Below are 57,671 nucleotides of genomic sequence, written 5' to 3'. Positions count from 1 at the left end.
AGTTTGGACGTTGACCCGGTGCTGCTTCTTCCCATTCGATATCCGCAACCACTAACTCTTTAACGTTACCGTTTTCATCACCGATGAACTCTTTAGTCAGGATAGACCAATGACGATCAACACCTTCTTCATGTGAAGTAGTTGTTTTTAAGATCATTGGGTACGAAGGCCAAGGCATATTAACAGTACGTTTTTCAGGTGGAATCGGCATGATTTCCACTTGCGTTACTGACGCTGCTCCATGACGGTTTGACGTACCCACACAGTCAGAGCCTGTATCACCACCACCGATAACCACTACGTGATCATCAGCTGCATGAATCTCTTCTGTTTTAAGGTCCATATCGTTAGCACGACGGTTATTTTGACCTAGGAATTCCATTGCAAAGTGAACACCTTTCAGGTCACGACCTGGAATAGGTAAGTCACGCGGTACAGTAGAACCACCCGTCAATAACACCACATCAAACTGCTTACGCAAATCTTTAGCATCGAAATCAACGCCAATATGTGCATTCACAACCATTTTAATACCAGCTGCTTCCATTACCGCGATTTTACGATCGATAACGTCCATACCCAGTTTAAAGTCAGGAATACCAAAACGTAATAAACCACCTACTTTTTCGTCACGCTCATAAACTGTCACGGTGTGACCCGCTGAGTTTAATTGCTCAGCAGCAGCAAGACCCGCAGGACCTGAACCTATGATAGCCACTGTTTTACCCGTACGAGATGTCGGAATTTTAGGCGTCACATAACCATTTTCGTAGGCTTTTTCTACGATGGTTTTTTCGATATTACAAATCGTAATTGGGTCTTGGTTGATCCCTAATACACACGAGGTTTCACAAGGAGCAGGACAAACACGACCAGTGAATTCAGGGAAGTTGTTTGTAGAGCTTAGGATATCCCAAGCTTCTAGCCAACTTTCACGATATACCGCGTCATTGAATTCAGGGATGATGTTACCAATCGGACAACCGCTGTGACAGAAAGGAACACCACAGTCCATACAACGAGAAGCTTGGTCATTAACTTTTTTACCAAACACGTCGTTTTGTACAAACTCTTTATTGTCTTTTAGGCGCTCTTCAACCGATACTTTCGGTGGTAATTCACGACCTAATTCTAAAAATCCAGTAGGCTTACCCATTATGCTTCTCCTTTCGCTCGAGCTGCTAATACTGCCTTGTAATCACGAGGCATTACTTTCACTACTTTAGCTAAGCTTTGCTCAACATCAGCCAAGAAATCCGCTGCTGTATTAGACTCAGTTAGTTCTAAATGTTTAGTGACTTTAGCAATTAATAGCGCTTTATCAGCTTCATCTAATGGATCTAAATCAACTAGCTCCATATTACAATTAGCTGTAAATGTGTCATCTCTATCCCAAATATAAGCAATACCGCCACTCATACCTGCTGCAAAGTTACGACCTGTTGTACCAAGGTTAATCATGATACCGCCAGTCATGTACTCACAACCGTGATCACCGATACCTTCAACAACCACTTCTGCACCCGAGTTACGAACACAGAAACGTTCACCAGCCATACCGTTAATGTAAGACTCACCAGACGTAGCACCGTAGAAACATACGTTACCTACAATGATGTTGTCTTTAGATACAACACTTGAATCACGATGAGGATACACTACGATTTGACCACCAGATAAACCTTTACCCCAGTAATCGTTCGCGTCACCTTCAACAGTAAACTCAACACCTTTTGCAAGGAAACAACCAAATGATTGACCTGCAGAGCCGTTAAACTTAACTTGCATCGGCTGTGGTAAACCTTGGTCGTTATACACTTTTGAAATTTCGTTTGACAACATGGTGCCACACGAACGGTCGATATTAGTAATTGGGAATGAACCCGATACCGCTTCACCTTTTTCCAGTGCTGGTTTAGCTAATTCAATTAGTTTTCTATCTAATACTGCTTCAAGATTATGATTTTGAGTTGTTTGATTAAACATCCCATCTTCTTCTTTAGCCGTTTCTTTAAATAGAATAGTGCTTAAGTTTAGGTTTTTGTATTTCCAATGGCTTACATCATCACGTACTTTAAGGTTTTGCGTTTGACCAACCATTTCAGTAATCGTCTTGTAACCTAGCTTAGCCATGTTTTCACGCATGCCTTGCACCATGTAACCGAAGAATGTCACAACATCTTCTACACGGCCGTCAAAACGTTCACGTAACGTTTTGTTTTGCGTTGCGATACCAACAGGACAAGTATTCAAATGACACTTACGCATCATGATACAACCTTCAACCACTAGTGCTGCAGTTGCTACGCCCCACTCTTCTGAACCTAATAACGCTGCAATAGTTAAATCACGTGGTGTTTTCATCTGGCCATCAGCTTGTAGAACAACACGGTTACGTAAACCGTTCTTCATTAGCGTTTGATGTGCTTCAGATAAACCTAGTTCCCACGGTAAACCCGCATGACGGATAGACGATAAAGGTGATGCACCTGTACCACCATCAAAACCAGCAATTAAGATAACGTCAGCTTTTGCCTTCGCAACACCTGATGCAATCGTACCAACACCTGCTTCTGATACTAACTTAACGTTAACACGACCTTCACGGTTCGCATTTTTCAAATCGTAGATAAGCTGAGCTAAATCTTCGATTGAGTAGATATCATGATGCGGTGGCGGTGAAATCAGGCCTACGCCCGGTGTAGAGTGACGTGTACGACCAATCCAGTCATCCACTTTGTGACCTGGTAACTGACCGCCTTCACCTGGTTTAGCACCCTGTGCCATTTTAATTTGGATTTCAGCAGCGTTAGTTAGGTAGTAAGACGTTACACCAAAACGACCCGATGCCACTTGCTTGATAGCTGAACGTTCCCAATCACCGTTTTCTTTTGGTGTAAAACGAATTGGATCTTCACCACCTTCACCAGAGTTTGACTTAGCGCCAATTCGGTTCATCGCAATAGCTAACGTTGAGTGAGCTTCATGTGAGATAGAACCGAAGCTCATCGCACCTGTTGCAAAACGTTTTAAAATGTTTTCAGCTGGTTCTACTTCATCAATTGAGATTGGACCCGATGCTTTTGGTACAAATTCAAACTGGCTACGCAGTGTAGCTGCATCATCACCTTGTTTATCAACTGTTTCAGCGTACTGTTTGAACTGTTCGTAGTTCTTGTTACGCGTTGATTCCTGTAATAATGAAATCGTTGTAGGGTTGAATAAATGCTTCTCACCACGTTGTTTCCACTGATATACACCACCAACATCTAAACGTTGTACTGGTACTGCACGTAATGGATAAGCAAAACGGTGACGCACTAGAATTTCATTAGCGATGTCATCAATCGAGAGACCTTGGATACGGGTAACTGTGCCTTTGAAGTAATCATCAACCACTGATTTACTGATACCTAGAGCTTCAAAAATTTGCGCACCTTGGTAAGACTGAATCGTTGAGATACCCATTTTCGAGAAGATCTTCAATAGACCCGCATCAATCGCCGCTTTGTACGACTTAAAGATATCTTCTACAGATTTCTCTGCAGGTAAACGGTTCTTAGCTTGTAAATCAACAATCATCTCTTCAATTAAGTAAGCGTTAACAGCAGACGCACCGTAACCAATTACTGTTGCAAAATGATGTGTTTCACGTACGTCGCCAGTTTCAACTACGATGTCACACATAGCACGTAGGCCACGTTTGATTAAGTAGTGATGTACCGCACCTGTTACTAACATAGCAGGAATTGGTGCATGGTCAGACGTTGCATTACGGTCAGAAAGAATGATGATTGAGTAACCATCGTGAATTGCATCTTCTGCGTAACGACAAATACGTGCTAATGCTTTTTTCAGTTTGCCTGGTTCACCAGATGCAGCAAAGAAAGTCTCTAATGTTTTAGCTTGTAAATGTTTATCATCCAGTGCATTAATTTTTTGTAATTCAGCATTACTTAATACCGGAGATTCAAGCTCAACCTTATGACAATGCTCAGGTGTTTCAGCCAATAAGTTTTGGTCTTTACCTAAGTATGTATTTAGCGACATAACCATACGCTCACGAATCGGATCGATTGGTGGGTTAGTTACTTGCGCAAATAATTGCTTAAAGTAGTGAGATAGATGTTGAGATTGATGTGATAGAACCGCTAACGGCCAATCCACACCCATTGCACCCAATGGCTCTTTACCATCGCGGAACATAGGTAGAATAATTTCGTTAACTTCTTCCGATGTTACACCAAAGGCTTGTAAACGTTTTAGTAATTTACCTGCATCAGGTTGAATATTACGCTCTAACGCCGCTGGTTGGTTTTCTAACTTAACTAAGTTATTTTCTAACCATGTTTCATACGGTTTTCTTGCTGCAATACCGTCTTTCACTTCGTCATCAGAAATGATGCGGCCTTGCTCAAGGTCAGCAACAAAGATACGACCTGGCTGTAAACGACCTCGTAACTTGATGTTTTCAGGTTTGATTTCTACTACACCTGACTCAGAAGCCATTACTAGGAAATCATCTTTAGTCACTGTGTAACGTGATGGACGTAGACCGTTACGGTCAAGCGTTGCCCCTACTTGCACACCATCGGTGAAACAAACAGACGCAGGGCCATCCCAAGGTTCCATTAAGTTTGCATGGTATTGGTAGAAAGCACGGCGTTTAGGGTCCATGTTTTTATTTTCTTGCCAAGCTTCAGGGATCATCATCATTAATGCATGAGGAAGACTACGGCCTGACAGTACTAATAACTCCAATGCCATATCAAAGCTTGCAGAGTCAGACATACCATCAGTACAGATTGGCATTAACATATCTAATTCTGAGCGAGTGAAGTATTCAGCTTCAAGCAAAGCTTCACGCGCTTTCATCCAGTTGATATTACCGCGAACCGTATTGATCTCACCATTGTGAGCAATGTAACGGAACGGTTGCGCTAAACGCCAACGTGGGAATGTATTCGTTGAGAAACGAGAGTGTACTAATGCCAGTGCAGTTACCATGCTTGGATTTTGTAAATCTAAGAAGTATTGAGGCACTTGCTCAGTCGTTAACTGACCTTTGTAAACAATCGTTTTGTAAGAGAATGTATTAATGTAGAAGTTATCTTCAATACCATTAACAGACTCTAAACAGATACGTGTTGCATAATTACGTAAAATAAATAATTTACGCTCTAATACTGCTGGCTCCATATCCGGCCCACCAGTAACAAACATATGTTCAAACTGTGGTTCGCTGCTTAGGGGATCAGCACCAATCATTGAGTTATCTGTAGGAAGAACGCGGTAACCAATTACTTCAAGAGAAAGACGTTCAGCGGTACGTGCTAGAATTTCACGACAATGATCACGATGATTTTCATCTTTAGGGAATAGGATGGTACCTACACCATATTGATCAAATTTAGGAAGAGTAATACCCTCTTTTAATGCTTCTGTTACTAAAAACTCATGCGGTTTTTGTAAAAGAATACCTGCTCCATCACCGCTACATGGGTCACAACCTTGACCACCACGGTGTTCCATACGCGCTAACATATCCAAAGCTTGTGTCACAATCTTATGAGACTTGCTGTTTTTCAGATGTGCTACAAAACCGATACCACAGGCATCGTGCTCCATTTCAGGCACATAAAGGCCTTGAGCATTCTGCTCTTTATTTGTCATAAACATGTCCTTCTAGATATAACAGTAAAAATGTCCCTCACTGCCAAACCTAATGTTTCGAAGTGCTACACACGGCTTGTTATTTAAATAAATAAAAACAAGCAATTAATTTATTTTTACTTTTGTAAGAAAACTACTTTTTGAGAAAAGTGCACTTTTTACAAAACGTCCTTGCCTAGTAAATAATTGGCACAGCCCATTGCAAGCATGGGGCCAATACACAAATTATTGAGAACCACCCTAGTAACAGAAGTGATATTTGCTCATTATTCTATCTTTTAACCCAAGCAAAATCCAATTTTCTTATTCAGTTCCACTCTGACTGCTTATTAATCGGTACTGTGCTTTGTTCCACAGCGCACTTAAAAAATAAACTATTGATTTATAATAATTAAAAGCAAAAAACAGAGTCAAAATAAAAAATAAAGGCGGAGTAATGTATCAAATTATAAATTTTATAAAAGAAAAATTTGAATTTTTAGTTAAAAAAAGTGAATAGTAATTCACAAATGATAGTGATTATCATTACAAACAATGTTAATTTAAAAAGCAGTAAACTCTATTAAAACATCATGAAATATGACTTTTTATTTACAAAAATCAACCTTAATCTTTTACCCAAATGCGTCTTTCTTGGTGCCAAAATCAGCGTTTAAAGCAGTAAAAAATCAATGCCTTAAATTAATTGTTAATATAAAGTCATGCTGCAGTTTGTTATTTTATTACAAATATATGTTTTAAATATACTTAATACTAGAAAATGGCATGAGAAGTTATGTTTAAATCGCCTATTTAAAGGTGTAAAAACGCTAATTTATAGGTAGAGAGAGCCTATAGATTTGACTTAATATGCAATCGTAAGGTGATATTTTATCTTTGCAGTATTTTACAATGCCTCAAATTTACCTGATAAACGATTTATTCCTGAGCATTAGCCCCCTAACCAAGCTTAATTGCTGTAAAAGTAGGCGAATAAAGCGCTAATCAGAGAATTAAAAGTGAATACATAATTATTTTAGTTATTGAGAGGACTGACCTGATCTGATTTTACGAGGCTTATAACGGGTATCAAACTCTATGCGGAGCTTTAAACATTCAATAATAAAGGCGGGTAAAGCGCTTTACATAATACCAATCACTTATTTAATGCAATTGGTATAATATGTAAAACGCATAAGTTTAAGAAACGATTACCCTTGTACACCACCTTGCGTTAATTTTAGAGGGTCAAGTAACCTATTTAATTCATCGACAGAAATATCGGTATTCTCTGCGGCCACTTCAACAATAGGTCGGCCACTTTTATAGGCTAGTTTAGCGATTTCAGCAGCTTTCGCATAACCAATGATAGGGTTTAATGCCGTCACTAGAATAGGATTACGTGATAAAGCTTCTTTTAATTTTTCCTCTTTAACGACAAAGGTCGCAATCGCTTTGTCTGCTAAAAGGTGACTAACATTAGATAACAACTCAATACTTTCTAGTAAGTTGCTAGCTATCAAAGGTAACATCACATTAAGTTCAAAATTTCCCGACTGCCCTGCTACAGTGATCGTTGAATCGTTACCAATCACTTGTGCCGACACCATACAAGTAGCTTCAGCAATAACTGGATTGACCTTGCCTGGCATGATTGACGAGCCAGGTTGTAAAGCTTGCAACTCAATCTCACCTAAACCAGCTAAAGGTCCTGAATTCATCCAACGTAAATCATTGGCTATTTTCATCATACTAACGGCTAGTGCTTTCAGTTGTCCTGAGAGCGAAACAGCAATATCTTGCGAACTAATATGCGTAAAAAAGTTATCCGCAGGCGTAAAGTGAAGCTTAGTCTTTTCACTTAACGCCTCAGCAAATTTCTTAGAAAAAGCAGGATCCGCATTAATACCAGTCCCTACCGCGGTTCCGCCCTGTGCTAAGCTTTGAAGGTTAGGTTGCAACTGTTCCAATACACCTTTATTTAAGGCGATTTGATCCGCCCATGCCGCTAAGGTTTGGCTCATACGAATTGGCATAGCATCCATGAGGTGAGTACGCCCAGTTTTCACATACTGATCAACAGCTTTCGCTTTTTTTCTAATCGTCTCTATCAAGTGCTCCAAGGCCGGTAATAATTTTTCATTCAGCTCTAATGCGGCACTGATATGAATAGCAGTTGGGATGATGTCATTACTACTTTGACCATAATTAATATGATCATTAGCGCCGACAGTATCTCCGTAAAGTTTAGTCGCTAGAGTGGATAACACCTCATTAGCGTTCATGTTAGAACTCGTACCAGAACCTGTTTGGAATACATCAACAGGGAAATGTACTTGATAATCAGTGTCTAATAACTGATCGGCCGCTTGGCAAATAGCTTTTCCCATTTCAGTAGGGATTAATGTTAATTCGGCGTTTGCTTCAGCAGCTGCATATTTAGCTAATATTAATGCTTTGATAAATGCTTTTGGCATCCCTTTACCGCTTACAGGGAAGTTATTAATAGCTCGCTGAGTTTGCGCACCATAAAGTGCATCAACAGGTACATTTAATTCGCCCATGCTATCTTTTTCTACTCTTGTCTGTTTCATGCTTATCCTTATTCTATTTATTGTTGCAGGCTATATTTGAAATATTGTGAGGTCAGTGATAATTCATGTAAAAGTTGTTTTATTTGCGTATGTTCTTGCTCATTTTTTGCAATGCGTTGTAGTGAGCAAATAGGTTTATAGATGTTATCCAGACAAATACATCGCCAATGCACAGGATTAAGCTCATCAACAAAGGCTTCTAATAATAAATAGAACTGCTCCTGATAACGTGATTGTCGATTAATTTTTGCATGCTCTATATTCTGATGGCACTCCTCAGCAGATAACCACAGTGAAATTAACATGGGATTATCAGGTTCTTTGGCATAACGAATTTTATCTTTTAAGATTGATAACATCATACTCATGGCAATAACTTCTTTGAAAGGAATATCTTTAAACACTATCAGTATCGATAATCATTATCAAATGAACTTAAGGGTAATATATTGCTTTAGCTAACAAAAATGGATTAAAGAAAGAGTGAAGATGGGAACAATAATGGCAATAAAAAAGGCTTACTAACATTCTATTAGTAAGCCCTATTAAACTAAAATGATAGCGGATGTATAACTACCTTAGTATACGTCTCTAACATAGCGCTTTTGTTTTTTCAGTTTTGCAACATATTGCACCGCTTCATCTGGTGTCATGTTGCCGTGCATTTCGATAATTGAATGTAATGCCTTTTCAACATCTTTTGCCATGTATAACGCATCACCACAGATAAAGAAGTAACCGCCCTTCTCTAACCAAGCAAACAACTGCTCACCATGTTCTAACATACGGTCCTGAACATATATTTTTTGTTGTTGGTCACGAGAGAAGGCTAAATCTAACTTAGCGATCAAACCACTGGCTTGCATTGCTTCTATCTCTTCTTGATAGATAAAGTCCGTTTTACTATTTCTGTCACCAAAAATTAGCCAGTTTTCACCCTCTGCACCCGTTGCTAAACGCTCTTCTAGGAACGCTCTGAAAGGTGCAATACCGGTACCAGGACCCACCATGATCATTGGTGCTGTAGGATCTGTTGGTACAGCAAAGTGACTGTTTGGTGCAAAGTAACATTTAACCTTATCGCCAATTTCAGCCTGGTCAGATAAGAAGGTAGAACAGACACCATTATGATCACGGTCATTACTGTGATAACGCACATTACCTATGGTTAAATGCACTTCGTTATTATGCTGTTTAATGCTTGATGAGATAGAGTAAGCACGTGGGGCTAATGGTTTAGTTAGATTAATAAACTCCGCCACACTAAACTGGGCCTGTGGGAAAAGTACCAATAGATCAATAGTATCCTTGCCCCATAGGAAGTCATTTAATTGATCTGTTTCACCATTAACCAGTTTAGATAACTGTTTATCTCCACTTCTAATAGCCAATTCAGCAATAAACTCTTTACTCGGGATACGGATCTCAACTTCTTCACTAAATATGTGCAATAAGCTAAGGCTCTCACCCTTGTATGGGATAACCTCTTTGCCAGATGCATCAAATAAAGCGAGTAGCTCTTCTACTAATTCCGTTCTATTCACAGGGATCACGTTTAACGCATCCCCGGCTTCATAAACTTCACCACTATCACCTAACGAAAACTCATAATGGAAGGTTTCTTTACTTGAGCCCGCTTTGGTTAAGGCTTTTTTAGTGATTAATTCAGCCTGTAATGGATTTTTACGCGTATATTTTGATTTTGGCTTAGTAGCGCCTTTCACTTTAACGGGTTGCACACTCTCTACTACAGAGCCTTTAGTCGCGATATCCGGTAAGACTTCTGCAGTCCATTGACTTGCTTGATCTTCAAAATCAATATCACAATCCACTCGCTCAACAATACGTGTTGCCCCTAATGCTTCTAGGCGTTGATCCCATTGGATACCTGCCAAACAAAAGTCATCGTAATTGGTATCACCCAAAGATAAAACAGAATAAAAAGTATTACTGAATTTAGGTGCATCTTGTTCATTAATAGCATCCCATAATGCTTGTGCATTATCTGGCATTTCACCTTCACCATAGGTACTAGTGACCACTAATAAACGCTCAACCTTAGCAAGCTCTGCTAAGCTGATATCATCCATATCAACCACACTTGCAGTTAAACCATACTGTGCAGCTAAATCAGCAGCCTCTTCAGCCACTGTTTGTGCATTACCTGTTTGGCTACCATAAATGATAGTTAAAGGTTTAATTGCAGGGGCTGCAGCTTGTTGCGCCGTTGTGCCTTCTTCTTTCACTAATAAACGCGTATGTAATCCAGCTAGGAAACCGCCTAACCATTGTTTTTGTTCGCCATTAAAAGGCATGTTTTCTGGTAAATATGGTACTTTTAAGTCACTCATGAAAAACTCCAATAAATTAAGCAGTGTCTTTAATAGCAAGCGCTAAGATATGACAATAATGAGCAGCGAGTTGCTGTTCAAAAATAGGTAACTCAGCTAACTTAGCTTGATTTACACGGTTTCGTTCAATGATCCACACACTGGTGCCCCATGCATTACTATCTGAAACTTCTTTCTTATCCAGAGATTCCTTATAATCTTGCAAACGTTTATCAGCGAGCAAATAAGCAAGCGCTTGATCATCGTAACTTGCAAGTACCGATTTACAGTCTTTAGCAAGTACTTCAATTAACTTTCTATCTTCACTTTCAAATAGATATTCAGTCACTCTATCAACGGATTCCCCCTTCTTAACTGCATCAGATTTCTGAGCAGCTTCAAATGCTCGGCGTATAGTGCCCGTTGCATTGATATATTGACAAATAAGCGTGCTATCTAACTCGCCATAATCAGGTAACTTACCGTTGAACAAATATTGTTGTTGATCTATTTGATGGTAAGCAGACTTAATACTCAATGTAAGCTGTTTAGCATAATATTGAGAAAGCTCTTCAAGCATATTTTTACGTGCTGAATGTGCAAAGATCTGTTCACTACACTGATAACTGAATAAAGAGAGTGGGATCAGCACATAAAAATGTGCTCTGCTATTTTCCCAATCATCTAATAACAGTTGTGTTTTTGTCGATTTTGTCGCTAATAGGTGTTGCTCTAGATGATAACGTAAGGCTACCTCATGGCCCGCAGTCAACTCACTCGCTTCCGCTAAACAGATCGCTTTCACTGAATCTTTGCTACACTTAGACAAAATAGCGCCAGTCTGGTCATATTGGTAAGCAGAACCACCACTCATACCATTACCAAAACCTTTACCAAAAGCCCCTAAGTTAACGATCGAACCGTTGGTCATGTATTCACAACAAAAGTCCCCCACCCCTTCAACAACTGCCACGGCACCGGAGTTACGAACCCCAAAACGATCCCCTGCTTGCCCTTCAACAAACAACTCACCGCCCGTTGCACCAAATAACGCGAAGTTACCTATTAACACGTTACCTGCAACATCTGTTGCACCGCCACCAGGGCTAGTCACAACAATACGACCACCACTTGCACCTTTACCAACACCATCATTACAAGTCCCATCATGGATAAAGGTAATACCTGAATTAAGGAAAGCTGCGTAGCTTTGTCCTGCAGAGTGACTTGTTTTAATCACTAAACTACCATCAGCGAAGACTTTACGTCCATTAGAGAGCTGGTGGATAGCAGGGTGCGCATTAACCTCTGTGTCGCTTAAGTCGTAATTAAGTAAACGTTCGATATCAATGGATAACTGACCGCCAACGGTTTTATTACAGTTATCTAAAGCAGGTCCCTCGATAGTCAATGAAGGCACTGACGCATTCACTAAATCGCTGATCGCCTGCTCTAAAAAGCGGTCATCAGGCGTGAAGTTCGCTTCTAAGTAGATAGGTGAAGTAATTTTTACTTCTTCGACAGGTTTAAACATCCCCGTCATATCTAACTGACCAACCATAGTGGCGTGGTTAATCAGATATAAAAGTTCAGTTTTACCGCGGATCTCTTTAAGACTTTGGTAACCTAATTCAGCTAGTAATTCACGTACTTCATGTGCCACATTTAAGAAATATTGTGCCAGTGCTCTTGGGTCACCTTGGTAAAGCTCGGAGTTAGTTGTTAAACCGGCGGGACATTTAATGTTACAGTTTTTCGCCATCACACACTTCAACATCATCAGCGCAGTCGTACCAAACTCAAAAGAGTCACCACCTAAAATGGCAGATTTAATCACATCTAAGCCTGTTTGATGTGCATCGGAACAACGTAATACGATTTTATCGCGTAAGCCATTTTCCGCTAATGATTGATGTACTTCAGCAATACCAATACAAGATGCACGTCCAGTATTTTTCAAACTGGTCACCTGTGCGGCACCAGTACCACCTGTATTACCTGCCACATTAATTACATCAGCGCCAGCTTTTGCTACACCAACGGCAATTGTGCCTATTCCTTCACTAGATACTAATTTAACCACAACACGTACACGCGCAGCTTTTGCATCGTGGATCAGTTGCCCTAAATCTTCAATAGAGTAAGTATCGTGATGAGGAGGTGGAGAGACAAGTTCTACACCCGGTGTACCACCACGTGCCGCTGCGATTTCAACATTCACTTTCGCAGAAGGTAATTGCCCCCCTTCACCGGGTTTAGCACCCTGTGCGATTTTTATTTCAATCTCTTGCAACGCAGGGTCTGCTAAGTAACCGGTCCATACGCCAAAACGACCAGAAGCAAACTGCTTAATTTTACTGGCTTTAACCGTATTATACCGAGAGGAGTGTTCCCCCCCCTCACCAGAGTTACTCATTGCCCCAGCAATGTTAGTCCCCTGTGCAACGGCCTCATGCGCTCTTGCCACCAAGGCGCCATGACTCATTGCTCCAGAAGCAAAACTTGCTGTAATTTGATGCGCAGGTTGCACATTATCCAGCTCAATAGAGTGTGGCGCAGTGAATATTTTATTCACCCAAACTAATGCATCTTCAACCACATTAATAGTTAACTGTGTCTCATCAACATTCACTAAAGTTACGTGCGTTGGATGCAGTGCTTGAATAGCTTGATAGAGCTGTTGGTGTCTTGTTTTTGTTCCAGCAGATAAAGATAAGCTCGCTTGACCATCGGCAGTGATTTCCACTGTCATCCCTTTCACAGAGAATCGGGGAGAACCCGCATAGGAGATGCTATTGAAGGCACTCACAAAATCACTTTCTAACTGACACTCATTTAACAATAATGGCAAGGCCAATACATCACGTATCGCCGCTGGGCGTTTATCACGCTCTTGATGCATGCTTAATGAGAATTGGCGATAAGCTGGCGTAATTTTAAAGGCATCAATCTGCGCAGGGGTTCGTGCTTCAAAACCCAGGTCTTTGTACCCAGCGTCTTCAGGGATCGTTAATAACTGCTCCTGATCTTGCTCACCTCGCTCATCAATATAACTAATCTGTTCTTCAGTCATATTGATATATTCACGTACCGCAGTATTACCAAAACTATGCCCAGCGCCTTCAGATCGCTCTTTAAACAAACCTAAGACAGGGATTTGATCGATATTTTGAATATCAAAGACTTTTTTATGCCAATGCGCAGAGCTCTCCGCTATATCAGAGAAACGCGCGCCCCCTATCGGCGAATGAATATTCGGGAAAAGTTTCGCTAAATGAGGGTCTTGAGTATCAATAAAGTTAGACTCAAAGAACTCACCACCAATGTAACTTTCAACGGTACATAGGCCAAATTTACCCATGGTTTTCATCAGTGCTTTTTCAATCGCTTTTTGGAACTTCTGTAAGCCCTTCTCCATTTCACTGAAATCACTACACAACTCTTGAGCGCGGTAAAAAACAGAGATAGGACACACAGCGGATGCACCAAAACCTAACAAACATGCAATATCATGCGTACTAGAAACTTGTCCGGTTTGGAATACCAAGCTAGTGGTAAAGCGTAAGCCTTTTTTAATCAAACGCTGATTAACCGCTGCAATCACCAACATAGCCGGTATCGCAGCCAATTGATGTGATACTGCTTGATCACTTAACACAATAATTTCACAACCATTGTTCGCTAATGCTTCCGCTTGGTCAGCAATCACGTCGAGCTGTGTTAACAGACTTTGTTGATTGGCTTGTGAATCTTCTAAATCAGCCTCATATAGCGTATCAATGGTCGCTACTGATAAAGCATCTTGCAGCAGTATTTGCTGCAGCTGCTGTGGTTGTAAAATCGGTGATTCAAGCGTTAACTGTTTCGTTTTTGGCTTACCTTGTATCTCATCACCCATATTGGCTTTAGCGCCTAATGTCACTCTCAGCGTCATACCATCAGCTTCACGGATACTGTCCAAAGGTGGATTAGTCACTTGTGCAAAACGTTGGCTGAAGTAGCGAGACATCCCCCCTTCATCTTTCGCTAATGCATTAGGCGCTAGCCCATAACCCATTGCAGATATTTTCTCCATACCGCTTTGAATCATAGGGTCGAGCATAAACTTAAAACTTTCTTGGTTTAAACTATAGGCAACATGACGTGCTGCTAAACTCAGGCTAGAGGTATATTTTACGTCTGATAATGACACCTCAGGTAGCTGCGATAGTTCAATACGCGCTTCCTGTAATAATGGCGAATAGGGTTTCTCTTTAGCGAGCCTATCTAAAATGTCATTGGTGTAAGAAACCTGCTTTAATGCATGGTCAAAGACCACCATTCCACCTGCTTCAATACGGCCTCGGCGAATTACATCTTGTGCAGGGAAATCTATTTGCCCTGCTTCACTCATGACCGCTAAATAATCATCCGTTTCAACGGTTCTTAAAGGTCTTAATCCCAGTCTATCTAAACGAGCACCTATTTTGATACCATCGCCAAAAATGAACGCCGCTGGGCCATCATTTTTCTCTTCATAGAGAGAGAAATATTCCAGCATGTCACGCACTGGCTCAGTTAATGATTTATCATTCTCCCAAGCAGGAGGCATCATGGCTAAAGCGGCGAAATCAATGTCGAGTTCATCTTCACAAATACGACGCGCTAAAGTTTGATCTAAGCGCGCAGAGTCTGATTGCCCTTTTGGAAAAATCACTTTTTTCTTTTTAAAACGTGCAATCGCATCTTCACTTAAACGGTTTTTTCTATCTGTATTTAATTCACCATTATGTGCCATACGATGAAACGGTTGGGCAAACATGGGATTAGGCGCAGTGTTAGTAGAAAAGCGAGTGTGAAAGAATAAAGTATGTATTTTATGGTCTATATCAACGAGGTCTTTAAAATAGGGAATCACTTCCCAACTGTTTAATCGACCTTTTAAAACTTGCGTACGGCTACTCATGGACATTGGATAAAGTCCATACAGCTCTGGTTTTGTATACGCTGGGTTCTCAATGGCCAATAAGGCTTGGTGAATTAACTTCTCAAATTCCACTTGATCGGTGACATGCTTAGGGCAATGAAATATTAACTGCTTAATTGAGAATTGTGCCGCTTGGCTCGCTTCATTGAGTGCATTTAAATCAACGGGGAGCTCACGCCACACCATGATTGGGAATTGGAAATCATTGAGTATCTTTTCAATAATTTCATCTGCTGCTTTATGCTGTGTTTTATCTACAGGATAAAAAAAGTTAGCTACGCCAAAATCACCATGCTGTAATGTTTTATCGCCTGTCACTTTGCGGAAAAAATCTAAAGAGATGTCAATGTTAACACCAGCTCCGTCACCAATTCCTTGCGCACTCATTCCGCCACGGTGGGGAATCATACATAAAGCTTGGTGCGCATGAGATAATAACTCATGAGTTTGCAAACTGTGTTTGTTAGTAATAAACCCAACACCACAACTAGAATGCTCATCATTTCTATCAAATAAATATCGTTTCATCATAATCCATTAGAACGACTGCTCGCCAAGTAAAAGTAAAAAGGGGTTTGGAGAATAAACATTCCCAATGATAAATGCAAATAACTATCATTACCATAACAAGAAATAAAAGCTAAATACTTATGCAGAAAAACTATTTATTTAAGCAAAAAATAAAATGGGCAGTATATGAGGCATGAGAAAAAATAAATCTATCCATCTGAAATTAAAAGTAATTTTATAATGTTGAGAGCATTTCTTTATCTAAGGAAAGAATTTTTATTTTTTAGCGGGCTAGTTTAAAACAAGCTTAATAGGCACAGTGACGAAGTTTAAAAGATAGTTGAAATTGGCAGTGCTTGCAGCCAAATCAACCATATTATTGTTATTATAAGCTAACGATTACATGACTCTTCAGTAAAACAAAGTGTATTTTTTCCTGCTGATTTTGCAGCATACATCGCTAAATCTGCCGCTCTCATTAACTGGTCATACTCTTTACCATCTTCTGGAAATAATGCGATACCAGCACTACCAGTCACCTTCAAATTGAGCTGTTGATTCATCTTGTATTCAGCAAAAACAGTACCCAGTAAATCTTCAATAATCGACGCCACCTCTTGTTTATCCTTTACATCTTGCAATAAAATAACAAACTCATCTCCGCCTAACCGAGCGGGGATGATCTCAGGTAAAGCGTCATAAAAGGCTAATTCACTTTTAGATAGATTGTTTAACTGAAAAAAACGAGTGAGTCTTTGACCAAATAAATAAAGCAATTCATCACCCGCTTTATGGCCGTAGGTATCATTAACCTCCTTAAATCCATCAAAGTCGATAAACACTAAGGCGCCCTTTTGATTCAATGTTATCATTTTAGCTAATGCTTTATTCGACAAACGATAAAAGTAATTACGGTTAGGCAAGCCGGTATGAGAATCAAAATAAGCGAGTTTGGCAATGACGTTTTCTTTTGCTTCTATGGTTTCCATCATATGAGCAAACTGCGTTTTCAACTCAGAAATTTCTTGGGGGACAGCCCTAGAAAGAGTGAACTGTAAGTTAACTTGACTCTCTCCGCTTTTAATTGAATTGATGGTTCGGGATAGGTTTTCCAAAGGTTTAATTATCAACAAAGAGACGGGGATGGCAAATAAACAGGCTAAAGCAATACCTATCAGCATCACCATTAGCGCCGCTTTATCAATCTCAACGGCAGTACCTTCTAATTCTTTAATCGGTTGCGGTACCATTACCCCCCACCCAGCACCCGGCACACTGGTGTAACCAGCGATCATGTCACCTTTCAAAGCTGGAGAGTAAAATTTCTCAACTCCGGTTTTACCCGCTAGCATTTTTTGTACTGCACTTACTTTACTCATATCCTTTCTGGTTTTCACCCAAGAAGCTAAAGGATGAGCCAACGCCTGCCCAGTTTGATCAACAATCGCAGCATGGCCTTTTTCACCGAACGCTACTCGTTTTCCCATTTTTATAATGTATTCTGTAGACAGATAACCCAATAAAATCTGATTTCCTAACTTTTTAACCACCAGCATTAGCGGATTGTCATCAATATTCATAGCTTCTGTCACCGTAGAAATACGAATTTTTCCTTCCTCTAACGTCTGCTTAGCTAACAATAAAATGGCATTATCGGTGACTGGCTGACACTGCTCATGACGACTAAAAATACAGGTTTGCAGTTCGCCATTTTGAGTAATTACAGCCACTTCAAGAAACTGAAAACTGTTTAAAAAAGCATTAAACTCAGGTGAATTGACTTGTTTTTGAGAACCCGTCTCTAATATAGAAAAAACACCTAATACATCTTGATAGTAACGTTCAAAAGCAGTAGAAAGGTTCTTAGCGATAACTAAATGTTTTTCATTCACTTCTTGAATTTCAAGGTCTAACGCTTTTGAATAAGGCCACGCCCAAAAAATCGTCATGGGTATGATGACTATTAAGCAAAAAGTAATGATAAGTAAACCACGGATATTCATGTTTATTCCGTTGACAAGTTAATGCCAAAATTAATATTTAGTACTTATATTACACGTTAAGTAATATAAAACACCCCTGTTCGATCAAATAATAGACTAAAAAAATCAAGTACATATGGAAGCCAGTTAATGGATGAGTTTGCACAAAATATTTTTACCCTTTTATCCTACTTAGAAAAAGGAAAATTAACCACTTATGGACAACTTGCTAGCCAAGCGGGATTCCCAGCACATGCTAGGCATGTAGGAAAAATATTAGCAAAGCTTCCTAAAGACACTCGCTTACCTTGGTATCGCGTCGTAAACTCTCAAGGTAAGATATCATTAAAAGGTGAGGCTTTTTTAAGACAGAAAAAGTTATTAGAAGCTGAGCACATAGCAATAACAGAACAAGGCAAAATTTTAAAATTTAAACAATATCTTGAGTAAAATGAAACTACTTATTTCAATGCTTATAAAAATGGAGCATCAATATGAAACAGGAACAATCAACGACTAAAAACATAACCGATATAAAACAAGCTTGTACACTTTATTACCAAGCGATCAAAGCAGAAAAAACCGCCCAACTCCTGTCTACCAAAGAAAGCCTTAAATTACTCCACCAAGCAGGACAATTTGCTTATTCAGAACGTCTTGATAAAACAGAATATGAAACGAGCTTAGCTAAATTACAAATTGAGTTGGTGAAACTCCAAGATTACCTGTTAAAAAGTGGTAAACGTTTAGTGGTGATTTGTGAAGGTAGAGATGCAGCAGGTAAAGGCGGTGCGATTAAGCGTTTTACCGAATACTTAAACCCACGTCATGCAAAAGTTATTGCCTTGGATAAACCGAGTGACCGAGAGCAAGGACAATGGTATTTCCAACGTTATATTAATCACTTTCCAAGTGCAGGTGAAATCGTCTTTTTTGACCGTTCTTGGTATAACCGTGCTGGTGTAGAGCGCGTAATGAACTTTAGTAGTAAAGATGATTTAGCACGCTTTTACCAACAAGCCCCGCTACTTGAAAGCATGTTAGTAGAGTCCGATATCGTATTAGTAAAATTTTGGTTTACCGTTGAAAAATTAGAGCAATTACGCCGTTTCCATGAGCGTATGAGTAGCCCACTAAAACAATGGAAATTAAGCCCAATGGACTTTGAAGCATTAGAAAAATGGGATGAATATGCCACTGCGCGAGATGATATGTTTAAGTTTACCGATAAAAAGTCCACACCTTGGATCACCATCAATTCCAATGATAAACGCCGCGCACGTGTCCACGCTATCCGTCACCTATTAAGCCAATTCGATTACCCTGATAAAGACAACAAGCTAGTTAATGAGATAGACAACAACATAGTGCTATTCAAACATAATTAATTTGACTATTTTTGACCTCTATATTCTTAGACTGATTGATTAACAGGCAAAAAAAAACCGATGCGGTGAAACATCGGATTTTAAATAACAGCTTATTTGTAATGTGCTAAACGCAGATTATTTTAAGTGCGGCGTATTAGTTGTTACATGTAAGTTTTGTGCACGATGACGTAATACATGGTCAAGTAAAGTGATTGCCATTTGCGCTTCTGCAATTGGCACAGCACGAATACCCACACATGGATCATGACGACCTTTAGTGATCATCTCAGTTGCTTCACCATCAGTTGTAATAGTACGACCAGGGATAGTTAAACTAGAAGTCGGTTTTAACGCAATAGACGCAACGATATCTTGTCCCGTTGAAATACCACCTAAAACACCACCAGCATGGTTAGATAAGAAACCTTCAGGCGTCATTTCATCACGGTGTTCAGTACCTTTTTGGTTGGCTACTTCAAAACCATCACCAATTTCTACACCCTTAACAGCATTAATGCTCATTAAAGAGTGCGCTAATTCCGCATCTAAACGATCAAATACAGGCTCACCTAAACCAACAGGTACACCAGAAGCAACCACTGTTACCTTAGCGCCAATTGAGTTACCTTCTTTAATTAACGCTTTCACGCAATCTTCTAAATCAGTTAACTTGCTCGTATCAGGGAAGAAGAAAGGATTGTTTTCTACTTCATTCCAATCAATTGTATCTGGCGTGATATCACCCATTTGGCTTAAATAACCACGGATCTCAATACCAAATTGCTCTTTCAAGTATTTCTTAGCAATCGCCCCGGCTGCTACACGCATTGCTGTTTCACGTGCAGAAGAACGACCACCACCACGGTAATCGCGGTGTCCATATTTTTGATGATAAGTGTAATCAGCATGACCAGGACGGAACAGGTCTTTAATTGCTGAATAATCTTTAGAACGTTGATCAGTGTTTTCAATGATCAAACCAATGCTGCAACCTGTGGTTTTACCTTCAAATACACCGGATAAAATCTTCACTTGGTCGCCTTCTTGACGCATGGTGGTATAACGTGATTGCCCCGGACGACGGCGGTCTAAATCATGTTGTAAATCTTCTTCAGTGATCGCTAAGTTAGGTGGAATACCATCAATGATGCAACCTAACGCCACACCATGGCTTTCACCAAAGGTTGTCACTTTAAACACTTGACCAATACTGCTTCCTGCCATTGTTAATTTCTCACTTTAATAAATTTCAAATAATACCCAGCACCATTAAGATGCGAGGTATAACTAAATGTTAATGTTTTCAAGCTGTGCTTTAGTCAGAGCAAATACACCGTGTCCACCGATTGAAAATTCAATCCATTGGAATGGGATCTCTGGATAAGCAGCTTGTAAGTGCACTTGCGAGTTTCCTACTTCTACAAATAACACACCATCATCATTTAACATTGCACTTGCTTGACGTAGCATTTCACGGACTAAATCCAGTCCATCATCACCACAAGCTAAGCCTAATTCAGGCTCATGTTTATATTCTTCAGGCAAGTTTGCCATATCTTCCGCATCAACATAAGGCGGGTTAGATACAATCAGGTCATATTTCTCATTTTCAACGCCACTAAACAGATCTGACTGAATAGGGAATACTTGTTGAGATAAACCGTGATTTTGGATATTAATATCTGCTACTTCTAATGCATCTTCAGAGAGATCAACAGCATCTACCTCTGCATCAGGGAAAGCATAAGCACAAGCAATCGCAATACAACCACTACCAGTACATAAATCAAGAATGCGTTTTGGTGCAGTTTGTACCCAAGGTTCAAACTTAGTTTCAATCAATTCTGCAATAGGTGAGCGTGGCACTAAAGTGCGCTCATCCACGTAGAACTCTAACCCTGCAAACCAAGCACTGTTAGTTAAGTACGGCACAGGAATACGCTGTTCAATACGTGTCACAATTAACTCAACCAACATTTTACGTTCACGTTGTGTTAAACGTGATTGCAAAATTGAGATATTGCTTTGTAGCTCAAGGTTTAATGACGGCAAGATTAGTTGTACAGCTTCATCCCAAGCATTATCAGTACCGTGACCAAAAAATAGCCCCGCACGATTAAACTCGGTCACAGCCCAACGTAATATATCTTGAATGGTTACTAACTCATCAACCGCTTCATCACTAAAAATCGTATCCAATTTATTCTCCACTTAAGGTAAACTTCGCTCATTCAACTACCTAGTTTAGGAAAAACCATGACCGATTATAATAATGATGATGATTTTTCGCTGTTTAGCGCAGAATTTGCTGGTATCAAAAAATTGCAACAGGATACCATAAAATTGCCCCCGAAAAACATTAAGAATAAAGCGGTCATTAAAGAAAAACGTGAACAAAACTTTGAACAAAGCCATTTCTCTGATGCCTATGAACCATTACTGCCAAGTGACGGTCCCGTTCGTTATAGCCGAACTGATGCTGAAAAGTACTTAGTAAAGCAATTACGTCGTGGTGACTTCACGCCAGAGATCATTCTTGACCTGCACGGTTTAACCCAACAAGAAGCTAAAAGTGAATTAGCAGCCTTGATTAACTGTTGTAAAAAAGAAGGCTTATATTGCTGTAGTGTGGTGCATGGCATGGGTAAACATGTTCTCAAAAAACAGGTTCCACTTTGGTTAGCACAGCATCCAGATATCCTTGCTTTCCATCAAGCACCTTTGGAGTTTGGTGGTCAAGGCGCACTATCGGTTTTAGTTGAGTTAGAAGATTGGCAGATGAAAGAAGAGAAAAAACGCTAAGTTTAACTTAATCCACCAGCAGCTCCATTAAGAGGTCCCGTTATGGCTAGTTTATTAATTTTATTAGATGACATTGTCACTGTATTAGATGATGTTGCAGCCATGAGTAAAGTCGCAGCGAAGAAAACAGCGGGTATTTTAGGTGATGACTTAGCGCTTAATGCACAACAAGTATCAGGTGTAAAAGCAGACCGAGAAATACCTGTGGTCTGGGCTGTTGCCAAAGGGTCATTATTAAATAAAGCGATTATTCTCCCTGTGGCCCTGTTGCTAAGCAGCTTTCTGCCGATCGCAATTAATATATTGTTATTAATTGGTGGTGTGTATCTTTGCTTTGAAGGGTTTGAAAAAATAGCTCACTCTCTTTTTACTGCAGATAAACCAGCTCAAAAACAACAACGCCTGCAAGCTAATGCAGACCAACATATCGACTTACTAGTAATGGAGCAAAAAAAGATTAAAGGTGCTATTCGTACCGATTTCATCTTATCGGCTGAAATCATTATTATTGCCCTCGCCTCCATTCCTTCCGATGACCTAACGGCTCAAATTGTAACATTAGTAGCCTTATCAGTAGGATTAACCGCGTTTGTTTATGGCTTTGTTGCCGCTATCGTGAAAATGGATGACCTAGGTTTATATTTAATCAATGGCTCACAGGATAATTCAAGATCACTGTTAGGCTGGATTGGAAAATCATTAATCGCCTTTGCACCTCTCTTAATGAAATTATTAGTATTGGTGGGGACGGTTGCAATGTTCTTAGTAGGCGGTGGTTTAATCGAGCATAACCTACCTTTTATTGCTGAATGGAGTGAGCATTTAATGACGTTATTCACTGATTTACCGGCCTTATTAACCACCAGCCTACCCACTATTTTCGCAGGCATAGTAGGTTTAATCGCTGGGGCATTATGCTTTATGGTGGTCACACTGTGCTTAAAGTTGCGTAAACCTGATTAATACTAAACTCTACAGAGTTTTTAACTTAGCGACCTATTTATTAGCCTATCCCTCGCTTAAACCGTTCTTCTCATACGTTTCAATATTGTTTCGGAATCTAAATGCGCTTGGTACTTCTCATACTCCAAGCCTTTAGCGAAGATATATTTAGTCACTAAAACCCGAACCTGTTTTAATAACATTTCTTCATCCCAGTCCTGTTCATAAAATCGATTTACGTGTGCAATATTAATGGCATTAATAAATACTTCCTTAGACGTATCATTGCTAATTAAAATCCTTTTAGTATGTATAAATCGAATATCCTCAGCGATCTGCTCTAACAGTGGAACATCACAGCTTGCACATTGCGTGATGCCTGAAACAATCAATACCAGGAAGTCTCCTTGCCTGTCTATTTCATCCATTTTTTTTAACGCCTCATCTCCAGAATTACATTGTGACAATGTCATAAAGTTAGATAAAGGAGACAGTGTCTGCAGTAAATTAAAGGTAATTTCGGTATTATCATCAACACAAACAAGATGTAATTTATCCATAAATACTCCTTAAACAGCCCCAAATAAGTTCACTATCCAGACCGTAACAAAACTTAATAAAACACCGGTAATACCAATAATTCCCCCCACTTTTGCCATCTCTTTGGTTTTTATATGCCCAGTAGCATGTGCTAATGCATTAGGGGGTGTGCTGATCGGTAATGCCATCCCCAGTGAAGAGGCAAAGGTCACCACTAATAACAGGGTCACTTCTCCCCCCAATGGAGCCAATGAACTCATCGAGACACCAAGTGTTGCCATCATCGGCATCAGTAAATTAGCGGTAGCAGTATTAGACATAAAATTAGCCATCAATAGGCTTAAAAATGCAGCGCCAATCAACACGAAATAGGGCGAAAAAAAATCAAAAGGGATGCTATAGACAATTAATGCCGCTAAACCACTTTTATCCAAGGCGAGACCCAACGCAATACCACCAGACACTAACCATAAAACATCCCAAGATATTTTCTTTAAATCGTCTTTAGTAATAATCCCTGTCATTAAAAAAACCGTCACAGGTATCATCGCCACCGTGTAGGAATTCATGCCATGTAAGGAGCCCATTAACCATAATAGAATGGTGATAATAAATACCGCATACACTAATAATGCTTTAGGTGTTTTCAAAAACTCACCTTGAATATCAAGCTCTATTTTACGCTGTTTCGCTGGGAACATTTTATTAATTAAGTACCAGGAAAAAGCCATTAAGATGATCGTAAATGGCACACCAAATGCCATCCATTCAGCAAAATTAATATTATTAACGCCTTGTAAATACTTCAAGGCAATCGCATTAGGTGGCGTCCCAATAGGAGTGCCAATTCCACCAATATTAGCCGCCAGCGGTATACATAAAGCAAAGGCCACTCTGCCAGGATCTTTAGGATTAAATAAGGCAATAACAGGTGCTAAAATAGACAACATCATAGCGGTCGTTGCTGTATTTGACATAAACATGGAAAATAATCCAGTGATCAGCATTAAACCTAACATCAAAAAACGAGGCTCTTGGCCAAAAGGTTTAAGTAATACACGCGCTAAATTCACATCTAGACGGTATTTTGTCGCAGCAATAGCAAGAAAAAAACCACCAAGAAACAACATAATAATTGGGCTAGCAAAAGTAGCCATAATATCCACATGGCTCATCACAACCCCATACTGTGCAGAGCCTTCCTCTGCGCGAAAAAAAATAACGGCTTTATCTGAAACCAGCAGTAATTCAAAGGCAATAATGGCAACGGAAGTGGAGTAAATAGGAATAGGCTCTAATATCCAGCTCAATGTAGCAAAAATAAAAATAGCGGCGATACGCTTCTGAACAATAGTCATTCCTTCAAAGGGAAACGCTGACAATGGCAAATACAGAATCAATAAAGGTACGCATATAGGCAATATGTATTTTAAATATTTATACAATCTAACCTCCAAAACCCCGATTAAAATAAGATTATCAAGGTATTGAAATTAAGATTAATAGGCTTAGATCAATAAATATTTTATAAACATAACGCATCTGGTAAATTTGTGGAGAAGCTCAAAATGCGTGATTGGAAATTGTTCAGATAAAGGCGATAAAATATCAATGTCCGAGCATCGACTTAGCAATAGGTAATAAAGCCGCACCTTGCTCCGTTAAAACAGGTGTGTGTTTCACGATTAAATAATGTCTTATCAATGCCAATTTCAAGGTGTTTTATTAATCGCTACTATCCCTGTTATTGCATACTTATTAGGCGTCAGCTTATGCCAGGCATTAATGATGGATATTGGTACGACCATTTTTATTACAATTTACGCTTTCTTCTACAACCTAACATAAACCTAACTTAAACCTAACTTAAACCTAACTTACGACCATACAAGAGCATTTATTGTAGGTGACTGTTCAGTTGCTTGTTAAGTCTACTATTATTCCAAAAATGACTCGCTTTATTGATTAAAGCGAGTCATTAATCCCACCTCTATCTAGCGAACATCGCTCATCAATATTAATAATAAGATTAAAAAAACACCTATCAAAGCAGTGTCATTCATTGAAATGATATTTTACATACCTTCTATTATTAACAAAAATTTGAAACTGTTTTTAGCCTTACCAATCTTATAAAACCATAATAAATCAATATACTAGTCAACATCAAATGAGCATGATTAATTGCACTAAGAACACTCATTACTAATACATTGCTAGACACTAAAAAATTCAGGAAATAACATTATGAGCCAACAAATCATTAAAGACTTAAACGTTCGTTACACCACTAAAAAATACGATGAAACAAAACGCATCTCAGCTGAAGATATGCAAATAATCAAAGAAGCACTGCGTCTATCTGCTTCATCTATTAACTCACAACCATGGAAATTCATCGTTGTTGAAAGTGAACAAGGTAAACAACGTTTACATGATACATTTGCTAACAAGCACCAGTTTAACCAACTACATGCGAAAGAAGCTTCTCATACTATTTTATTTGCTTACGACCCTAAATTTACTAAAGACAAATTCCGTAAACGTGTCGATGCAGAAGTAAGCTCAGGACACCTACCAGCTGAAATGTACGATAACTTCATGGGCGCTTACGCTTTTGCAGATTTCAACACTGATGAAAATGGTTTTAACGGTTCATGGACTAAAGCACAGGTTTACCTTGCACTAGGTAACATATTACATACTCTGCCACGCATGGGCATTTCATCAACACCGATGGAAGGTGTAGATGCTGATTTAATCGGTGAATTATTCAAAGAAGAGTTAGACGGACATATCTGTGAAGTTGCATTAGCTATCGGTTACCCGAAAGCAGAAGAGGATTACAACTACGGCTTACCAAAAGCACGTTTAGCAATGGATGATGTGATCACGGTTGTTTAATCAAATAATGCTAGCCAGCATCACCATGTTAGCTAGCTAAACTATTCTAGGGGACACAATGTTGTCCCCTTTTTTATTGGCGTTAAACCTCTACACCCGCTTCATCGCATTCGACAATATCAGTTTCAGTTAGTGCTTGTACTACCCACCCCTGCAACACAGGGCAACTTAGCACATACTCACAATACTGCTCCGCCAGCGGAGATAAACTAATTTGATATGTTTTTAAACGTAATACAACAGGTGCATACATTGCATCAGTAATACTAAAGTCACCAAACAACCAAGCATTAGGGTAAACAGTTTGTTGTGTAGCAAAAATATGATCAATACGCGCAATATCTTGTTTAGCCGCCGCTGACAACTCAAGGTGACGGGTTGCTCTTATATTCATTGGCATTTCGTTTCTTAATGCCATAAATCCAGAATGCATCTCTGCACTTAAACTACGAGCTTGGGCTCTCTTTACAATATTTTTTGGCCATGCAGCACCTAACAAATAAGCATCATTGATGTATTCACAGATCGCTAATGAATCCGATACCTTTAAATCACCATCAATCAGTGCTGGTACTTTATGCACGGTGAAATGCTTTTGTAACTCACTATAAAAATCAGGTGTATCAAGTACCAGCTGAGTTTCATCAAATACTACATTGAATTTGCTCATTAAATACCATGCTCTCAATGACCATGTAGAATAGTTTTTATTACCAATAAATAATTGCATTACAACTCCTAAGTGATTAAGTTATCAACAATATAAAACAGGATGTGGCTAAATACTCGCCAAAGTTTTTCATACCTTACATCAATGATATTGATGTATTGAACACCATAGGATTAATATGGAGATTGATGCACTTCGTACTTTTTTAGCCTTTGTAGATACAGGCAGCTTTACTCGAGCCGCGCAACAAGTCTGTCGGACTCAGTCAGCGGTAAGTATGCAGATGAAGAAGCTAGAATCGGATGTTGCTACCCCATTATTTGTTAAGCAAGGTCGACAGCTTGTGCTCTCTCATGCGGGGATTCAGTTAGCGAGTTATGCAAAGCAATTAATCACACTACATGACGAAGCTCATAAACAATTAAAAACAAGTGTTGATCTGGTCCGTATTCGACTAGGTTGCCCTGATGATTATGCTCAATCTATATTACCTAGAATCACCCAACTCTTACATCAACTTATAGAGCAATTAGATTTACAGATCACCTGCGCATCAACCCTAGAACTAAAGAAGCAGCTAGACCAAGGTTTACTAGATTTAATTATAGCGACTCGCTCTCCTAGTTCTGAAGAAGGGTATTTCCTTCATGCCAGCACCGGAGTATGGGTAAAAAGTGAGTTGTTTAATTACCGCCAAGAAATGACCTTACCATTGGCTATTTTTATGCGTGATTGTAAATTTCATCAAGCAGCAATCGAAGGGTTATTAAAAACTGAACGACAATTTAAAGTAGTTGGATGTTGCTCAAGTTTAAGTGCTATTGAAGGCCTAGTAAAAAACCATTTAGCAATAGGAGCAATGGCAGAAATAAGCAAAGCGGAATCATTAATCATCATTGATGATCCAACGCTACCAGCTTTGCCATCCGTTGATTTAGTGCTGTTGCTTGCAAACCATACCCATAACCCGATTAGCCAAACCATGGTAAAAAAGCTAGCTGAGCAATTTGTTAATGAAGGAAAGCATTGATAAACATGAATAAACTGGTAATTACCAGCTTAGAAAAAATCTTTAACGTTAATAATGTTGCTTTAAAAAGTGAATAATATCCTGTGACTCATACATCCACTGATCGCTTTTGCCCTTTTCAGAAATCAATAAACAAGGCACCTGTACTTTACCGCCGCCCGCCATTAGTTCTTTTCTTAACTTATCATGTACATCTAAATCTTTATAAGTCACATCCACTTTCTGGCTCTGAATGACTTTAATCACTCGCTTGCAGAATGGACAGTGTCCCATGTGATAAAGCGTTAATTTCATCAGAGCTCCTTTTGAATGAATGTATATAAAGAAGAATCACAATACGCAAAGAGAGAATAATAACAATACAAATTAACCTCAACGATTAATCACTCACCTGCCCTTGCTTCATTAAATAATCTTTTAACATAGTCGTGTTACGTGTATTGGCTTTAAAGAAGGCATCAAAAAAGTCACCAAACAAAGGAATTAAACCACCGAAGAAGTCGATTAATATATTAATAACCATTTTCAATTTAATGCGTTTACTAGCGCCGACTCGGTGTGCTTCAAACAAGACATAACTTGATAACAGCACACCAACCGCATCCCCAACAAGCGGCACTAAGCCGATGAGAGCGTCAATACCAACCCTAAATTGTGTAAAAGGAATACGCATACTGCTATCAGTTAGTTTACTAAACCGCTCAAGTCGCTTAATCGCGGCGTCTATTTTTTGCTGAGAGAGCTTTTTATTTGTATGTTTTGAATTAAGCATAATGAACATCCACTTAATGAATAATAACAGCACATAACATCAAGTTATTCATCACTTTAACATTAACTCCTTCACAGTAAAACGAAATAGAAAAGTATGATCAAACTTCACCAATGAAACAATAAGAAAATATATGTTAAGAAATGTGACAAAAGATCTAAAAAATCTATCAAAAAACCTATAAATTAACAATAGTAAACATAAAAACACCTATTAATATTAAAAACAAAGGATTATTACAATGAACAAAATAAAGTTGATGTATAAATGGTTAGTTTTTACAACTTTGTCTACTTTAGTTTTCTCAGTTCATGCAGTGGATTACATGAAAGTGACAAAAAGCGAATATACGATAGATAATTTTAAATTTGAAAGTGGTGAAACTTTGCCAAATTTAAAAATCACATATCGCACCTTTGGAAACCCTGAAGGTGAGCCTGTTCTTCTTTTACATGGCACTCATGGTAATGGCGGCAGCATGCTATCAGATGCACTTGTTGAAAACCTTTACGCCCCTAATAAAGCTCTTGATGCCCGAAAATATTTTTTAATCGCACCAGACTCTATTGGCACAGGAGACAGCACAAAACCTTCAGATGGTTTAAAAGCAAATTTCCCAGTTTATAATTATCATGACATCGTCAAAACACAATATGCTCTATTAAAAAACCACCTAAATATCGATCATTTACGAAGTATTTTTGGGTACTCAATGGGTGGTATGTTAGCTTTTGATTGGGCAATAATGTACCCGGATTACATGGACTCTATTGTACCGACTGCAGCCTTTCCCATAACAATGTCAGGTAAAAACTGGGCTATGCGCAAACTTTTAATTGACTCAATACGTAGAGATCCGCTGTGGGATAACGGAAATTATACTGATGTTCCCCCTTCTTTCCTTACCGCTCGAATTTGGTTTGGTACAGCATTTTATTTAAACAATAAAAAAATGTCAGCACTTTATCCAACTCCAGAATCATTTAACAAAGCACTTGAAGAGAAATATTCAGTTAAAACGGCTCCAGATGCTAACGATGCAATGTATCAATGGGGAGCATCTCGAGATTTCGCGCCTGAAAAAGATTTAAATAAAATTAAAGCATACGTCCTATTAATTAATGAAGATGGGGACCCAAGAAATCCCGCTGATCTAGATACTTTAAGTATTAACATTAATAAGATACCACATGCAAAATCACTCATGATTAAGGCTGATAGTAGTTACTCAGGACATGGTACGGTTTACCACCTCCCATGGTTATACGAAAGTAATCTTGCGAAGTTTCTTTCAGAAGTACCAGAAATATAAATATTTAATAGAGTTATCTAATGGCTCATAAATGAAAGTTTAAGGTTATTCATTTATTAATAACCTTAAACTTAAATAATGGATGCCATTGATTAAAGCCAGTTATAGCTATGAAGTGCATTCGTGAGTACTAGCCAACAGACTTTGCTTTTTAATTAGCATCCCTTTCACTGAGCACTTCTTTTAATGCCAAGGTGCCATTAATAGCCGCTGGGAATCCGCAATACACACTCATTAAAATCATTATTTCTCGAATGTCTACTTGGCTAACACCGATCTTTAAGGCCGCTTTTATGTGAAATTGCAGTTGTGGTGAAGCGGTGCCCATCGCGGTTAACGCTGCAATGGTGGCCATTTCTCGATGCTGGCTATCTAAAGCGGGTCTTGAGAAAATATCGGCAAAACCGTATTCAATCACTAACCTAGCGAGGTCAGGCGAGATATCTTTAAATGTCGCTTCTAAGTTTTCAACTTGGTTCGCATCCAATTGACTAAGGTGTTGCGCACCTAGCACATAACGTGAAGTACCTTGAGGAATAGCATCCGACTGAATAACACCAGTTTCATCTAACTTGCCCTCTTGTTTGCGTTCAGCAACCACCTCTTTTAAGGCTAACATGCCATTAATTGCAGCGGGGAAGCCAGCATAGCTAGACATTTGTAATATCACTTCTTGTATTTCAGCGATATTAGCACCGACATTCAAGGCACCATGAATATGCACTCTTAGTTGTGGTGCCGCATTGCCCATGGCGGTGAGTGCAGCAACAACGCTTAACTCTTTTGACTTAAGTGCTAGTTCGGTTCGATTATAAACATCACCAAACCCATATTCGATAATGTATTTCACTAGGTCTGGTGAACAGCCCATTAGGCTTTCAACGACCTTTTCACCCGCCTCTTTATCAATTATTTTTAAGTTTTTTAATCCTGTTTCATACCGTTCATTTAACGTTGTCATAGTAACCTCTGTTCATTAATGGGAAGAACATCAGCTTAATCCTTAGAGTAAACTCTAAGTCAACCACTTAAACTTTCGTAATAAAGGATTTTTTCTTTAATCTTCTTGAGGTGTAATGCCTCTAACGCAATTCTCTCTTCTAGGATAACAACATGCTCTTGTAACAACTCCTTACGTTGATCGGCTGTTGATTCCCCCTGCTCACGTAAATCGGCATATAACTTAATATTATCCAGCGGCATGCCCATCTCTTTTAACCGTTTAACAAACTCAATCCACTCGATATCTTTAGTCGTAAAGAAGCGATGCCCACCGGCATTGCGCGCGATGTGTTTTAACACCCCAATCTTTTCATAATAGCGAATGGTATGGGAAGAGAGGTTTGTTAAGGTTGAGAAGCGTTGAATGTTGATAAAAACCTCCAGTGATTAACTTGTTAACTGAACTTAGTAATACTTAGACATTCCTGACGCTTTAACTTTGACACCAGATTCATCTTCTCCAGAAAGAATAATATCCTTACATAACCCACTAAATTGGCTTGGCGCTTTATTAAGTTTTAAACCAATGTACGTCCCCCTAAAACTTAATTTTGTAACGTTTATTCTCTGTCCTTGAGACACTAACTTGGCATCGCCACTTCCTAAAAGAAACCAACCAAAAGATGAAGCCAGTTCATTTAAAACGTACAACCCAAAGCCTGAATTATCATATATATTCTCATTTTCAGGGATTTTTCTGGTACTAGATACTCCTGGTTTAATCGACATTCGTAATGCTTGTGACTGCGATTCAATTGCATATGAGCGCTGAAGAGATTTTGCAATACCGATACCGTTATCAACGACTGCCACTTCTACTCGACCATTGGCCCAGCGTTGCCCACAAATATGACATTCATTTGAACCTGAATGTTCAAATACATTACGAACAATTTCACGTAATGCATAATGATATAACCTATTTTCTTCAGTGTATTCGTTGGTGCCAGACAATAGGTTTGCCAATCTTCGTGTTTTTGACATTATATCGTCATACCAATCTTGTAGACTATGGTCTTTAAAGTCGATAATCGGCTTTTGAATTAAGGTAATTGGTAAATAGGTAATTGAGCCTTTTGCTTCTCCAACTGTTTTACCTTCTTCGAACCCAATAAAATCAAAAAAACCTAGATGCCCTAGATAACCATGAGCTTTTTTATTACTATCATGACCTTTTATATCTGTAACTAAGCCATTTTCCCGCCTATATTCAATCCATTTTCGAATCTTCGAGCCCGCAATTAACATTCCCGATGGATACGAGAATTCTAGTGTGGAACAATCAACGCAGACACTTACTGCATTCAGGTTTTTTTCAAGATCTTTAAAAAAAAACTCTAGGGTATCTCGACCAAATTGCTTTGGAAACTGTATTGTAATCATTTATCACTTCTTATGACGGCGCCACATTTTTAGTTAACGCCCATATTAACGGGCTAAACTTGAGCGAAGCGAATAGCCCGCTGTTTTTAGTGCTGTTGAATTGACTTATTATATGCAGTTAATGTTCAACTGGGGAAATAACCACCTCTTGAACTTTCCCAACTAACGAGTAACAGTTTGTTAATTTGACTTCGGGACAATTAGTTTTAGTCACGCTTGTTATGACTGTTTGAAAATCGACCTCTCCAGACATGAAATACTTAAGGTAATTACTAAGTGTTGAATCATGAAATGAAGTCGATTGAAGATTAACAAGCAAAAGGCTTTGGGTATATTTTGCATATGTTTGTACCAATTCAATAATTAGCTCTAACAACACCATACTTTTTTCACCAGAGGATAGGCTTGCTAAGTTAAGTGCAAAATCACATCCTTTTAATATTACATTAAGATAATATCCTGCTTTAAATTCGCCATCATCTTCTGAAGGCTCTTGAAAATCAATATATGCTTTACTAACTTGAGAGTACTTAGATCTTCCTACGTTATTTAACAACCCTGCTAATTTAATTTTATCAATTTTCAAGTAATTCGTTAAAGCGTCTTGATCATCCAATTCGCTAGAATAAAGGTTTATCCTAAATTCTAAATCAAACCTGTAAATAGCCATTGGTATCGGATTGAAATTAACAATATTGTCATTTAGGGTGGAACTAATTACGCCTCTATTAGAGTTAACTGAAAAGATATTTGTATCAGGGTTACAAAATTCGAGTTCATAATTAAAAGATTGATTATTGTCTACTCTTGATTTTAATGCTTCATAACTTGTAAGAGAGTTGATGAAATTTAATATTGTTGACTTTCCTGACGTATTTTCTCCCCCATAAACGAAGGTGACCTTACCAAAATATATTGTCTGTTCATTTTTAAATACTTTACTTTGGTTAATTATCAAAGAGCTCAACCAAAATGATTTCCTTTGAATCCGTCCCTGGTGCGTTTTTATTTTTTCTTCATGAAGAAATTTCCATGACTTCAATTGCTCAGCAGAAAATCCATCTCCATCATTTGTATCAATTAATCTTGCATGATTTTTACATGCCCATAGCCCATTATCCAGTGTTCTTAGTTCATCATCACTAAGTCCTCCCTGCCCTCTAGGTCCATCAAGTGATGCACTATATATATGTGCGGCCTCACCGATTGAAGATGTGGTATGAGCTTCTTCTCCAGCCCCAATAGTTATGATATTACAACTAGGGTGACTGCATTGATAACCAGCTCTTCCAGCTAAGATTTTTTTAGTCTTTTCCAGAAAATTCTTTCTTTTGCTCAAAGTGAACCTCTACAGTAAATAAAAAAACATATAACAGCGGAAGTGCGGAATAGTTTAATTTGTTAAAATATACGCTGTCGGAACATAAAAACAATGATTTAAATCTGATAATCAAAAAATAATCATTTAAAGAGAAGCATTCCGTATTAATAAGCAAAATACGGAATGGGATAAAGGGGGTAATTGAAATGACTATTTCAATTAATTGCTAATTCTCCTTGGGCTTTGTAAAGCCTTAGGGAGTTAGCGATACAGACATTATTATTCAGTCGGCTTTTGAATGGGTAACTTTATTGAGATCAAGCTGGTAATAACTAAAAACGCAAAGGCTATCCATAAACACGCGGCAAAGCCATAGGCTTGGTAAACCCAGCCCGATAATACGGTGCCGACTAAACGTCCCATGGCATTGGCCATGTAATAGAAGCCCACATCTAATGACACACCATCTTGTTTCGCATAACTTATAATTAAGTAAGAATGTAAAGAGGAGTTAATGGCGAAGATAGCACCAAAAATCAATAACCCAACAATAATCAAGGTTTGTACATGCCACTCTAGGTGTATTCCCACCGCTAATACACCCGTTATCATCGCTAATAATGCACACCATAACATGGCGTTTTTACCGTCCGGTGCTGCGCCCTCTTTTGTGAAGTATGCGGTAATTTTAGGGGCAAAACCTTGCACTATGCCGTAAGCAACTACCCACGCTGCGAGGAAAGCGCCAACAATAGAATGCGACCAGCCAAAAATACTGGCTAAGTAGATAGGCAGAGCAACCACAAACCACACATCACGGGACGCAAACAGAAATAAGCGTGCCGCTGATAGAATGTTCACAGGGCCAGATTTGGAGAACATCTGACTAAATTTAGGTTTGGTTTTAGCTTTTCCTAAATCCCCTTCCAGGAACATCAAGCTCATCACAAAAACCGCCGCCAACACACCCGCCATAATCAACAAAGCCACTTGGAAACCTACCAGCGTTAATAGCAAACCACCGATGAAAAAACCTGCCCCTTTTAAGGCATTTTTAGACCCGGTTAATACTGCCACCCAGTGGTAAAGCTTCCCCTGTTGATTATTAGGAATTAGGGTTTTAATGGAGCTTTTGGCACTCATTTTATTGAGGTCTTTTGCTATTCCCGACAAGGCTTGTGCCATCATCACCCAAGGTATGGTTAACCATTGGTTAGGAACGGTCAGCAATAACAAGGCGACCACTTGCATAGCCAAGCCAATATTCATGGTGCGATTTAACCCAACGCGTGCCCCTAACCAGCCACCTACTAGGTTGGTGATCACCCCAAATACTTCATAAAACAAAAACAATAAAGCGATATCTAACGGGCTGTACCCTAGTTCATAAAAGTACAGCACCACTAACATACGTAATGCACCGTCAGTGACTGTAAAGTTCCAGTAATTAAAGGTAACAAGTAGGTATTGTCGTAGCGATTTATCCAGTGTTGAGAACCACTTCATTGCTTTTATTCCTAAGGGCGATTAAATTAATGAGACTTTTTTAATAAGCTCAGCAGTACGTGTTGCGTAGCCCATTTCGTTATCGTACCAAGCGTAGATTTTTAACATACGTTTACCGATTAACATGGTTGATAAACCATCAACAATCGTTGAACGTTGGTCACCACGGTAATCAATTGAGACTAATGGGCGGTCTTCGTAACCAAGAATCCCAGCAAGTTCACCTTCTGATGCTTCTTTTAATAGTTGGTTAACTTCTTCAACACTGGTATCTCTTGCTACTTCAAAAACAATGTCTGTTAATGATGCATTCGCTAACGGCACACGTACCGCATGCCCGTTAATTTTGTCTTTTAAGTCAGGGAAAATTTCAATAATGGCTTTTGCTGACCCGGTTGTAGTAGGGATCAAACTCATACCACAAGCACGCGCACGGCGTAGGTCTTTATGCGGTGCATCAAGAATAGTTTGTGTATTAGTTAAGTCATGAATCGTTGTGAATGCGGCATTAGTGATACCCAGTTTTTCATAAATGACTTTAACAACCGGTGCAATACAGTTAGTGGTACAAGATGCTGCCGTAATGATTTTATGAAACGCTGGTTTAAAGGTTTCTTCATTTACGCCCACCACAATATTAGCGACATCAGGGTGTTTAACCGGAGCTGAAACCACCACTAATTTAACGCCTTGCGCAGTGTATTTATCCAATAATGCTTTGTCTTTATTAACGCCCGTTGACTCAATAACCACATCACAACCAGACCAATCTACGGCATCGATTTCACCTTGTTGTGTCACTTTAATTGATTGCCCTGCTACTTCCATGGTGTTGTCTGTGCAAGTCACGGCGTGATTCCAACGACCTTGTATTGAGTCAAACTCTAATAAATGCGCTAAGGTTTTTGCATCACCAGCCACATCATTAACTTGTACAAATTCAACTTCAGGCCAATCAAATGCTGCGCGCATTGCTAAACGGCCGATACGTCCAAATCCATTAATACCTACTTTAATTGTCATGGTCACTCTCTCTATTTAATTTACATTTAATCTGATTTATTTTTCTGTCATTTTGCTTTGTTGATAATTTTCAATATCATCAAGGTATTCTGCTTTTAAACATTTTGAAGTCGTTAATCCTGCAATCACTTGGCGCATCCAACCTGGTAAAGCAGGATTGACTTGGTAATAGATCCACTGCCCTTCACGTTGATCCAAGAGCACGCCCGATTGACGCAGAATAGCCAGGTGACGCGATATTTTTGGCTGACTTTGATTCAGTGCCAAACACAGTTCACCAACACTAATCCTTTCCTCTCTTGCGATTAAGATAAGGCAGCGTAATCGTGTTTCATCGGATAACATTTTAAAAAACTGGTGCGGTTGCATATAAAATTCCATATATTCACATATGCGCATATTATAGTAAGTGAAAATAAGAATGCAATATGGCATAAAAGAATGCTCTGGCTTTTTCTATAGCTAATACAAACAGAATAAACCGAAAAATTGACAGTTTTGTGAACCATTTAAACCACTATTTGGCAATGTATTAAAAACCGAATAGTTAACTTGGTTCATAGTCTGATGGAGAATTAACTAAAAAATGTTAATTATTAAATAGTTGTTCTATTTGCGAAAATTAAACGGAGGAGTCAGTTATTTTAACAAGTAAAATAGCTCAATGACTGAGTGGGATTGGCATTAGTCGAAATAGAATTAAATGACTATTTACTACGGTAAGCTAGGCTGTTGTTTAATATAGTAAATTGATGAGGAGTGAAACATAGAGTACGTTTGGGTTCGGTCAGTTTCTGACTTGATTGACCCGATGTTTGCTCTAACCATAGTATTTCACTGGTCACCTTTATCTGTACAGCATGGCCCTGCTGCCAATCGCAAAATAAGAGACTTGCCGTGGGATTCTCCATTAAGTTACCTAAGGTGTTAAAGAAGCCATTACCTAAGTAGTCTTCTATTAATAATTGCCCGTTGTCGTTAATTCTAACAAAACCAGCTTCCCCGCCACGGTGCGAGATATCAGCGCCACGGCTTCTCTTATCTTCTCCATCATCAAAGTAGCTGGCAATAAAAAAACTATCTGCTTGGCATATCAAGGTTCGCAGATCATTGGTCATTATTATCGAAGATAACTGCGACGTCGGATCATAATCTGCGTTACTAACTAATGTTTTAGGTTGAATATATTTAGGGCAATTGCCATAACTCTGTAATACAGACACTTTAATGTTCTTTTGGTTAATCTCAGTAATGATCGCATTAACACGATTACGCCGCTTTGTATTAAATTCAATAGCGAGTAAACCAATACGATCTCCCACGTTAATTTGATTGTGCCTGAAATCACTCATTGGATTTTGTGTATTGATCCATAACTCAGTCTCTGTGGGTGAGGAAATAAAGCCCTCTTCACCAAACAGAATACTGCCTTGAATGATTGAAGTGGCATCACGATAAGCCATGAAAATCATAGTCTGAGAATGAAAAAATTCACGGTGTTGTAAAGGCATAAACTGACGAATGAATTTAGGGCCGATTTCAGCCATTCGTTGTTCAGTACCCGCTCGCTTCTGTATTAAGCGCTCACCTTGGTGCCAACTACTTTCCATCGTTTTCTCTTTATTGACTAATCAATTCAAGTCTAACGCCACCGGGAATTGAACACATCATGTGTTCAAAAGGAGAATCACCTAATGCTTCTGGTGCAAACTCAATGTCAACGTCATCCAGTTTAAGTAGGTTCTGATAGAGAGTCTGTAGTTGTTCGATGCTATTCACTTTCAATGCAAAATGGTGCAAACCAACATTTTTTGTGCGATCAAATTCAGTTAAGTTATCAGCATCTTTGATCTGCCATAACGTTAACATCACTGTACCATCAGAAACAAAAATGGCTGGATAAGCAGGCTTTTCGCCTACGACTTTAAAGTTTAATTGTTCAATAAAAAAAGCGGCAGTTTTTTTGATGTCTGGAATAGTAAGGCCTAAATGGTGAATACCTGAAGTACCGATTGTTGTTTTACCGCTTTCAATTGATTTTTCTGAAGATGTAGCGCACATAGCAAATACCTTTATTAATTTATCGTTGTATAAAATGTTTGTTACCCAAATGGCTATATTAATGCTCAATAACATGAAAGCAAAAACAAGAGTGAACAAGTCTGTTCACCACTATAGGTGAACAGAACTGTTTACGTCAAGTTTAAATTGGTTATAATTTAGCTATTATGAACACTTATTTAACATATTTGCTAAAAGGACAAGCAATAACATGCAACCAAGAAAACAACACCTAATTGATACTGCATTGATTTTATTCAATAAATTTGGATATCATGCGACAGGTATTGATTTGGTTTTAGCGGAGTCCGGTGTCTCTAAGGCAACACTGTATAAGCATTTCCGTAGTAAGGAAGAGCTGATATTGGCGGCATTACAACTTCGTCATGAGCAAGTTGTCAGTAAATTAAAAAGTAAAATTGAAAGTAATAAACAAGATCCCCAAAATACTGACTCAGTGGAAGATGTATTGGTTATTTTTGATAATTTAAATGAATGGTTTAATAGTGATACGTTCTTTGGTTGTAACTTTATTAATGTCAGCGCTGAATATGCTGATCCTAATCACCCTATCAATATTTTTGCGGCAAAACACAAGCAAACCCTAGTCGATATTATTGCTACGCAATTACCCCCTCAAGCGGATCCGAAAGTCACTCAGCAAAAAGCAGATCAAATCGGTTTATTGGTTGAAGGTGCGATTGTAATGGCTCACACTCGCGGCATGAAACAATCAGCACTGATTGCAAAAGAGATGGCAAAAACAATACTAAAGGCTTAATGAGTAGTTGATGCGCTGAGTTATTTAAATATTTTTTTAAGCAGTGATAACTTATGTTTATAAGGCGGATACAGTAATGGTAAATCTAACCAAGTCGCTGCAGTGAGTACACTCTTTTGGTGTGAAAAGCAGTCGAAACCGTGTTTACCATGATAACTCCCAATACCGCTTAATCCTACGCCACCAAAAGGTAAGTTTGGATTAGCAAGGTGTTGAATGCATTGATTAATGGCAAGACCACCCGCTTGTATTTTTGAGGTCAGTAGCGACTGTGTCTGTTTATTTTCAGTAAAAATGTATGCCGATAGAGGGTGTGCTGGTAAACGTTCAATAACCTCCAACACCTCTTCAAACTTAGTAAAACTGATGACAGGTAAAACCGGCCCAAACACTTCTTCTTGCATGATCGCGTCATCTAAGGACACATTATCCATTACTGTGGGTGTAATATAACGTTGGGTAATATCAATATCCCCGCCTACAATGACTTTTTTTGCATCGATTAAACGACTAATACGTTGCGTGTGACTTTGACTCACAATACGCCCTAGGTCACCACTAGTACTGGCATCTTCCCCATATAAATCAATGATGCGTTTCACTAATGTTTGTAAGAACTTATCTTTTATTTTTTCATCAATGAGCAGGTAATCAGGGGCAACACACGTTTGACCTGTGTTTAACATTTTGCCATACACAATGCGTTTTACAGCCACATCAATATTTGTGTCTGCACAGACAATACATGGGCTTTTTCCACCTAGTTCCAAGGTTACCGGCGTTAATTGTTTTGCCGCTGCTTGCATCACAATTTGCCCGACCTGAGTGCTGCCGGTGAAGAAAATATGATCAAACTTTTGTGTTAATAATGCAGTGACTTGCTCAACCTCACCTTCCACACACTGCACATATTCAGGCGGAAAAGTCGCATTGATCATCGAGGTTAATACTTGACTGACAGTCGGTGTTAATTCAGATGTTTTGACAATACAAGTGTTTCCCGCTGCGAGTGCGGCAATCAGCGGAGATAAACACAATGAAACAGGGTAATTAAAAGGTGCAATGATTAAACAAACGCCTAATGGCGAAGCATGAATGTGACTTTTAGCAGGTTGTAAATAATAAGGTGTCGTTACTTTTTGGGGTTTCATCCACTTTTTTAAGTGTTTGATGGTATCCGATAACTCATTGAGCACGAAACCAACTTCAGTCAAGTAAGCTTCAAATTCCGGTTTATTTAAATCAGTATTAAGCGCTTCAATTAACGCATCTTGATTGTCGGTAATGGCCTGTTTTAATAACTTAAGTTGTTGCACACGATAGGTGAGTGAAAAGGGAACATGCTCGGTAAAATAAGTACGTTGCAACTGCACCTTTTACTTATAATTTGCATTTAACATAGCAGTATCTACGGTCATAAATTCCTATCACGTCATTAACGATAGATGAGCTAATCAATAATTCGGCGCGTTAACGCCGATCAAAGTGATTAATCGAGGATTTGAGAGACTGTCGTAAGACTGACTAATTCAGCAAAACCGTCTTCATCGTTCAACGCAATATGGCCAACAGCAGAAGTTGAAAACGCAGGTACGCCTGCCGAAGGTGCTAATTCACCAACGATATAGCCCACCAAAGGAAGATGTGAAACCAGTAAGACAGATTGCACTCCAGCAGCTTGTAGAGCGAGTATTTCATCAACAGACTTTCTAGCGCTACCTGCAGGGGTTAAACACGGTAAAACTTGAATGTTACTAATGCCTTCGAAAAAAGGACTGACTGATTGCCAAGTTTGCTGTGCTCTGACATAGGGGCTAACTAATACCGCATCGAATTTAACATCTTGTTTCACAAGGTGCTTAGCCATCAGTTCTGATTGTTCGCGTCCTTCATCCGTTAGGTTACGCTCTGAATCTGAATTAGCCATCATTTCTGCTTGGCCATGGCGCATTATATATATTTGCATAAATTCATTTCTCCGAAATAAATAAGCATGGCGAATCTTATGAGCCGATACTTATGAAAGTAGTTAGCACCGGTATTTACCGTGCAACTGATGTTATTGATCATCAATAAATACATGCCTACTAACGCTCGATATAGGTTAATACGTTATTGTTATGCAATATGATCAATGCCTTAATATATTGCTGTTCCTTAGCAATAGCCGATTAAGACGGCTTAAAAGCATACTTCAATATAGCCTAAAGAAAAGCGTAAAACTTTTATTTCAGTAAAGGTTTTTAACTAATACTATAATTTCACTTTTATTTTACAAATAGTTGCAACCCCCTTAACATGAATTTAAAACATTTTGAAGATTGAAGTTGTGGATGATTGGCAGTATATTTTCCGCACCATCAATTTAAATGCAGATACCCGCAATGGCAAAACAACAGTTAAATCAATTACGTGACTATTTAAATAAAATGATTTTGGGTCAAAGTGAGCTGGTTGACAGCTTATTGATCGCACTACTAGCAGATGGACATATCTTAGTTGAAAGCCCGCCAGGTTTAGCAAAAACCCGAGCAATCAACGCATTATCAGACGGAATTGAAGGCGATTTTCACAGAATCCAATTTACCCCAGACCTCCTTCCTTCGGATGTCACAGGGACCGATATTTTTCGCCAAGAAACAGGTCAATTTATTTTCGAGAAAGGGCCTATTTTCCATAACTTAATCTTGGCCGATGAAATAAACCGTGCGCCAGCGAAAGTTCAATCCGCGCTATTAGAAGCGATGGCTGAGCGTCAAGTGACTGTCGGTAAAACCACTTATCCTCTCCCGCCGCTGTTCTTGGTCATGGCCACACAAAACCCATTGGAGCAAGAAGGGACTTACCCATTACCAGAAGCACAATTAGACCGTTTCATTATGCACCTTCAGTTAGATTATCCAGATGCTGATACAGAACGCCTGATCCTGCAGTTAAATCAAAAAGAGATCCTCAAAGAGAAAATTGCGGCGGTTACACCGTTACTCAATGAGCAGATCTTCGCGATGCGTGAAGAGGTAATGAAAGTCAGTATTGCCCCGCATTTAGAGCAATATTTGATTGATTTAATCATGGCAACACGTCAACCAGCGCGTTTTGGTGAAAAGCTCGGAGAGTGGATCAGCTATGGAGCCAGCCCCCGCGCTACCTTAGCTTTAATGCGCACCGCAAAAGCACGCGCTTGGTTAAATGACCGAGACTACGTCATGCCTGAAGATATTATTAGTAACTTATACCCTGTTTTACGCCATCGAGTTATTTTAAGTTATGAAGCGGAAGCACAAGGGTTGAGTGCTAATCAGGTTATTCAAGAAATTATTAATCAAGTGGCGATCGCAGGCTAATGAGTACACATATTCCCGCTATTTTTGCTAATACGCCTTATACTACTGGCGTTGATGTTCAATTAAACGAACTGCTTAGTTATAAACAGCACGGAAAGCTATCTTTAAGTAGCAAGCAATTACCGGCAACACGTCAGTTGTCTGGTAATTACTTAGCCAACATTAAAGGCCGCGGCATGGAGTTTGCCGAAGTTCGACATTATCAACCCGGTGACGATGTCCGATCCATTGATTGGGCGGTCACCGCCAGAACGGGAAGAGCGCATACTAAGCTATTCCAAGAAGAGAAAGAGCGGCCAGTCTTTTTATTGGTAGACCTTTCCGACAGCATGATATTTGGTAGTCAATTTGCCTTTAAGTCGGTACAGGCATGCCATTTAGCATCGCTATTAAGTTGGCAAGCCAAACAACGTAATGACCGCTTGGGGGGAATTGTTTTTAATCAGCAAAACGTCGCAGAATTAAAACCAACATCCCGTAATAAAGGCTTGATGGCGTTTCTGCATCAAAGCCAGATATTATGTCAAAAAACAGCCTTTAAAATACCGCAGCAACAATCGCTCTTCTTACAATTAAAACGTCTTTCTCATTTAGTACAAACCGGTAGCCAAGTACATTTAATCAGCGATTTTTCACAGTTAGATGAAGCCTGTTATAAACTCATTAATCTGTTAAGACGGCATAACCAAGTGACTATTTGGCAAATTAGCGATCCATTAGAATCACACTTACCAAAGAAAATGTTACAGGCTAATTTAAAAATTAACTCGTTAAAAGGAAGTGGATTTTTGCGCAATAAGCGACAACAAAAGTCTTATAACACTGCGGCAACAGAACGCCAGCAACAGATGCAAAGTCACTTTTTAAAATACGGTATTGCACATTATCATATTAGTGCTGCTAGCCCATTATTGGAGCAATTCAATGCCAACATCCAATAACCCCTTTGAACAAATAATATTACCAACACAAGCTCCATCAGCATGGCCACCAGCGCCGATTTATTGGGTCATTTTAGGCGCTATGCTTATGTTACTGGCACTGTTTGTTTGGCTGTTTAAGCAACACCAGAAAAAACAGAAAAAAACCAAGCAAGCCCTAGTAGCACTCAAACAGTTGAGGCAACAAGCAACCCCTCGCTTTGCTGAGTTGAATAAATTACTGAAAGGCTTAGCACTGCAGTATTACCCAAGGCATCAAGTTGCTTCATTAACAGGAGAAGCTTGGTTTAACTTTATCCAAGCTCACCACACTGGTAGCACCCCGCTATTTGGTGAGCAAACGCAATTTTGTCAGCGTTTATATCAACAGCCTTCGATGTGCGATGAACAGGATTTCAAATCAGTCTCACATTGGATAAAAGGATTTCCCGCACAGGTGAAAAGGCTGAAAAAATCAACTTCCGTTGATCAATCATTAACAGGCCAACATCATGTTTGAATTTAGTTACTGGTGGGTATTCCTTTTATTACCTTTACCATTATTAGCAAGACGTTTATTACCCCCTAAAAAACAAGCTTATACACAATTATGGATCCCATTAGCTGAAGGCTTAACAGAGCAAAAAGATAAAAAGGCTAACCCTTTAATGGGGTATTTTGTCCCTTGGTTGCTATGGACATTGTTATTAGCTGCTATTGCAAAACCTGTCTGGTTTGGGGAGCCTATTCGTATTCAGCAACAAAGCCGAGATATGATCCTCTCTTTGGATTTATCGGGCAGTATGCAAGAAGAGGATATGCCATTAAATGGACGTACTGTAGATCGGCTTACCTTAGTAAAATCGATTGTAAAAGACTTTGTTAAACAGCGAAGTGGCGACCGTTTAGGCCTTATTTTATTTGCTGACCACGCCTACTTACAAACCCCTTTAACCTTTGATGTTGATACGGTATCGACCATGGTTGATGAAACAGAGATCGGCTTAGTGGGGAAACAAACGGCCATTGGAGAGTCTATTGGTATGGCCATTAAACGCTTTGTTGAAAATCAAAATGAACAGCGTGTGTTGATTCTATTAACCGATGGCGCAAACACGGCTGGTAGTATCAAGCCCATTGCAGCAGCGAAACAAGCCGCTAAAAACAATATTAAAATCTACACGATTGGTATTGGTGCAGACTCCATGATCAAACCTGGTTTCTTTGGTAATCAACGTGTTAACCCATCTGCAGACCTTGATGAAGAGACGCTAAAGCAAGTAGCTTCATTAACCGATGGGCAATATTTCCGCGCACGTAGTCAAGAGGATTTACAAAAAATCTACGACACCATCAATCAATTACAACCTGTTGATGGGGAGTATTTGGAGTTCCGTCCTGAAAAGAACCTATTTTACTGGCCTTTATCAATCGCCGTATTGATTCTTTTAGTCGTGATATTGTCATTAAAAATAAGAGGTGAAGATGAACTTTAACGACACCCTAGACAGTAGCTTCGGCGCGTTAGAATTCCTACGCCCCTACTGGTTAATTGGCCTGGTTATTATTTTTGCATTAAGTTTATGGCGCTATAAACAGGGTAAAAATCAATCCAGTGATGTGATTGCAAATCATTTAAGTGAACACTTAGTGACACAACCTGAAAGTAAAAAAAGCAATCGAGTGGCATTAAGTATCCTAGCGATTATTGCTTGTATTGCTTTATCGGGTCCGAGTATTCGCTCTGTAAAACTACCGGTTTATGAGATACAACAAGCGCAAGTGATTGCCTTTGATCTCTCTTATTCAATGTACGCAACAGATGTTAAACCTAACCGTTTAAATCAAGCTAAATACAAAGCCATTGACCTTTTAAAGCAATGGAGTGAAGGCGATAAAGGTTTGATTGCTTACGCTGGTGACGCATTTACCATTACACCTTTAACCAAAGACAGCAACGCGATTATTAACCATATCCCTAACCTATCACCTGATTTAATGCCAGCTCGTGGGTCTCGCCCTGATTTAGCCTTAGCAAAAGCGATCACCTTGCTCAAAAATGCTGGTTATCAACAGGGACATATTGTGTTTATCAGTGATGGAGTTGATCAAGAGAGTGCCGATAAGATGCAGGAGATGCTCGAAGGGACTGACTTTATGGTATCTGTTCTCGCGGTTGGCACGCCTGAAGGAGCCCCGATTAAACTCAGTGATGGTAGCTTATTAAAAGACAACAGTGAAAAAATCATTATCCCTAAATTAGCAACAGAAACGCTGTACCCTGTGGTACAAAGTACTCATGGACTTTATACAAGATTCGATCATACAGGTAACGATGTATTACGTTTAGCGGCACATTACAACAGTGAGCAACTGAATAAACAGCAAGATGAACAAGCAAATAACAGTAATAGCGAACAATTAATTGATGATGGTTATTGGTTAGGCTCCCTATTAATTCCGCTATTTTTATTATTGTTTAGAAAAGGTGTTTTCTATATTGCGCTATTGAGCGTTATCTTAAGCTTGCCTTTTGCAAATACTAAAGTACAAGCTTCAGTGTGGGAAAATAGCCAACAAAATGCTTATCAAGCTTTTCAAAATGGCGATTATAAAGCAGCTGGCGAGCAGTTCGAAGATCCGAGTTGGAAAGCGTCAGCCCTGTTTAAAGATAAACAATACCAACAAGCTGAAGCGCTTTATGAAAGTCAGAAAGAGCAATCACCTAAGGATACCAACAATCTTTATAATTTAGGGAATGCGCAGGCGATGCAACAAAAATACCAACAAGCACTGGCGAGCTATAATGCTGCTTTAGCGATAAAGCCAGATTTTGCTGAAGCGCTGGCCAATAAAAAAGCCGTGGAAGAACTATTAAAACAACAAGAACAACAACAGAAGCAGCAAGACCAACAATCTTCTGATGACCAGCAACAAAGCCAACAGCAGAGTCAGCAAGACCAACAATCTTCTGATAACCAGCAACAAAACCAACAGCAGAGTCAGCAAGACCAACAATCTTCTGATGACCAGCAACAAAATCAACAGCAGAGTCAGCAAGATCAACCATCTTCTGACCAGCAACAAAACCAACAGCAGAGTCAGCAAGATCAGCAATCTTCTGACCAGCAACAAAATCAACAGCAGACTCAGCAAGATCAACCATCTTCTGACCAGCAACAACAGCAGAGTCAGCAAGATCAGCAATCTTCTGAACAGCAAAGTCAGCAGCAGAGCCAGCAAGATCAGCAATCTTCTGAACAGCAAAGTCAGCAACAGAGTGCAGCTGAACAACAAGAGCAACAGCAGCGAGAATCAGAACAGCAACAGGCACAACAAGCTGCTGCCGATAGTCAGGATGAACAAGATAATACGGAGCAACAAGCCGCAGCGACTAACGCAACTCAAGACCCTGATGTCAATCAAGAGTATGAAGACTTGCCTTTGTGGTTAAAAAACGTCCCCGATGACCCAGCTTTGTTACTAAGAAATAAAATGCAGCTTGAATACCGCAAGCGCGCTGCTAACAAACCTGTGCTAAATAACAACAATAATAACGGAGAGATCTGGTAATGCCGTTTATACAAAAACTAATCAATGTCAGCCTATTACTCATCGCTTTTTGCATGCCAGCTATGGCAGCGACACAAGCAACGGCCTCTATTAGTAGCAATACTATTTATTTGGGTGATACCTTCTATTTAACCGTCCAAGTTGATGATACGGGCTCTGAATATCAGTTAGACACCAGTCAATTAAGTGAGGATTTTAATGTCGGCTCACCTTCCCGAAGCCAACAAACGTCCTACATTAATGGTGACTTTACTCAACAGACGACCTGGACGGTCAGTTTACAAGCTAAATCAGTGGGTCAATTTACTATTCCTGCACTTCAATTAGATGACCTAAAGACCCAAGCCATTAATATTGAGGTCAAGCAACCTGGTAAACAGCAACAATCAACGGCTAGCGATACTATCTTTATTGAAAACAGCCTTAATAAAGATAGCGTGTATATAGACCAACCCGTGATTGTAGACACTAAAATATTTGTTTCTGAAAATGTGGCGAATGGTGATATTCAGCCACCAACATTAGATGACGCCAGTATTGAACAAGTACAACTTGACCAACAACAGAATCAAGTTATTCGTAATGGTTTACGCTACCGTGTATTCCATTACCAATATACAGTCACTCCTTCGGTTGCAGGTGATGTGTCGATAACGTCTCCTTTATTAACGGGTTCAGTACGTCAAGTAACCCGTGTTAATGGTTGGCAAGACAGAGTAAAAAACACGCCTATTAATATCCGAGGCAATAATCTACCGTTAACCGTTAAAGCAATGCCAGCTGATTTTCAAGGTGATTGGTTAATTAGCGAAGACGTGAGATTAATTGAAAATAATGACCTGCAGGCTGACACACATTTTGTCGGAGAGCCAATTACACGTAGTATCAGCTTACAAGTTGCTTCAGTGGCATTGGATAAAATGCCGGAAATTAACCTTAATTACGATAAAGCATTACGTGTTTACCCTGATCAAGATGATTTAAAACAAGGGACTATTGATGGCACTATTTATAGCCAGCGAACGGTTACTCATGCCATTATTGCCAATAAAGCAGGACAGCTTGTTTTACCTGAAATCAAAATTGCTTGGTGGAACAGTAAAACAGAAAAGCAGGAGTTCACTACACTTCCCGCGCAAACTTTAACGATTAAGCCGGCACCACAGGGCGTAAATCAAACAAGTAGTAATAACACCACACAGCCAACTCAAAGTGTAACAGCGTTACCAGCTGAGGCAGCGGCCCCTACTTTAAACAATCAAAGCAATCAACAACAAGAAACCCAGTTATTGTATTGGCAGATAAGCACCTTGGTTTTATTACTCCTATTAATCGCATTTAGCTTTTACCATGTAAGGTGCACTCGAAATCTAAAACTTGCTCCTACTACCACACCTAAAAAAAGCAAACAGAGCTCGCCTTATAAAGCCCTAGTAGCGGCTTTAAAAGACGCTAAACCAAACCAAGTTTATTTAGCGCTTTTACAGTATGGGCAAGTACAGCAACCTACTATGAGCAAATTACAACAGCTTTGTGAGGTCAATGACTTAGAAAGTGATGTCAAACAGGCATTATTAATTAATTTACAGCAACTTGAGCAAGCATGTGCCGGCAAAACGCACCAATGGGATGCGCAACAGCTATTAAAATTAATAAAAATGCACCATCAAGTTACAACCACTAGTGATCCAAATCAAATAACCAATATCAATCCGTAATTTTCCACCTATTTATGAGCAAATTATGGCCTTAAAAATTTGCTCATAAATGGTGCATAAAACCCAAATCCAGTCATAAAACAAACAGAAATATGACTTAAATCAAAAAAAATGATGGGTTAGGCGCTTAGGGGCTAGTAAAAGCCTGCCTCTATCTTATGATTAATCTCGTTAAATATATTGGTGGCATGCAAATTGCTCTTATGTATTTATATGGATATTGTTCTAAATATGAAATGGCATGGAACTTGCCATAATTATTTTTATATGAGTATCGTTCTAAACCACGTTATCTATATTCATAGTGATTTATCAATAATTTTAAGCCATAAGGAAAATACGATGAAAGTAACAAAACTAGCTTTATTACTTGGTCTAACAGCGGCAGTCCCTACTTTATCTCACGCAGGTACATTAGAAGACGTTATCAAAGAAGATGTACTAAAATGTGGAGTTTCTACAGGTATCCCAGGTTTCTCAGCTGCTGACTCTAACGGTGAATGGAAAGGTCTAGATGTAGATTTCTGTAAATCAGTAGCAAGTGCAGTGTTAGGCGATGCAAGTAAAGTGAAATACTTCCCATTAACGGCTAAAGAGCGTTTTACTGCATTACAAAGTGGTGAAGTTGATGTACTAGCCCGTGCAACCACTTGGACTGCTACACGTGATGCTTCTCTAGGTTTAAACTTTGCTGGTGTTAACTACTACGATGGTCAAGGTTTCTTAGTAAGTAAAAGCTTAGGTGTATCGTCTGCTAAAGAGCTTGATGGTGCAACATTCTGTATTCAAGCGGGTACAACAACAGAGCTTAACTTAACAGATTACTTCAAAGCTAATGGCATGGAATATAAAGCCGTTACTTATGATACATCAGGTCAAACAATCGATGGTTTCAAAAAAGGCCGTTGTGACGCAGTAACATCTGACCGTTCTCAATTAGCTGGTTTACGTATTAAACTTGACGATCCAACATCAGCAATTTTATTACCAGAAACTATCTCTAAGGAACCACTAGGCCCTGTAGTTCGTCAAGGTGATGATGCTTGGTTTAATGTTATTCGTTGGACTATGTTTGCAACAATTGAAGCTGAAGAGCTAGGTGTATCATCAACTAATGTAGATGAAATGCTAAAATCATCAGCTAACCCAGGAGTTAAACGTCTATTAGGTTCTTCAGGTAAAACAGGTGAAGATCTAGGCCTTAAAAATGATTGGGCTTACCAAATTGTTAAACAAGTTGGTAACTACGCTGAATCATACGACTTAAACGTAGGTAAAGATTCACCAATCAAAATTGACCGTAGTTTAAACAAACTATGGAATGATGGCGGTATCATGTACCCAATGCCAATCCGTTAATTTTAACCAGTCTCTAGGGGAAGTTTTACTTCCCCTTTTTCCTAGCTGATTAAAAGGCACATTATGACAGACAAACAGCTCCCAGTAGACGGCAAAGGATTGTTAAACAATCCTCAGCACCGCGCAATATTCTTCCAAGTTCTCGCTTTAGCACTCGTTGTGTTCTTTGCATTTTATTTTGCAAATAACATGTTCGAAAATATCGAAAGCCGTGGTATTACCACTGGTTTCTCATTTTTAGACAACACTGCCGGCTTCGGCATTAGTCAAACACTTATCCCTTACGATGATGGTACATCTACTTTTATGGATGTATTTATTGTTGGCTTATTAAATACCATTCTTGTGTCGGTATTAGGGATTATTTTCGCTTCGATTATTGGCTTATTATTAGGTGTTGCTCGTTTATCAAGTAACTTTTTGGTTTCAAAACTTGCACTTGTATATATTGAGACATTCCGTAATATCCCAATTTTGTTACAAATTTTATTCTGGTACAACGTTGTACTTGCAGCATTACCAGGTCCACGCCAAAGTTTCGCTTATTTAGACAGCGTATTCTTAAATAACCGTGGTTTATTATTACCTGAACCAATTTTTCAAAGCGGCAGTAGTGCAGTAGTTATTGCTTTTGTATTGGCAGTTGCGGCAGTCATTTACTTAACTCGTTGGTCTCGTAAACGTCATGACGATACGGGTGAAGAGTTTCCAATTTTCAAAGTATCACTAGCGATCCTAATCTTAGCACCAACGTTGGTATACTTTATTGTTGGTCAACCAATTACAGCGATTTACCCTGAACTAAAAGGCTTTAACTTTAGAGGTGGTTTAACCATCATTCCAGAGTTACTAGCACTACTATTTGCACTAAGTATTTATACTGCAACTTATATCGCAGAAGCTGTACGTGCAGGTATAGAAGCCGTACCTAAAGGACAAAAAGAAGCAGCTAAGTCATTAGGTCTTAAAGACTATGTGATTTTAACTAAAGTTGTTTTACCACAAGCGTTACGCGTCATTATCCCACCTGTTATTAATCAGTTTTTAAATTTAACTAAAAACTCATCTTTAGCAACGGCGATTGGTTACCCTGAACTAGTAACATTATTCTCAGGCACAACCTTAAACCAAGTAGGTCAAGCAATTGAGATTATTCTCATGACCATGGCTGTTTACCTCACCATCAGTATTCTAATCTCACTGTTGTTGAACTGGGTTAATGCCAAAATGGCTATAAAAGGACGTTAAGATGGCAACTTATACAATGAAAGAAGCCAAACCGGCTCCAACGACCAATAAAGGCGTTGTTTTTTGGTTAAGAGAAAATCTTTTTCCAGATGTAAAAAATACACTATTAACCCTTGCAGGTTTATACATTCTGTACGCGATTATTCCACCATTATTAAATTGGATGATCTTTGATGCAACATGGACCGGCTCAAAAGATGAAGTAGTGAACAGCGGTGCTCGCTGGATATTTATTGTCGAGAAATTCGACCAATTTATGTATGGATTTTACCCTGAAGCATTGCATTGGCGCCCTAACCTAGTCGGTATTTTAAGCCTTGTACTGATTTTTGGTTTCAAATACATTGGCAGCGTTAAACTTAAAATTGCGACTATCATTCTTTTCCCAATTATCTGTTTTGTATTAATCAGTGGTGGATGGTTTGGTTTAGAAGTGGTTGAAACTGAAAAATGGGGTGGCTTAATGCTGACCATTTTAGTTGCGGCAGTAGGCATCGTTGCTTCCTTCCCAATTGGTGTAGTATTGGCATTAGGTCGTCAATCTAACATGCCGATTTTAAGAACGCTGTGTATTGGATTCATTGAATTTGTACGTGGTGTACCGCTTATTACAATACTGTTCATGGCATCGGTTTTATTACCTTTATTTTTCCATGATGGCATTGAATTTAATAAGTTACTACGTGCATTGATTGGTATTACTCTATTCCAAGCAGCGTACATTGCTGAGGTAATACGAGGTGGCTTACAAGCGATACCTAAAGGTCAATATGAAGCAAGTGAAGCATTAGGCTTAACTTATTGGCAAGGTATGATTTTAATCATTCTTCCACAGGCTTTAAAAATATCAATCCCTAACCTAGTGGGTTCGTTTATCTCTCTATTCAAAGATACAACACTAGTTTTAATTATCGGTTTATTCGACATTTTAGCAATGGTGACACTGACCAACAGTGATACCAATTGGCTAGGCTACGAAGTAGAAGGTTACGTATTTGTAACGCTTATTTACTGGGTATGCTGTTTTTCAATGTCACAATACTCAAAATCGATTGAACGCAAATTTAACACCGAGCATTAAAAAGGAAACGTCATGTCTGACCAAGAAGTTATGATTACAATGAAGGACGTCAATAAGTGGTATGGTGATTTCCATGTACTAAAAGATGTAAACTTAAACATTAAAAAAGGCGAAAAAGTGGTTATCTGTGGCCCATCGGGTTCAGGTAAATCAACAACAATACGCTGTTTAAATCACCTTGAAAAGTTTCAAGAAGGCAGTATCAACATCAATGGTACTGAGTTAATTGAAGATGTGAAAGTAGTCCGTCATATTCGCTCTCAAGTGGGTATGGTATTCCAACACTTTAACCTTTTCCCACACTTGTCTGTATTAGAAAACCTGTTGATAGCACCAACTTGGGTACATAAAAAGCCACGTAAGGAAGCCATTGAAACGGCGATGTATTACTTGGAGCGAGTTAAAATTGCCGAGCAAGCACATAAGTACCCTAACCAACTTTCAGGTGGTCAACAACAACGTGTAGCGATTGCACGTTGTTTATGTATTAACCCTGAAATTATGTTATTTGACGAACCAACGTCTGCACTGGATCCAGAAATGGTATCGGAAGTATTAGATGTAATGGTTGAGCTAGCTGACGAAGGTATTACTATGATTTGTGTAACACATGAAATGGGCTTTGCGAAAAAAGTAGCCGACCGAGTGGTATTCATGGATGCAGGGCAAGTTATTGAAGAAAACGAACCAAATGAATTCTTTGATAACCCACAATCAGATCGTCTGAAACTATTCCTAGAGCAGATTTTATCTCACTAGAGAAATGAATCAGTATTTACCAATAACAAAGGGCTAATGATTAGCCCTTTTTTTGTACCTGATAATCAATAATTTATTTGTTGAATCACCTTCTCATGGAAAGTCTGATCAGAATAAAACTGAGTCACCAAATAACGTGGCTCAATACCTGCACGTTGAATTAATGGTACCGCCCTTTCAGTAGCCACAATATAGGCATTAACGTCTTGGTAACGAGCTAGTAGCGGTATAATCACCTGCTGATAGATCTGTTTCGCTAATAGGCTGGCATAACCTTTATTACGATGCTCGGGCAATGTGACAAAATGTAATACACCGAGGTCTTGATAGACTTCACCTTCAAAGCACTTCACCTTGTCATCACAAGCTTCATAATTCTCTAATAGGCTATAGGCGACTAACTGCTCATTGACATATAGCTTTACCACTTCGGCTTGCGTGCCATGGCGTAATTCGCCATGCTCTACTAACCAGCTAAAGAGATACCACATTTTCATATTAATTTGCCCAAGTGCTAACAGCTCCTGAGCACAGTGTTTTGCATTGCACAATTCAAATCGTTGCATGAGCTACTTAGTCTTTATTATTTAGCATCAAGTCTTTTACCCTACTTTTCTCGTTGTTGAATTGCTTTGACTGCTGAGTAAGTAGAAACACAATAAGGGACACAGTAAGTTAATATGATTTGAAATAGACGTTGGCTATCAAAATCCATTTGCATTATGGCACTACTGTGATTAATAACCGCCAGCAGAGTGCCAACCAATAATGATACTTTTAAAGCAGGAATAATAATCTTGCGACTGCAAGCCAGTTCAAAAAAGCCAGGCGATGTTTTCATATAAGTCATGTCCCTAAAGGTGTGGTTAACTATTTTAATAGCTCCAGTAGCTATCCTTTGTTATCAACAAATAAAATTAGTTGAGCTAATGATTAATGACCGGAGGTATTAGAAAAAACATTCAAAATAATCACACCAATAATAATGAAAATTATGCCGATAATAGCCGCAAGGTCTGGCACCTGTTTATAAACAAGCGCACCAAAAGCCGCCACCAAAACGATTCCCATACCAGCCCAAATGGCATAAGCAATACCAATCGGCACAGTTTTTAACACAAGCGATAAAAAATAAAAGGTAATCACATAGGCAATGACACAAACACTACTATAAACCCAGTGACTAAAACCATCTGACGCTTTTAACGCTAGCGTGCCTATCACCTCAGATATGATCGCAATAGCTAAATACCAATAACCCATTTGTACTCCAATATTGTGTCATGCCGATCACCATAAATAGTCCAATTTACGTAGCAAAATTGGTTTATCTCAACGCATAAATTGCGCCTTTTGAAGATTAATTTCGATAGTCGTCTACCGGGCATTGACGAAAGAGGTTAATTCTTAAATGTTTGTTTCTGCTACAAAACTTACAGCCAAACAACAATCCTTAATTTGTTTAGTGTATTCGCAACATATAAACAATTGAAAATTAATAAAAAACAGCCAAAAAACGCCGCCTTAGTATAATGGGTATAATGACAATTAGCATTACTAACTTCTAATAAATGCTTCTATTTTAGGCTTAATGATTAATGACATAACGACCATAATTGCCAAGCCGACTGGTAACGCCCCTAAATACCCCGCTAACCAACCTTGGTAAAAATCCCCTAAGTCCGCTAGACCAATATTATTTATCGCAGTACTAAATGACATTACCGCCTCCATGGTAAAGGCCATAATGGTACCAGTGACTAAATTACGCTTTAATTCACTTAAATGTGGATATTTTCGGTTAATTAATTTCGTTATTAATGCCATAACGAATAACCCTACCGGAATAACCAATAAAGAAGCCAAAAAAGAACTAAACCAATCCATAGCAAAATGCTCTGTATAACCTAAGTTCATATAAGTCATGATCGCGGTTAAGGTACCGGCAAAAAATCCCAACAAGCAGAGTATAACAAACACTTTATAGCTCAATGGTGTTTTAGGAGCGATTAATTTCGCCTGTTCATTTTGATTTTGTAGTTCTAATGGCATATTTTGCTTATTATTAATTAAAAGTGGTTGATAAATACAACCATATTAAATTTAGTTGACAAAAGCAACTTATTTCTATTTTTAACCATATAAATATGAACCTAAAAAACAATCCAAACGTATTGAAATGGGTAAAATAACAGAAAGGAATAAATGATGTTTTCTCTATTTAAAAAAGATCCATTAAAACAACTTAATAAACAACTTTCCGCTAAATTAGAAGAAGCGATGCATGCACAGAGAAATGGTGATATTAAACGTTACTCGCAGTTAAGTTTTGAAGCACAAGAGATAGATAGAAAAATCATAGAGATTGAACAAAACGTAAGAGTCCGATGAAGATTAAAAATAAATAGTGCCTGCTTTTTAAGAGGTTAAATAATTAATTTAACCCTCTTTTTTGTTTTGCCTCTTCAATACTGCCCTCGTTGGTTACAAACTCATACCCAGCTCGTTCTAATGCAGACATTGCGATATCAGATCGACCTCCTGTTTTATCATAAAGGTGAATTTCTGTGCTTTTATCTGGGTATAATTTTGTCACTTCTCTGACTATATTCGAATGTGAGATACGTAGATCACCGGGAATGTTATTGCGCAAACTTTCAGATAGCGTGCGAACATCAATCCAAACAGGATCCGCAAAAGCAAGCGAGCTCGCCATAGAAAAACAAGCTAATAGTACTCCACAACACACCTGTATTTTTTTCATAACTCTCCTGATCCTGTTTGCGCTAACACTATACTCACTCAAAAAATCGACATGCCTAACGATTAAGTCAGTAGCTCTGATATTGGGTATACCGCTGAATTAACACGAGTAATGTAGTGATATTCGGCAATAGGTGAAATACCAATAATAGCACGTCGTAACATATCTAAAGCAATGGCTGCGCTAATATCTCGAATATAAGCACGACTGCGTTGTGATGAAAGACGAATAGTTTGACAATAAACTTGGTGATTCGCTTTAACGGCAATCACCACAGTACCAATTGGGTTTTGCTCAGTGCCACCACTTGGCCCTGCAATACCTGTTGTTGCCAGTGCAAAATCGGTTGTCCTGATTTTAGTATTTGCGCTGGCCACACCAGCCGCCATCTGTGCAGCACATAATAAGGACACTTCAGTGTTTTGCTCAATACAGTGCTCAGAGACTTTCAACAGCGACATCTTGGCTTCATTACAATAACTCACTACACCTTGTTTTAGGTAGTTAGAACTGCCTGAAAAGGTCACTAACTGGTTACAAATATCACCGCCAGTTAAGGATTCAGCTACTGCTAAGGTACTTTCTTTAGTAAGTAATAATTGGTGAACCTCTGCAGCAAGTGTATCTTGATCTCGAGCAACGACAGCATCACCTAATTCAGCCATAGCTTGTTCAATAGCCATGGTTTGCTGTGCTTGTGGTACATCACGGGCGATTAATTTTAATTCTAAGTAAGGCATATATGCCCTGTAACCAAGGGTGATACCAGCAGGCCATGACAGCTTCTCTAACCGCTCAGCCATTGTTGATTCCCCCATTCCGATACTCAATATCTTGGTGACTTCTACTTTACTTTGTAGCCCAGCTTCAGCTTTTACAAAAGGGAGAAATTGCTCTAACACCATCTTTTTATATTCATGCGGCACACCTGGTGTAAAAAATAACCACGCTCGATTAAGCTTTACTCGGAAACCGCAGGCACTGCCCACTGGATTATCAACGAGTACTGCCCCCTCCGGTAACCAAGCTTGTTTCAAGTTACTAGCGGTTAAGGTAATGCCTCGCTCAGCCCCCCAAATACGCAGTTGATCTAGCCATTGTTGATTTTCAACCAAAGGCACCCCCATCGCATCCGCCATAGCTTGTGCTGAAAGATCATCAGCTGTTGGCCCCAGACCACCATTCACTAAAATGATATCTGCGTACTGACTACGTTCTTCAAAGACTTCAATTAAATCCTTTAATCGGTCACCCACTGTCGTACGACGATGCATTTCAAAACCATGGTTCATCAGTTGATTACCCAGCCATGCTGCATTGGTATCAACGATTTGACCAGCTAAGACTTCTTCGCCTGTACATATCATTTCTAGTTTCATGAATGCCTCTTCATATATGATTAATGACTATAGTTAATTAAGAGTACTACAGATACATTATATTAATCACATA

Annotated in this window: 50 protein-coding genes and 2 pseudogenes (1 of these 52 running past the window's edge); 20 read left to right on the top strand and 32 right to left on the bottom strand. The window is 39.0% G+C overall.

The window, feature by feature from the left end; all coding sequences use genetic code 11:
* From DS885_RS09050 to DS885_RS09020, 7 genes are all read right to left on the bottom strand, one after another.
* Positions 1-1,156, bottom strand: partial view of a glutamate synthase subunit beta gene (locus DS885_RS09050; protein ID WP_113819113.1) — the 5' portion only. 314 nt of this gene lie to the left of the window's left edge; 1,156 of the gene's 1,470 nt are visible here — the first part of the coding sequence; the start codon lies at positions 1,154-1,156; the stop codon falls past the left edge of the window.
* The gene (gltB, locus tag DS885_RS09045) at positions 1,156-5,673 is read right to left on the bottom strand and encodes a glutamate synthase large subunit (RefSeq protein WP_113819112.1); all 4,518 of its coding nucleotides are present in this window, start codon (positions 5,671-5,673) and stop codon (positions 1,156-1,158) included. Before gltB ends, DS885_RS09050 begins: the two co-directional genes overlap by 1 nt.
* A gap of 1,190 nt (positions 5,674-6,863) precedes the next feature.
* Entirely contained in the window at positions 6,864-8,246 is a 1,383-nt protein-coding gene (locus DS885_RS09040) for a class II fumarate hydratase (protein ID WP_113819111.1), read from the bottom strand.
* Positions 8,247-8,263: 17 nt separating this feature from the next.
* Entirely contained in the window at positions 8,264-8,650 is a 387-nt protein-coding gene (locus DS885_RS09035; RefSeq protein ID WP_147232343.1) for a hypothetical protein, read from the bottom strand.
* A 174-nt stretch (positions 8,651-8,824) separates the two neighbouring features.
* Positions 8,825-10,597, bottom strand: coding sequence for a diflavin oxidoreductase (locus tag DS885_RS09030; RefSeq protein ID WP_113819109.1), 1,773 nt, complete (start codon positions 10,595-10,597; stop codon positions 8,825-8,827).
* Between the two features lie 16 nt (positions 10,598-10,613).
* Positions 10,614-16,070 (bottom strand): glutamate synthase-related protein, encoded by a 5,457-nt coding sequence (locus tag DS885_RS09025; protein WP_113819108.1) that lies wholly within the window; start codon positions 16,068-16,070, stop codon positions 10,614-10,616.
* A gap of 374 nt (positions 16,071-16,444) precedes the next feature.
* A complete protein-coding gene (locus DS885_RS09020) occupies positions 16,445-18,001 on the bottom strand; it encodes a sensor domain-containing diguanylate cyclase (protein WP_181817740.1) in 1,557 nt (518 codons plus the stop codon).
* Positions 18,002-18,184: 183 nt separating this feature from the next.
* On the opposite strand from DS885_RS09020, the gene DS885_RS09015 reads away from it, so the two are divergent.
* Positions 18,185-18,484, top strand: a complete 300-nt coding sequence (locus tag DS885_RS09015) for an MGMT family protein (protein ID WP_113819106.1) — start codon at positions 18,185-18,187, stop codon at positions 18,482-18,484.
* A gap of 44 nt (positions 18,485-18,528) precedes the next feature.
* Complete coding sequence (gene ppk2 / locus DS885_RS09010) at positions 18,529-19,422, top strand: polyphosphate kinase 2 (protein WP_113819105.1); 894 nt, start codon at positions 18,529-18,531, stop codon at positions 19,420-19,422.
* Between the two features lie 117 nt (positions 19,423-19,539).
* Here ppk2 and aroC read toward each other — a convergent pair whose 3' ends face one another.
* Both aroC and prmB read right to left on the bottom strand, forming a co-directional pair.
* Positions 19,540-20,628: a chorismate synthase gene (gene aroC, locus DS885_RS09005; protein WP_113819104.1), complete on the bottom strand. Its 1,089-nt coding sequence runs from the start codon at positions 20,626-20,628 to the stop codon at positions 19,540-19,542.
* 63 nt (positions 20,629-20,691) lie between these two features.
* The gene (gene prmB / locus DS885_RS09000; protein WP_113819103.1) at positions 20,692-21,603 is read right to left on the bottom strand and encodes a 50S ribosomal protein L3 N(5)-glutamine methyltransferase; all 912 of its coding nucleotides are present in this window, start codon (positions 21,601-21,603) and stop codon (positions 20,692-20,694) included.
* A 57-nt stretch (positions 21,604-21,660) separates the two neighbouring features.
* Here prmB and smrB point away from each other — a divergent pair, with 57 nt between their 5' ends.
* Positions 21,661-22,206: an endonuclease SmrB gene (gene smrB, locus DS885_RS08995; RefSeq protein WP_113819102.1), complete on the top strand. Its 546-nt coding sequence runs from the start codon at positions 21,661-21,663 to the stop codon at positions 22,204-22,206.
* 42 nt (positions 22,207-22,248) lie between these two features.
* Positions 22,249-23,169, top strand: coding sequence for a DUF808 domain-containing protein (locus DS885_RS08990; RefSeq protein ID WP_113819101.1), 921 nt, complete (start codon positions 22,249-22,251; stop codon positions 23,167-23,169).
* Between the two features lie 56 nt (positions 23,170-23,225).
* Here DS885_RS08990 and DS885_RS08985 read toward each other — a convergent pair whose 3' ends face one another.
* Together DS885_RS08985 and DS885_RS08980 are read right to left on the bottom strand one after the other, a co-directional pair.
* Positions 23,226-23,708 carry a response regulator gene (locus tag DS885_RS08985; protein ID WP_113819100.1) on the bottom strand — a complete coding sequence of 161 codons (483 nt, stop codon included), beginning with the start codon at positions 23,706-23,708 and terminating at the stop codon, positions 23,226-23,228.
* A gap of 9 nt (positions 23,709-23,717) precedes the next feature.
* On the bottom strand, positions 23,718-25,133 hold the full coding sequence (locus tag DS885_RS08980) for an SLC13 family permease (RefSeq protein WP_113819099.1): 1,416 nt from the start codon (positions 25,131-25,133) through the stop codon (positions 23,718-23,720).
* A 247-nt stretch (positions 25,134-25,380) separates the two neighbouring features.
* Here DS885_RS08980 and DS885_RS08975 point away from each other — a divergent pair, with 247 nt between their 5' ends.
* On the top strand, positions 25,381-25,536 hold the full coding sequence (locus DS885_RS08975) for a chlorhexidine efflux transporter (RefSeq protein ID WP_113819098.1): 156 nt from the start codon (positions 25,381-25,383) through the stop codon (positions 25,534-25,536).
* A 399-nt stretch (positions 25,537-25,935) separates the two neighbouring features.
* Entirely contained in the window at positions 25,936-26,592 is a 657-nt protein-coding gene (locus DS885_RS08970) for a nitroreductase family protein (RefSeq protein ID WP_113819097.1), read from the top strand.
* Between the two features lie 82 nt (positions 26,593-26,674).
* Here DS885_RS08970 and DS885_RS08965 read toward each other — a convergent pair whose 3' ends face one another.
* Positions 26,675-27,322 (bottom strand): glutathione S-transferase family protein, encoded by a 648-nt coding sequence (locus tag DS885_RS08965; RefSeq protein ID WP_113819096.1) that lies wholly within the window; start codon positions 27,320-27,322, stop codon positions 26,675-26,677.
* A 118-nt stretch (positions 27,323-27,440) separates the two neighbouring features.
* Here DS885_RS08965 and DS885_RS08960 point away from each other — a divergent pair, with 118 nt between their 5' ends.
* The gene (locus DS885_RS08960; RefSeq protein ID WP_113819095.1) at positions 27,441-28,292 is read left to right on the top strand and encodes a LysR family transcriptional regulator; all 852 of its coding nucleotides are present in this window, start codon (positions 27,441-27,443) and stop codon (positions 28,290-28,292) included.
* 48 nt (positions 28,293-28,340) lie between these two features.
* Here the strand turns inward: DS885_RS08960 and DS885_RS08955 are convergent, their stop codons facing one another.
* Complete coding sequence (locus tag DS885_RS08955) at positions 28,341-28,586, bottom strand: glutaredoxin family protein (RefSeq protein ID WP_113819094.1); 246 nt, start codon at positions 28,584-28,586, stop codon at positions 28,341-28,343.
* Positions 28,587-28,671: 85 nt separating this feature from the next.
* Positions 28,672-29,064, bottom strand: a complete 393-nt coding sequence (locus tag DS885_RS08950; protein ID WP_113819125.1) for a DUF4112 domain-containing protein — start codon at positions 29,062-29,064, stop codon at positions 28,672-28,674.
* A gap of 241 nt (positions 29,065-29,305) precedes the next feature.
* On the opposite strand from DS885_RS08950, the gene DS885_RS08945 reads away from it, so the two are divergent.
* A complete protein-coding gene (locus tag DS885_RS08945; protein ID WP_113819093.1) occupies positions 29,306-30,376 on the top strand; it encodes an alpha/beta fold hydrolase in 1,071 nt (356 codons plus the stop codon).
* A 151-nt stretch (positions 30,377-30,527) separates the two neighbouring features.
* Here the strand turns inward: DS885_RS08945 and DS885_RS17905 are convergent.
* The 10 genes and pseudogenes from DS885_RS17905 to DS885_RS08900 form a co-directional block, all read right to left on the bottom strand.
* Positions 30,528-30,800 (bottom strand): annotated as a pseudogene (locus tag DS885_RS17905) (carboxymuconolactone decarboxylase family protein); the annotation flags it as partial.
* 159 nt (positions 30,801-30,959) lie between these two features.
* Positions 30,960-31,337, bottom strand: a pseudogene (locus DS885_RS17770) (carboxymuconolactone decarboxylase family protein); the annotation flags it as partial.
* Positions 31,338-31,396: 59 nt separating this feature from the next.
* Positions 31,397-31,744, bottom strand: a complete 348-nt coding sequence (locus tag DS885_RS08935; RefSeq protein WP_258546878.1) for a MerR family transcriptional regulator — start codon at positions 31,742-31,744, stop codon at positions 31,397-31,399.
* A 39-nt stretch (positions 31,745-31,783) separates the two neighbouring features.
* Positions 31,784-32,761: an ATP-binding protein gene (locus tag DS885_RS08930; protein WP_113819090.1), complete on the bottom strand. Its 978-nt coding sequence runs from the start codon at positions 32,759-32,761 to the stop codon at positions 31,784-31,786.
* Between the two features lie 118 nt (positions 32,762-32,879).
* The gene (locus DS885_RS08925) at positions 32,880-34,100 is read right to left on the bottom strand and encodes an ATP-binding protein (RefSeq protein WP_113819089.1); all 1,221 of its coding nucleotides are present in this window, start codon (positions 34,098-34,100) and stop codon (positions 32,880-32,882) included.
* A 261-nt stretch (positions 34,101-34,361) separates the two neighbouring features.
* Positions 34,362-35,588, bottom strand: coding sequence for an organoarsenical effux MFS transporter ArsJ (gene arsJ / locus DS885_RS08920; protein WP_113819088.1), 1,227 nt, complete (start codon positions 35,586-35,588; stop codon positions 34,362-34,364).
* Positions 35,589-35,609: 21 nt separating this feature from the next.
* The gene (locus DS885_RS08915; protein ID WP_113819087.1) at positions 35,610-36,611 is read right to left on the bottom strand and encodes an ArsJ-associated glyceraldehyde-3-phosphate dehydrogenase; all 1,002 of its coding nucleotides are present in this window, start codon (positions 36,609-36,611) and stop codon (positions 35,610-35,612) included.
* Between the two features lie 36 nt (positions 36,612-36,647).
* Positions 36,648-36,980 (bottom strand): metalloregulator ArsR/SmtB family transcription factor, encoded by a 333-nt coding sequence (locus DS885_RS08910; RefSeq protein ID WP_113819086.1) that lies wholly within the window; start codon positions 36,978-36,980, stop codon positions 36,648-36,650.
* A 338-nt stretch (positions 36,981-37,318) separates the two neighbouring features.
* Entirely contained in the window at positions 37,319-38,221 is a 903-nt protein-coding gene (locus DS885_RS08905; RefSeq protein ID WP_113819085.1) for a pyridoxamine 5'-phosphate oxidase family protein, read from the bottom strand.
* 10 nt (positions 38,222-38,231) lie between these two features.
* A complete protein-coding gene (locus DS885_RS08900) occupies positions 38,232-38,672 on the bottom strand; it encodes a VOC family protein (protein WP_113819084.1) in 441 nt (146 codons plus the stop codon).
* 211 nt (positions 38,673-38,883) lie between these two features.
* Between DS885_RS08900 and DS885_RS08895 the strand changes: the two genes are divergently transcribed.
* Complete coding sequence (locus DS885_RS08895; RefSeq protein WP_113819083.1) at positions 38,884-39,453, top strand: TetR/AcrR family transcriptional regulator; 570 nt, start codon at positions 38,884-38,886, stop codon at positions 39,451-39,453.
* Positions 39,454-39,473: 20 nt separating this feature from the next.
* Here the strand turns inward: DS885_RS08895 and DS885_RS08890 are convergent, their stop codons facing one another.
* Positions 39,474-40,820 (bottom strand): aldehyde dehydrogenase, encoded by a 1,347-nt coding sequence (locus DS885_RS08890; protein ID WP_181817739.1) that lies wholly within the window; start codon positions 40,818-40,820, stop codon positions 39,474-39,476.
* Positions 40,821-40,942: 122 nt separating this feature from the next.
* Positions 40,943-41,419, bottom strand: coding sequence for a phosphohistidine phosphatase SixA (gene sixA / locus DS885_RS08885; protein WP_113819081.1), 477 nt, complete (start codon positions 41,417-41,419; stop codon positions 40,943-40,945).
* A gap of 418 nt (positions 41,420-41,837) precedes the next feature.
* Here sixA and DS885_RS08880 point away from each other — a divergent pair, with 418 nt between their 5' ends.
* The 10 genes from DS885_RS08880 to DS885_RS08835 all read left to right on the top strand — a co-directional run bounded on the left by DS885_RS08880 (position 41,838) and on the right by DS885_RS08835 (position 53,455).
* Positions 41,838-42,797, top strand: a complete 960-nt coding sequence (locus DS885_RS08880) for an AAA family ATPase (RefSeq protein ID WP_113819080.1) — start codon at positions 41,838-41,840, stop codon at positions 42,795-42,797.
* Positions 42,797-43,738: a DUF58 domain-containing protein gene (locus DS885_RS08875; RefSeq protein ID WP_113819079.1), complete on the top strand. Its 942-nt coding sequence runs from the start codon at positions 42,797-42,799 to the stop codon at positions 43,736-43,738. The genes DS885_RS08880 and DS885_RS08875 overlap by 1 nt, the downstream gene beginning before the upstream one ends.
* Positions 43,722-44,237 (top strand): DUF4381 domain-containing protein, encoded by a 516-nt coding sequence (locus DS885_RS08870; protein WP_113819078.1) that lies wholly within the window; start codon positions 43,722-43,724, stop codon positions 44,235-44,237. Before DS885_RS08875 ends, DS885_RS08870 begins: the two co-directional genes overlap by 17 nt.
* Positions 44,230-45,213: a VWA domain-containing protein gene (locus DS885_RS08865; protein ID WP_113819077.1), complete on the top strand. Its 984-nt coding sequence runs from the start codon at positions 44,230-44,232 to the stop codon at positions 45,211-45,213. Before DS885_RS08870 ends, DS885_RS08865 begins: the two co-directional genes overlap by 8 nt.
* Positions 45,203-47,290 (top strand): vWA domain-containing protein, encoded by a 2,088-nt coding sequence (locus DS885_RS08860; RefSeq protein ID WP_113819076.1) that lies wholly within the window; start codon positions 45,203-45,205, stop codon positions 47,288-47,290. The genes DS885_RS08865 and DS885_RS08860 overlap by 11 nt, the downstream gene beginning before the upstream one ends.
* On the top strand, positions 47,290-49,008 hold the full coding sequence (locus DS885_RS08855; RefSeq protein WP_113819075.1) for a BatD family protein: 1,719 nt from the start codon (positions 47,290-47,292) through the stop codon (positions 49,006-49,008). Before DS885_RS08860 ends, DS885_RS08855 begins: the two co-directional genes overlap by 1 nt.
* A gap of 342 nt (positions 49,009-49,350) precedes the next feature.
* On the top strand, positions 49,351-50,367 hold the full coding sequence (locus tag DS885_RS08850) for an amino acid ABC transporter substrate-binding protein (RefSeq protein WP_113819074.1): 1,017 nt from the start codon (positions 49,351-49,353) through the stop codon (positions 50,365-50,367).
* Between the two features lie 63 nt (positions 50,368-50,430).
* Complete coding sequence (locus DS885_RS08845; protein WP_181817738.1) at positions 50,431-51,615, top strand: amino acid ABC transporter permease; 1,185 nt, start codon at positions 50,431-50,433, stop codon at positions 51,613-51,615.
* Between the two features lies 1 nt (position 51,616).
* Positions 51,617-52,696 (top strand): amino acid ABC transporter permease, encoded by a 1,080-nt coding sequence (locus DS885_RS08840; protein ID WP_113819073.1) that lies wholly within the window; start codon positions 51,617-51,619, stop codon positions 52,694-52,696.
* Positions 52,697-52,708: 12 nt separating this feature from the next.
* A complete protein-coding gene (locus DS885_RS08835; RefSeq protein ID WP_113819072.1) occupies positions 52,709-53,455 on the top strand; it encodes an amino acid ABC transporter ATP-binding protein in 747 nt (248 codons plus the stop codon).
* Between the two features lie 65 nt (positions 53,456-53,520).
* Here the strand turns inward: DS885_RS08835 and DS885_RS08830 are convergent, their stop codons facing one another.
* The 4 genes from DS885_RS08830 to DS885_RS08815 all read right to left on the bottom strand — a co-directional run bounded on the left by DS885_RS08830 (position 53,521) and on the right by DS885_RS08815 (position 55,507).
* Entirely contained in the window at positions 53,521-54,021 is a 501-nt protein-coding gene (locus DS885_RS08830) for a GNAT family N-acetyltransferase (protein WP_113819071.1), read from the bottom strand.
* Between the two features lie 41 nt (positions 54,022-54,062).
* On the bottom strand, positions 54,063-54,296 hold the full coding sequence (nrtS, locus tag DS885_RS08825; RefSeq protein ID WP_113819070.1) for a nitrate/nitrite transporter NrtS: 234 nt from the start codon (positions 54,294-54,296) through the stop codon (positions 54,063-54,065).
* Positions 54,297-54,388: 92 nt separating this feature from the next.
* A complete protein-coding gene (locus tag DS885_RS08820; protein ID WP_113819069.1) occupies positions 54,389-54,718 on the bottom strand; it encodes a DMT family transporter in 330 nt (109 codons plus the stop codon).
* A gap of 294 nt (positions 54,719-55,012) precedes the next feature.
* A complete protein-coding gene (locus tag DS885_RS08815) occupies positions 55,013-55,507 on the bottom strand; it encodes a DUF2798 domain-containing protein (protein WP_113819068.1) in 495 nt (164 codons plus the stop codon).
* A 156-nt stretch (positions 55,508-55,663) separates the two neighbouring features.
* On the opposite strand from DS885_RS08815, the gene DS885_RS08810 reads away from it, so the two are divergent.
* Entirely contained in the window at positions 55,664-55,846 is a 183-nt protein-coding gene (locus DS885_RS08810; protein WP_113819067.1) for a DUF6435 family protein, read from the top strand.
* Between the two features lie 43 nt (positions 55,847-55,889).
* On the opposite strand, the gene DS885_RS08805 is transcribed toward DS885_RS08810, so the two are convergent.
* On the bottom strand, positions 55,890-56,219 hold the full coding sequence (locus DS885_RS08805; protein WP_258546877.1) for a rhodanese-like domain-containing protein: 330 nt from the start codon (positions 56,217-56,219) through the stop codon (positions 55,890-55,892).
* A gap of 62 nt (positions 56,220-56,281) precedes the next feature.
* Positions 56,282-57,598 (bottom strand): CinA family nicotinamide mononucleotide deamidase-related protein, encoded by a 1,317-nt coding sequence (locus DS885_RS08800; protein WP_113819066.1) that lies wholly within the window; start codon positions 57,596-57,598, stop codon positions 56,282-56,284.
* Between the last annotated feature and the right edge of the window lie 73 nt (positions 57,599-57,671).

This window comes from Psychromonas sp. B3M02 (assembly GCF_003318165.1).
Classification (GTDB): domain Bacteria; phylum Pseudomonadota; class Gammaproteobacteria; order Enterobacterales; family Psychromonadaceae; genus Psychromonas.
This window is presented reverse-complemented; position numbering and strand designations above follow the sequence as displayed.

Excerpts from the sequence above, each read along its gene's own strand:
- aroC (WP_113819104.1), bottom strand. The coding sequence starts at position 20,628 with ATGGCAGGAAGCAGTATTGGTCAAGTGTTTAAAGTGACAACCTTTGGT.
- DS885_RS08835 (WP_113819072.1), top strand. The coding sequence starts at position 52,709 with ATGTCTGACCAAGAAGTTATGATTACAATGAAGGACGTCAATAAGTGG.
- DS885_RS08945 (WP_113819093.1), top strand. The coding sequence starts at position 29,306 with ATGAACAAAATAAAGTTGATGTATAAATGGTTAGTTTTTACAACTTTG.
- DS885_RS08805 (WP_258546877.1), bottom strand. The coding sequence starts at position 56,219 with ATGAAAAAAATACAGGTGTGTTGTGGAGTACTATTAGCTTGTTTTTCT.
- DS885_RS09040 (WP_113819111.1), bottom strand. The coding sequence starts at position 8,246 with ATGAAACAGACAAGAGTAGAAAAAGATAGCATGGGCGAATTAAATGTA.
- DS885_RS08880 (WP_113819080.1), top strand. The coding sequence starts at position 41,838 with ATGGCAAAACAACAGTTAAATCAATTACGTGACTATTTAAATAAAATG.
- DS885_RS08855 (WP_113819075.1), top strand. The coding sequence starts at position 47,290 with ATGCCGTTTATACAAAAACTAATCAATGTCAGCCTATTACTCATCGCT.
- DS885_RS08845 (WP_181817738.1), top strand. The coding sequence starts at position 50,431 with ATGACAGACAAACAGCTCCCAGTAGACGGCAAAGGATTGTTAAACAAT.
- DS885_RS08990 (WP_113819101.1), top strand. The coding sequence starts at position 22,249 with ATGGCTAGTTTATTAATTTTATTAGATGACATTGTCACTGTATTAGAT.
- sixA (WP_113819081.1), bottom strand. The coding sequence starts at position 41,419 with ATGCAAATATATATAATGCGCCATGGCCAAGCAGAAATGATGGCTAAT.
- DS885_RS09030 (WP_113819109.1), bottom strand. The coding sequence starts at position 10,597 with ATGAGTGACTTAAAAGTACCATATTTACCAGAAAACATGCCTTTTAAT.
- DS885_RS08985 (WP_113819100.1), bottom strand. The coding sequence starts at position 23,708 with ATGGATAAATTACATCTTGTTTGTGTTGATGATAATACCGAAATTACC.
- DS885_RS09020 (WP_181817740.1), bottom strand. The coding sequence starts at position 18,001 with ATGACGATTTTTTGGGCGTGGCCTTATTCAAAAGCGTTAGACCTTGAA.
- DS885_RS08865 (WP_113819077.1), top strand. The coding sequence starts at position 44,230 with ATGTTTGAATTTAGTTACTGGTGGGTATTCCTTTTATTACCTTTACCA.
- DS885_RS08970 (WP_113819097.1), top strand. The coding sequence starts at position 25,936 with ATGAGCCAACAAATCATTAAAGACTTAAACGTTCGTTACACCACTAAA.
- gltB (WP_113819112.1), bottom strand. The coding sequence starts at position 5,673 with ATGACAAATAAAGAGCAGAATGCTCAAGGCCTTTATGTGCCTGAAATG.
- ppk2 (WP_113819105.1), top strand. The coding sequence starts at position 18,529 with ATGAAACAGGAACAATCAACGACTAAAAACATAACCGATATAAAACAA.
- DS885_RS08960 (WP_113819095.1), top strand. The coding sequence starts at position 27,441 with ATGGAGATTGATGCACTTCGTACTTTTTTAGCCTTTGTAGATACAGGC.
- DS885_RS08965 (WP_113819096.1), bottom strand. The coding sequence starts at position 27,322 with ATGCAATTATTTATTGGTAATAAAAACTATTCTACATGGTCATTGAGA.
- DS885_RS08930 (WP_113819090.1), bottom strand. The coding sequence starts at position 32,761 with ATGATTACAATACAGTTTCCAAAGCAATTTGGTCGAGATACCCTAGAG.
- arsJ (WP_113819088.1), bottom strand. The coding sequence starts at position 35,588 with ATGAAGTGGTTCTCAACACTGGATAAATCGCTACGACAATACCTACTT.
- DS885_RS08850 (WP_113819074.1), top strand. The coding sequence starts at position 49,351 with ATGAAAGTAACAAAACTAGCTTTATTACTTGGTCTAACAGCGGCAGTC.
- DS885_RS08840 (WP_113819073.1), top strand. The coding sequence starts at position 51,617 with ATGGCAACTTATACAATGAAAGAAGCCAAACCGGCTCCAACGACCAAT.
- DS885_RS08870 (WP_113819078.1), top strand. The coding sequence starts at position 43,722 with ATGCCAACATCCAATAACCCCTTTGAACAAATAATATTACCAACACAA.
- DS885_RS09025 (WP_113819108.1), bottom strand. The coding sequence starts at position 16,070 with ATGAAACGATATTTATTTGATAGAAATGATGAGCATTCTAGTTGTGGT.
- DS885_RS08815 (WP_113819068.1), bottom strand. The coding sequence starts at position 55,507 with ATGCCATTAGAACTACAAAATCAAAATGAACAGGCGAAATTAATCGCT.
- DS885_RS08910 (WP_113819086.1), bottom strand. The coding sequence starts at position 36,980 with ATGCAACCGCACCAGTTTTTTAAAATGTTATCCGATGAAACACGATTA.
- DS885_RS08955 (WP_113819094.1), bottom strand. The coding sequence starts at position 28,586 with ATGAAATTAACGCTTTATCACATGGGACACTGTCCATTCTGCAAGCGA.
- smrB (WP_113819102.1), top strand. The coding sequence starts at position 21,661 with ATGACCGATTATAATAATGATGATGATTTTTCGCTGTTTAGCGCAGAA.
- nrtS (WP_113819070.1), bottom strand. The coding sequence starts at position 54,296 with ATGAAAACATCGCCTGGCTTTTTTGAACTGGCTTGCAGTCGCAAGATT.
- DS885_RS09015 (WP_113819106.1), top strand. The coding sequence starts at position 18,185 with ATGGATGAGTTTGCACAAAATATTTTTACCCTTTTATCCTACTTAGAA.
- DS885_RS08810 (WP_113819067.1), top strand. The coding sequence starts at position 55,664 with ATGTTTTCTCTATTTAAAAAAGATCCATTAAAACAACTTAATAAACAA.
- DS885_RS08895 (WP_113819083.1), top strand. The coding sequence starts at position 38,884 with ATGCAACCAAGAAAACAACACCTAATTGATACTGCATTGATTTTATTC.
- DS885_RS08905 (WP_113819085.1), bottom strand. The coding sequence starts at position 38,221 with ATGGAAAGTAGTTGGCACCAAGGTGAGCGCTTAATACAGAAGCGAGCG.
- DS885_RS08860 (WP_113819076.1), top strand. The coding sequence starts at position 45,203 with ATGAACTTTAACGACACCCTAGACAGTAGCTTCGGCGCGTTAGAATTC.
- DS885_RS08820 (WP_113819069.1), bottom strand. The coding sequence starts at position 54,718 with ATGGGTTATTGGTATTTAGCTATTGCGATCATATCTGAGGTGATAGGC.
- DS885_RS08900 (WP_113819084.1), bottom strand. The coding sequence starts at position 38,672 with ATGTGCGCTACATCTTCAGAAAAATCAATTGAAAGCGGTAAAACAACA.
- DS885_RS08915 (WP_113819087.1), bottom strand. The coding sequence starts at position 36,611 with ATGACAATTAAAGTAGGTATTAATGGATTTGGACGTATCGGCCGTTTA.
- DS885_RS08800 (WP_113819066.1), bottom strand. The coding sequence starts at position 57,598 with ATGAAACTAGAAATGATATGTACAGGCGAAGAAGTCTTAGCTGGTCAA.
- DS885_RS08830 (WP_113819071.1), bottom strand. The coding sequence starts at position 54,021 with ATGCAACGATTTGAATTGTGCAATGCAAAACACTGTGCTCAGGAGCTG.
- DS885_RS08875 (WP_113819079.1), top strand. The coding sequence starts at position 42,797 with ATGAGTACACATATTCCCGCTATTTTTGCTAATACGCCTTATACTACT.
- DS885_RS08975 (WP_113819098.1), top strand. The coding sequence starts at position 25,381 with ATGTCTTATCAATGCCAATTTCAAGGTGTTTTATTAATCGCTACTATC.
- DS885_RS08950 (WP_113819125.1), bottom strand. The coding sequence starts at position 29,064 with ATGCTTAATTCAAAACATACAAATAAAAAGCTCTCTCAGCAAAAAATA.